This is a genomic window from Leptospira stimsonii (assembly GCF_003545885.1).
Lineage (GTDB): Bacteria > Spirochaetota > Leptospiria > Leptospirales > Leptospiraceae > Leptospira > Leptospira stimsonii.
Genome location: NZ_QHCT01000001.1, coordinates 230687 through 288357, shown reverse-complemented (window position 1 = coordinate 288357; position 57671 = coordinate 230687). Strand labels below are relative to the sequence as shown.

General features: G+C 41.5%; 51 protein-coding genes and 1 rRNA gene (1 of these 52 cut by a window edge). 27 read left to right on the top strand and 25 right to left on the bottom strand.

Translation table 11 applies throughout. The features are described from left to right. The first annotated feature begins 320 nt into the window (after window positions 1-320). Together moaCB and DLM75_RS01390 are read left to right on the top strand one after the other, a co-directional pair. Window positions 321-1229, top strand: coding sequence for a bifunctional molybdenum cofactor biosynthesis protein MoaC/MoaB (moaCB, locus tag DLM75_RS01395; protein ID WP_118966772.1), 909 nt, complete (start codon window positions 321-323; stop codon window positions 1227-1229). Beyond that, window positions 1226-2419 (top strand): molybdopterin molybdotransferase MoeA, encoded by a 1194-nt coding sequence (locus DLM75_RS01390; RefSeq protein ID WP_118966771.1) that lies wholly within the window; start codon window positions 1226-1228, stop codon window positions 2417-2419. Before moaCB ends, DLM75_RS01390 begins: the two co-directional genes overlap by 4 nt. A gap of 16 nt (window positions 2420-2435) precedes the next feature. Here DLM75_RS01390 and DLM75_RS01385 read toward each other — a convergent pair whose 3' ends face one another. Together DLM75_RS01385 and DLM75_RS01380 are read right to left on the bottom strand one after the other, a co-directional pair. Then, window positions 2436-3098: a YdeI/OmpD-associated family protein gene (locus tag DLM75_RS01385; RefSeq protein WP_118967914.1), complete on the bottom strand. Its 663-nt coding sequence runs from the start codon at window positions 3096-3098 to the stop codon at window positions 2436-2438. 101 nt (window positions 3099-3199) lie between these two features. Then, complete coding sequence (locus DLM75_RS01380; RefSeq protein WP_118966770.1) at window positions 3200-4999, bottom strand: hybrid sensor histidine kinase/response regulator; 1800 nt, start codon at window positions 4997-4999, stop codon at window positions 3200-3202. 342 nt (window positions 5000-5341) lie between these two features. On the opposite strand from DLM75_RS01380, the gene DLM75_RS01370 reads away from it, so the two are divergent. Continuing rightward, complete coding sequence (locus DLM75_RS01370) at window positions 5342-6673, top strand: MFS transporter (RefSeq protein ID WP_118966768.1); 1332 nt, start codon at window positions 5342-5344, stop codon at window positions 6671-6673. Window positions 6674-6725: 52 nt separating this feature from the next. On the opposite strand, the gene DLM75_RS01365 is transcribed toward DLM75_RS01370, so the two are convergent. Then, complete coding sequence (locus DLM75_RS01365; RefSeq protein ID WP_118966767.1) at window positions 6726-8054, bottom strand: DUF1554 domain-containing protein; 1329 nt, start codon at window positions 8052-8054, stop codon at window positions 6726-6728. A gap of 261 nt (window positions 8055-8315) precedes the next feature. On the opposite strand from DLM75_RS01365, the gene DLM75_RS01355 reads away from it, so the two are divergent. Next, entirely contained in the window at window positions 8316-8852 is a 537-nt protein-coding gene (locus DLM75_RS01355) for an inorganic diphosphatase (RefSeq protein ID WP_118966765.1), read from the top strand. Window positions 8853-9400: 548 nt separating this feature from the next. Here the strand turns inward: DLM75_RS01355 and DLM75_RS01345 are convergent. Continuing rightward, window positions 9401-10303, bottom strand: a complete 903-nt coding sequence (locus DLM75_RS01345; protein WP_118966763.1) for a lysophospholipid acyltransferase family protein — start codon at window positions 10301-10303, stop codon at window positions 9401-9403. A 342-nt stretch (window positions 10304-10645) separates the two neighbouring features. Between DLM75_RS01345 and DLM75_RS01340 the strand changes: the two genes are divergently transcribed. The 4 genes from DLM75_RS01340 to DLM75_RS01325 all read left to right on the top strand — a co-directional run bounded on the left by DLM75_RS01340 (window position 10646) and on the right by DLM75_RS01325 (window position 17259). Continuing rightward, window positions 10646-11359: a 7-carboxy-7-deazaguanine synthase QueE gene (locus DLM75_RS01340; protein ID WP_118966762.1), complete on the top strand. Its 714-nt coding sequence runs from the start codon at window positions 10646-10648 to the stop codon at window positions 11357-11359. Continuing rightward, window positions 11360-14200, top strand: a complete 2841-nt coding sequence (locus DLM75_RS01335; RefSeq protein ID WP_118966761.1) for a DEAD/DEAH box helicase — start codon at window positions 11360-11362, stop codon at window positions 14198-14200. A 79-nt stretch (window positions 14201-14279) separates the two neighbouring features. Continuing rightward, the gene (gene pheT, locus DLM75_RS01330) at window positions 14280-16688 is read left to right on the top strand and encodes a phenylalanine--tRNA ligase subunit beta (RefSeq protein ID WP_118966760.1); all 2409 of its coding nucleotides are present in this window, start codon (window positions 14280-14282) and stop codon (window positions 16686-16688) included. A gap of 1 nt (window position 16689) precedes the next feature. Next, window positions 16690-17259 (top strand): gamma carbonic anhydrase family protein, encoded by a 570-nt coding sequence (locus DLM75_RS01325; RefSeq protein ID WP_118966759.1) that lies wholly within the window; start codon window positions 16690-16692, stop codon window positions 17257-17259. Window positions 17260-17366: 107 nt separating this feature from the next. Here the strand turns inward: DLM75_RS01325 and DLM75_RS01320 are convergent, their stop codons facing one another. The 3 genes from DLM75_RS01320 to DLM75_RS01310 form a co-directional block, all read right to left on the bottom strand. Continuing rightward, entirely contained in the window at window positions 17367-18011 is a 645-nt protein-coding gene (locus tag DLM75_RS01320) for an LIC_13215 family putative lipoprotein (protein WP_118966758.1), read from the bottom strand. Window positions 18012-18205: 194 nt separating this feature from the next. Beyond that, a complete protein-coding gene (locus tag DLM75_RS01315; protein WP_118966757.1) occupies window positions 18206-18790 on the bottom strand; it encodes a cytochrome C oxidase subunit IV family protein in 585 nt (194 codons plus the stop codon). A gap of 105 nt (window positions 18791-18895) precedes the next feature. Next, window positions 18896-20128, bottom strand: coding sequence for a hypothetical protein (locus DLM75_RS01310; protein WP_118966756.1), 1233 nt, complete (start codon window positions 20126-20128; stop codon window positions 18896-18898). Between the two features lie 77 nt (window positions 20129-20205). On the opposite strand from DLM75_RS01310, the gene DLM75_RS01305 reads away from it, so the two are divergent. Next, a complete protein-coding gene (locus tag DLM75_RS01305) occupies window positions 20206-21000 on the top strand; it encodes an LIC13212 family protein (protein ID WP_118966755.1) in 795 nt (264 codons plus the stop codon). 425 nt (window positions 21001-21425) lie between these two features. On the opposite strand, the gene DLM75_RS01295 is transcribed toward DLM75_RS01305, so the two are convergent. Both DLM75_RS01295 and DLM75_RS01290 read right to left on the bottom strand, forming a co-directional pair. Next, window positions 21426-21635, bottom strand: coding sequence for a hypothetical protein (locus tag DLM75_RS01295; protein ID WP_100785273.1), 210 nt, complete (start codon window positions 21633-21635; stop codon window positions 21426-21428). Window positions 21636-21706: 71 nt separating this feature from the next. Next, window positions 21707-23044 (bottom strand): MFS transporter, encoded by a 1338-nt coding sequence (locus DLM75_RS01290; protein ID WP_118966753.1) that lies wholly within the window; start codon window positions 23042-23044, stop codon window positions 21707-21709. A gap of 157 nt (window positions 23045-23201) precedes the next feature. Here DLM75_RS01290 and DLM75_RS01285 point away from each other — a divergent pair, with 157 nt between their 5' ends. The 3 genes from DLM75_RS01285 to DLM75_RS01275 are packed head-to-tail and all read left to right on the top strand — an operon-like array spanning window position 23202 to window position 24729. Continuing rightward, complete coding sequence (locus DLM75_RS01285) at window positions 23202-23429, top strand: (2Fe-2S)-binding protein (RefSeq protein ID WP_069605926.1); 228 nt, start codon at window positions 23202-23204, stop codon at window positions 23427-23429. Beyond that, a complete protein-coding gene (locus tag DLM75_RS01280; protein ID WP_118966752.1) occupies window positions 23426-24088 on the top strand; it encodes a RibD family protein in 663 nt (220 codons plus the stop codon). The genes DLM75_RS01285 and DLM75_RS01280 overlap by 4 nt, the downstream gene beginning before the upstream one ends. Before the next feature lie 8 nt (window positions 24089-24096). Next, window positions 24097-24729 (top strand): biosynthetic peptidoglycan transglycosylase, encoded by a 633-nt coding sequence (locus DLM75_RS01275; protein WP_118966751.1) that lies wholly within the window; start codon window positions 24097-24099, stop codon window positions 24727-24729. A gap of 103 nt (window positions 24730-24832) precedes the next feature. Here DLM75_RS01275 and DLM75_RS01270 read toward each other — a convergent pair whose 3' ends face one another. From DLM75_RS01270 to DLM75_RS01255, 4 genes are all read right to left on the bottom strand, one after another. Further along, the gene (locus tag DLM75_RS01270) at window positions 24833-25252 is read right to left on the bottom strand and encodes a c-type cytochrome (RefSeq protein ID WP_241547799.1); all 420 of its coding nucleotides are present in this window, start codon (window positions 25250-25252) and stop codon (window positions 24833-24835) included. Continuing rightward, complete coding sequence (locus DLM75_RS01265; RefSeq protein ID WP_241547798.1) at window positions 25245-26087, bottom strand: lysophospholipid acyltransferase family protein; 843 nt, start codon at window positions 26085-26087, stop codon at window positions 25245-25247. The genes DLM75_RS01270 and DLM75_RS01265 overlap by 8 nt, the downstream gene beginning before the upstream one ends. Before the next feature lie 218 nt (window positions 26088-26305). Beyond that, window positions 26306-26422, bottom strand: a 5S ribosomal RNA gene (rrf, locus tag DLM75_RS01260). Window positions 26423-26501: 79 nt separating this feature from the next. Next, window positions 26502-27752 (bottom strand): DUF3784 domain-containing protein, encoded by a 1251-nt coding sequence (locus DLM75_RS01255; protein WP_147456596.1) that lies wholly within the window; start codon window positions 27750-27752, stop codon window positions 26502-26504. Window positions 27753-28127: 375 nt separating this feature from the next. On the opposite strand from DLM75_RS01255, the gene ppnP reads away from it, so the two are divergent. Beyond that, entirely contained in the window at window positions 28128-28442 is a 315-nt protein-coding gene (gene ppnP / locus DLM75_RS01250; protein WP_118966749.1) for a pyrimidine/purine nucleoside phosphorylase, read from the top strand. A 367-nt stretch (window positions 28443-28809) separates the two neighbouring features. On the opposite strand, the gene gcvP is transcribed toward ppnP, so the two are convergent. Genes gcvP through gcvT form a run of 3 tightly spaced genes read right to left on the bottom strand, consistent with a single transcriptional unit; the run spans window position 28810 to window position 33265 of the window. Then, on the bottom strand, window positions 28810-31704 hold the full coding sequence (gene gcvP / locus DLM75_RS01245) for an aminomethyl-transferring glycine dehydrogenase (RefSeq protein WP_118966748.1): 2895 nt from the start codon (window positions 31702-31704) through the stop codon (window positions 28810-28812). 38 nt (window positions 31705-31742) lie between these two features. Beyond that, window positions 31743-32135, bottom strand: a complete 393-nt coding sequence (gene gcvH / locus DLM75_RS01240) for a glycine cleavage system protein GcvH (protein ID WP_118966747.1) — start codon at window positions 32133-32135, stop codon at window positions 31743-31745. A 14-nt stretch (window positions 32136-32149) separates the two neighbouring features. Next, complete coding sequence (gene gcvT / locus DLM75_RS01235; protein WP_118966746.1) at window positions 32150-33265, bottom strand: glycine cleavage system aminomethyltransferase GcvT; 1116 nt, start codon at window positions 33263-33265, stop codon at window positions 32150-32152. Window positions 33266-33784: 519 nt separating this feature from the next. On the opposite strand from gcvT, the gene DLM75_RS24380 reads away from it, so the two are divergent. After that, a complete protein-coding gene (locus DLM75_RS24380; RefSeq protein ID WP_118967911.1) occupies window positions 33785-34081 on the top strand; it encodes an LA_0364 family Cys-rich lipoprotein in 297 nt (98 codons plus the stop codon). A 91-nt stretch (window positions 34082-34172) separates the two neighbouring features. Here DLM75_RS24380 and DLM75_RS01225 read toward each other — a convergent pair whose 3' ends face one another. The 3 genes from DLM75_RS01225 to DLM75_RS01210 all read right to left on the bottom strand — a co-directional run bounded on the left by DLM75_RS01225 (window position 34173) and on the right by DLM75_RS01210 (window position 39029). Continuing rightward, a complete protein-coding gene (locus DLM75_RS01225) occupies window positions 34173-35387 on the bottom strand; it encodes a two-component system sensor histidine kinase NtrB (protein ID WP_118966745.1) in 1215 nt (404 codons plus the stop codon). A gap of 99 nt (window positions 35388-35486) precedes the next feature. Further along, entirely contained in the window at window positions 35487-37658 is a 2172-nt protein-coding gene (locus DLM75_RS01220) for a hybrid sensor histidine kinase/response regulator (RefSeq protein ID WP_118966744.1), read from the bottom strand. Window positions 37659-38213: 555 nt separating this feature from the next. Then, window positions 38214-39029 (bottom strand): helix-turn-helix domain-containing protein, encoded by an 816-nt coding sequence (locus DLM75_RS01210; RefSeq protein WP_158586426.1) that lies wholly within the window; start codon window positions 39027-39029, stop codon window positions 38214-38216. A gap of 259 nt (window positions 39030-39288) precedes the next feature. Between DLM75_RS01210 and DLM75_RS01205 the strand changes: the two genes are divergently transcribed. Beyond that, the gene (locus tag DLM75_RS01205; RefSeq protein ID WP_118966741.1) at window positions 39289-39696 is read left to right on the top strand and encodes a GFA family protein; all 408 of its coding nucleotides are present in this window, start codon (window positions 39289-39291) and stop codon (window positions 39694-39696) included. A 134-nt stretch (window positions 39697-39830) separates the two neighbouring features. Here the strand turns inward: DLM75_RS01205 and DLM75_RS01200 are convergent, their stop codons facing one another. Next, window positions 39831-40328 carry a GlcG/HbpS family heme-binding protein gene (locus tag DLM75_RS01200; protein ID WP_118966740.1) on the bottom strand — a complete coding sequence of 166 codons (498 nt, stop codon included), beginning with the start codon at window positions 40326-40328 and terminating at the stop codon, window positions 39831-39833. Between the two features lie 340 nt (window positions 40329-40668). Here DLM75_RS01200 and DLM75_RS01195 point away from each other — a divergent pair, with 340 nt between their 5' ends. From DLM75_RS01195 to DLM75_RS01185, 3 genes are all read left to right on the top strand, one after another. Beyond that, entirely contained in the window at window positions 40669-41217 is a 549-nt protein-coding gene (locus DLM75_RS01195; RefSeq protein WP_241547797.1) for a DinB family protein, read from the top strand. Window positions 41218-41305: 88 nt separating this feature from the next. Continuing rightward, entirely contained in the window at window positions 41306-42286 is a 981-nt protein-coding gene (locus DLM75_RS01190; RefSeq protein WP_118967909.1) for a glycerophosphodiester phosphodiesterase, read from the top strand. Window positions 42287-42422: 136 nt separating this feature from the next. Next, window positions 42423-42905 carry an LA_3696 family protein gene (locus DLM75_RS01185; RefSeq protein WP_147456595.1) on the top strand — a complete coding sequence of 161 codons (483 nt, stop codon included), beginning with the start codon at window positions 42423-42425 and terminating at the stop codon, window positions 42903-42905. A 93-nt stretch (window positions 42906-42998) separates the two neighbouring features. Here the strand turns inward: DLM75_RS01185 and DLM75_RS01180 are convergent, their stop codons facing one another. Beyond that, a complete protein-coding gene (locus tag DLM75_RS01180) occupies window positions 42999-44291 on the bottom strand; it encodes an NADH:flavin oxidoreductase/NADH oxidase family protein (protein WP_118966738.1) in 1293 nt (430 codons plus the stop codon). Between the two features lie 160 nt (window positions 44292-44451). Here DLM75_RS01180 and DLM75_RS01175 point away from each other — a divergent pair, with 160 nt between their 5' ends. Next, window positions 44452-45093 (top strand): TetR/AcrR family transcriptional regulator, encoded by a 642-nt coding sequence (locus tag DLM75_RS01175; RefSeq protein ID WP_118967908.1) that lies wholly within the window; start codon window positions 44452-44454, stop codon window positions 45091-45093. On the opposite strand, the gene DLM75_RS01170 is transcribed toward DLM75_RS01175, so the two are convergent. Beyond that, window positions 45090-46253, bottom strand: a complete 1164-nt coding sequence (locus tag DLM75_RS01170; protein ID WP_118966737.1) for a DUF819 family protein — start codon at window positions 46251-46253, stop codon at window positions 45090-45092. The genes DLM75_RS01175 and DLM75_RS01170 overlap by 4 nt on opposite strands. A gap of 368 nt (window positions 46254-46621) precedes the next feature. Between DLM75_RS01170 and DLM75_RS01165 the strand changes: the two genes are divergently transcribed. Then, the gene (locus DLM75_RS01165; protein WP_118966736.1) at window positions 46622-47395 is read left to right on the top strand and encodes a DUF4846 domain-containing protein; all 774 of its coding nucleotides are present in this window, start codon (window positions 46622-46624) and stop codon (window positions 47393-47395) included. A 12-nt stretch (window positions 47396-47407) separates the two neighbouring features. Here DLM75_RS01165 and DLM75_RS01160 read toward each other — a convergent pair whose 3' ends face one another. Next, window positions 47408-48076: a class I SAM-dependent methyltransferase gene (locus DLM75_RS01160; protein WP_118966735.1), complete on the bottom strand. Its 669-nt coding sequence runs from the start codon at window positions 48074-48076 to the stop codon at window positions 47408-47410. 946 nt (window positions 48077-49022) lie between these two features. Between DLM75_RS01160 and DLM75_RS01150 the strand changes: the two genes are divergently transcribed. Continuing rightward, window positions 49023-50120, top strand: coding sequence for an alkene reductase (locus DLM75_RS01150; RefSeq protein WP_118966733.1), 1098 nt, complete (start codon window positions 49023-49025; stop codon window positions 50118-50120). A gap of 60 nt (window positions 50121-50180) precedes the next feature. Here the strand turns inward: DLM75_RS01150 and DLM75_RS01145 are convergent, their stop codons facing one another. Continuing rightward, window positions 50181-50696, bottom strand: coding sequence for a MarR family winged helix-turn-helix transcriptional regulator (locus DLM75_RS01145; RefSeq protein WP_118967907.1), 516 nt, complete (start codon window positions 50694-50696; stop codon window positions 50181-50183). A 101-nt stretch (window positions 50697-50797) separates the two neighbouring features. On the opposite strand from DLM75_RS01145, the gene DLM75_RS01140 reads away from it, so the two are divergent. From DLM75_RS01140 to DLM75_RS01125, 3 genes are all read left to right on the top strand, one after another. Continuing rightward, entirely contained in the window at window positions 50798-51964 is a 1167-nt protein-coding gene (locus DLM75_RS01140) for a hypothetical protein (RefSeq protein WP_118966732.1), read from the top strand. A gap of 485 nt (window positions 51965-52449) precedes the next feature. Continuing rightward, window positions 52450-52830, top strand: a complete 381-nt coding sequence (locus DLM75_RS01130; RefSeq protein ID WP_118966730.1) for a hypothetical protein — start codon at window positions 52450-52452, stop codon at window positions 52828-52830. 43 nt (window positions 52831-52873) lie between these two features. After that, a complete protein-coding gene (locus DLM75_RS01125; RefSeq protein WP_158586425.1) occupies window positions 52874-53350 on the top strand; it encodes a TetR/AcrR family transcriptional regulator in 477 nt (158 codons plus the stop codon). On the opposite strand, the gene DLM75_RS01120 is transcribed toward DLM75_RS01125, so the two are convergent. Continuing rightward, complete coding sequence (locus DLM75_RS01120; protein ID WP_118966728.1) at window positions 53342-53818, bottom strand: DUF4442 domain-containing protein; 477 nt, start codon at window positions 53816-53818, stop codon at window positions 53342-53344. The two genes, DLM75_RS01125 and DLM75_RS01120, sit on opposite strands and share 9 nt — an antisense overlap. 176 nt (window positions 53819-53994) lie before the next feature. Between DLM75_RS01120 and DLM75_RS01115 the strand changes: the two genes are divergently transcribed. The 3 genes from DLM75_RS01115 to DLM75_RS01105 all read left to right on the top strand — a co-directional run. After that, window positions 53995-56034 carry a neutral/alkaline non-lysosomal ceramidase N-terminal domain-containing protein gene (locus DLM75_RS01115; RefSeq protein WP_118966727.1) on the top strand — a complete coding sequence of 680 codons (2040 nt, stop codon included), beginning with the start codon at window positions 53995-53997 and terminating at the stop codon, window positions 56032-56034. A gap of 433 nt (window positions 56035-56467) precedes the next feature. Next, window positions 56468-57490 (top strand): synaptic vesicle VAT-1 family membrane protein, encoded by a 1023-nt coding sequence (locus tag DLM75_RS01110; RefSeq protein ID WP_118966726.1) that lies wholly within the window; start codon window positions 56468-56470, stop codon window positions 57488-57490. Between the two features lie 125 nt (window positions 57491-57615). After that, window positions 57616-57671: the 5' end (the start) of a polyprenyl synthetase family protein gene (locus DLM75_RS01105; RefSeq protein ID WP_118967906.1), read on the top strand. 886 nt of this gene lie beyond the right edge of the window; the window shows 56 of its 942 coding nt (coding positions 1-56); the start codon lies at window positions 57616-57618; its stop codon lies beyond the right edge, outside the window.

Genomic DNA, 57671 nt, shown 5'->3' with positions numbered 1-57671 from the left:
GACTTAGTTTCTTTTTCGGAAAAGTAGGCGAAGAAGAAAAAACTCTCGTAGTTTATACGGGATTGAATTCATTAGGGGAGATTGTGGAAATTTGATCACTCGCGGAAATTCTGAAACGATTCGGTTGCGATTCTAAAAAATTCGATCTTAGAATCATACGGTAGGATTAGTAAAGCCTTGGGCGATATTCGTTAAACCGTTACAGGAAAGAAGTGAGTTATCCGATTCCGATCATCGGGAACTTAGTTCATTTTTATTTCGAAATGGAATCCTTGCGATCTCTGATCCATGGTCTGTATTCTCTCAGTTAGGACAAAAGAATGATCGACATCACTGAAAAAAAGACCAGTCTCCGATCCGCGGCGGCTGAGGGGTTTGTATTTTGCGCGCCGGAAACATTGAAGAGAATTCGGGAGAACACTCTTCCCAAAGGAGATCTCTTTGGTGTTGCAAAGGCGAGCGCTCTCCTTGCTTCCAAAAAAACATCCGATCTCATTCCTCATTGCCATCCTGTGCCTATCGATTTTTTTGAAATTTCTTTCGAACTTGTGGATAAGGGTGTGAAAATTTTAGCTAGCGCAAAATCGATCGGAAAGACCGGTATCGAAATGGAAGTTTTAACCGGACTCAGCGTAGCCGCATTGACGATTTACGATCTTCTCAAACCGATCGACAAACAATTGGAAATATCCTCCATTCGACTTCTGGAAAAAAAAGGTGGAAAGAGCGAGATTCAATTCTCCAAGTTTGCGGAAGGCGCTAAAGCCGCGATCTTAGTTTGTTCGGATTCTACGTTTGCGGGGAAACGAGAAGACGGGTCCGGTAAAATAATCGAAAGTATATTAAAAGAATCGAATGTTCTAATTCATGAATATACTATCGTTCCCGACGAGCCGGAAGAAATTCGTAAGAAAATCGGAGAATGGGTGGAAGCGGGTATCGACCTGATCGTTTCAACGGGTGGAACCGGATTGGGACCGAGGGATAACACGACGGATACGATTCGTAATCTTCTGGATCAGGAAATACCGGGAATCGCGGAGGCAATGAGATCCTTCGGACAGGACCGTACTCCGTATGCGATGCTTTCCCGTTCGTTAGCGGGGCGAATCAAGAAAACTTTGATAGTGTGCGTTCCCGGAAGTTCGAACGGGGCCCGAGAAAGTTTGAAGGCGATCTTTCCTGCGGTCTTTCACGCGAAAAAGATGATGAGAGGAGAGGGGCATTGATTTCTATCGAAGAAGCGTTAACGAAAATTCTTGCGGACGTTTCTAAGTCGAATTTGGAATCGGTTCCTCTTGCGGAAAGTTTGGGAAGAATTCTTGCCGGCGACGTAAAAGCGGATCGGGATTACCCGCCTTTTCACCGTTCAACGATGGATGGATACGCAATTAAGAGCGAGGATTTTCACCCATCTAAAACCTATCATTGCAAAAAAGAAATTTTTGCTGGAATGGAATCTAAACTGGATCCCGGCGAGGAAATCGTAAAAATTATGACGGGAGCGGTCGTGCCGGAAGGTTTGGATGCGGTGATCAAAATCGAAGACAGTCAGGAAATCGAAAGCGGGAATCCGATTTCGAAAGTAAAACTAAAATCCGATCAAGTATTCCATTTTATGAATATAGCAGTTCGAGGAGAAGATTTAAAAAAAGGAGAACTCGTAATCGGATCGGGAACCGTACTCGGAATGTCCGAAATATCCTTGTTAGCTTCTTTAGGATTCGATATCGTTCCCGTGAGAACCCTTCCGAGGGTTTCCATCATATCAACCGGAAGCGAAGTTGTTTCGGTCGGATCAAAGCCACTCCCTTATCAGATTCGGGATTCAAATTCGTATTCTTTGATTGCCATTTTGAATCGTCACAAAATTCAACCCAATTCCATAGAACTCGTTCCCGATGATGAATTAAAAATTACGGAAGCTCTTCAAAAGGGTTTGGAATCCGATATCCTTTTGTTGTCCGGAGGAGTTTCTATGGGAAGTATGGATTTGATTCCTCCTCTTTTAGAAAAACTCGGAGTCAAAAAAATATTTCATAAGGTTTCGTTAAAACCGGGTAAGCCGATTTGGTTTGGAAAAAAAGGGAGGACCGTGGTTTTCGGGCTTCCGGGAAATCCTTTCAGCGTCCAGGTTTGTGCGAGAATTTTTTTAGATCCGTATATTCGTTCTTATCTAGGAATGGAAATTCCAAAACCACTGCGATTCTCCTTTTTTGGAAAAAGAAAAAAGAAAAATTCTTTACCGGAATTTTTTCCGGTAATTTTCGAGACGAGGGAAAAAACGGGACTGAGGGCTAAGTCGTTTAACGGAAGCGGGGATATACGAGCCGGATTGTCTTCCGATGGAATTGCGTTACACCCTGGTGAGCATAGCGAAATTTCGGAAGAAGATATTTTGGAATTTTATCCTTGGTGAGAATTAAGTTTCGATCTTACGATTTCTTTTTTCTGGCGATTTTTTTCGAATTCAGATGGTCCATCAATTTTTTTATTCTTTTCGTTCTTGTTTCGGATGTTTTCGCTTCTAAGATCGCTTCGACATATTCCCTTTGATGAGACCAAGAAAGCGCATCAAAAGATTTTTTTGCAGAACTCGTTTTAGGAAAGAATGTAAGAACGTCTTTCGGGAGCCGAACGATTTTCTTTTCGTAATCGATGTATTTTGTTAGTTCCGGGTTCTTTTGTTTTTCCTCTTTCGAACCTCCTTTTTTAATTTTATCTTTCTTTTTAAATCTCATTGCGGACCAGGTTTCGTTTAACGATACTAAGGCGACTGTGTCGTAATCGTTTTCAAAAAGAATTTCCCAACCGTGATCTCTTTCCAGATCCGTTTGAGTCCCTGAAGTTTTCTTCGGAAACGCGATCCAGAAAAGAGTTTCTTCTTTGAGATATTTTCGGATTTTTAGAAAGGAGGATTTGAGGGTGGAAGTAGAATCCACAAAAAGAAGAATTCCATTTGCGTCTGAAACTTGATCTATAAAGCGAACTCCGCCGATCGGCTTTGAAGAAAAAATGTCTTTCAAATTTAAAACGAAGACATTGTCCCCATTCTTAAATTTCAATTTTTTCATGGAAATGGGATCAAATTGTTTCATAGTCGAATTAGAAAATCCTAACTGAGAAAACTTGCAAATCAAAAAGAATGATTCTATTTTATCGAATCGAAATGAGAATAAAATTCTTCGTTAAAAACGGATTAGAAAGTAAAATGGGTTTTGCCGCTTAAAAGTTTTTCTAAAAGTTCGGCAAGATCACTTTTGCGGAATGGCTTTCTAAGGCTGGCGGAAAATCCGAATTCTTTGGGAGATGAGATGACCGGATCTTCCGAATATCCGCTGGAAGCGATCGCGATCACTTTTGGGTCCAGCTTTCGAATTTCCGAAATCGCTTTTTCACCTCCCATGCCGCCGGGAATCGTAAGATCAAAAATTAAAATATCGAACGGAGAAGAAGAATTCTTCGCTTCTTTGAAGAGTTGGATCGCCTCCGTTCCATTCTTCGATGCGACGGTTCGATAACCCATTTTTTCCAACATCTCCGAGAAGATTTCGATGATAAAGTCCTCGTCATCCATTATAAGAACTTTTCCAAGCCCGCTGTGATGATTGGTTTTCTTTGATCGGCTCGTTTTGATTTCATTTTGAGATATCGGTAAATAAATATTGAACGTACTGCCCGCACCTAACTCTGATTTAACTTCGATTCCACCGTCGTGTTTTTGAACGATGGAATAGGATGTCGCAAGACCGAGTCCGGTTCCTTTTTGTTTCGTCGTGAAGAACGGTTCAAAAATGCGGGGGAGTAAATCTTTTGGAATTCCAGTCCCGCTGTCTTGTACGGAAATTTGAATATAGTTTCCTTCTTTCAAGCGGACCGAGTTGTATTTACCGAGATACATATTCTTTGCCGAAACTACGATTGTTCCTCCTAACGGCATCGATTGAACCGAGTTGATGATTATATTCTCCACCACCTGATGGATTTGATTTTCATCAAAATCGCAAAGACCGAGGTTTTCTTCTATTTCGAAGTGACAAGAAACGTTCGAACCGCTAAGAGAAAAGAGAACGCATTCGTTTATGATCGGGGCTAAAGAACCCGTTTTTCGTATGGGTTTGCCGCCTTTTGCAAAGGTCAAAAGCTGTTGTGTCAGATCTTTCGCGCGATTGAAGACGGTGATCGCCTTATCAAGATATCTAACGTTCGGTTCGCCGGCTTCCACCTTTTCACGTGCAAGGTCGATATATCCGAAAATTCCACCGAGGAGGTTGTTAAAATCGTGAGCAATCCCACCAGCCAATACGCCGAGGCTTTCTAATTTTTGAGCGTGAAGTAAACGCCTTTCTAACTCTAAGCGTTCGGATTCCGCGCGCTTGCGATCCGTAATATCGGTTCCGATACTGATGGTTCCAATAATATGATGATTCGTATCTTGCAGAATCGTGTTATCCCATTGAATCAGTTTTTTATCGCCGTTTCTTGTTCTGAGATAATTTTCATAATGAAGCGGAAGTGAGTTTGTTCGAATCGCTTCCTTAAATATCGATAAAACCTGTTCTCTTTCTTCCGGAAGTAAAAAATAATCAAACCAATTGTTTCCGATGAGTTCTTCCCTTTTCCAACCCGTTAAATTGAGAAGGTAATCGTTACAGAACGTGATGTTTCCTTCCGCATCCAATCCTAGGCTGATTAGATTGATGTTTTCCAATGTCACTCGAAATCGTCGTTCCGATTCTAAGAGGGCTGTTTCGGCAACTTTCTGCTCGTCCGATTCTTTTTTAATGAGAAGAAAATAGCGATTGAGAATGATAAATAGAAGCAAGGTTGTAATTACGACGAAGCTCCAGCCTTTGTAAGTCTGTAAGGTCGTTAAGATCGAAGGATCAAATGAAACGAAGCGAATGAACTGATCCGAGATGAAAATCCACGCCGACGCTAAAATGAGATATAAAAGAGAAACTCGAACGGGGGCAGATTTCGGAAGGAATTTTATCATAAATAGTAAATTATAAAAAGATACCGAATTCCTTTTGAAACGGGAACCCTAATTTTAGTTTTACGATTTTATTTTTGAGATTTCCGGGAAGTCTTTTATTCATTGAAAGGCGACTTGAGCGGGAAATCACTTCGTTTATCAATAATCCTTTGTACTTAGCAAAATGAGATCGGTGAATTTAAGACGTCCGATTTTAAGATTCGTGAAGTTGATTTTTTTAAGAATTCTGAACGAAGAAGCATCGAAAAAAGGTACCGATTTTCTTTGTTTGAGAAGAAGGTTTCTCTTTTTGATCGAAAATGATCTTGTAAAGCGATCTTGGTTTTTTACGATCGTGGGCAAATGAGCGCACTCTTCCGCTGGATTTTACCGGCTAAACCAAAACCTCTCTTACCTCCCGAAATGATAGAAGAAAGATATCCGCGTTTTCGTTGGAGAATCTTAGAGGCGACTTTTATCGGTTACGCGGTCTTCTATTTAGTTCGAAATAATTTCCCCGTTGTATCCAAAGAGATGGGAGAAGCGCTACACTACAGTCAAGAGCAGATCACAAATATTCTAGCGGTAACTGCGATCACCTATGGACTCGGGAAATTTATCATGGGCGCTCTATCTGATAGGAGTAATCCAAGATTCTTCATGCCTCTTGGTCTAATTTTGACCGCGGTTTGCAATTTGTTTTTTGGAGCTTCCAGTAATTATGAAACGCATTTTTATCTTTGGGCGTTGAATGGGTTCGTTCAAGGAATGGGCTGGCCACCGTGCGGAAGATCTCTTGGACATTGGTTCGGAGTCGCCGAAAGGGGATCCAAGTTTGCCATTTGGAACATAGCGCATAACGTCGGCGGTGGTTTGGTCGGCGTGGTCGCGGCGTACAGCGCTTCTTGGTGGGGTTGGAGAAACGCATTCTATATTCCTGCGTCGATTGCGATCGTAACTGCGGTCTATCTTCTTTTTCGATTGATGGACACTCCACAATCCGTCGGTCTTCCCTCCATCGAGGAATATCAGGAAGACCCGGAGAGAGATTTAAGAATTCCTGTTGCAGATCAAGAAAGGGAGCTGAGCTTTCGAGAGATTATCGTTCAATCCGTATTCAAAAATTATTATATATGGACTTTTGCGTTCGCGAATTTTTTTGTTTACGTGGTTCGTTACAGCCTAACGGATATTGGTCCAACCTATCTAAAATTTGCCAAAGGAGCCACTTTGGAAAAAGGAGGAGTCAGTACTCTGATTTATGAATTCGCCGGAATCGGATCCACGCTCTTGGTCGGTTGGGGTTCCGATAAGCTCGGTGGAAAAAGAGGGATGGTCAGTTTTCTATGTATGGTTCCCATTTTATTCGCTTTGACCGGATTGCTCTTCACTCCTCCCGGCCATCTTTGGCTCGATCTGACATTATTCGGAGTCGTCGGTTTTTTTATTTATCCTCCGGTTATGCTCTTGGGAGTTGCGGGACTCGATTTTACTTCGAAGAAAGCGGTTGGAACCGCGGCAGGTTTTATCGGCTTATTTGGCTATTTGGGCAGAACGAGCCTTTCAAAGGCCGTAGGCTGGATGAGCAAGCAAGAAGGTTTCCATTGGGAGCAATCCATATATTTGATTATCGGATCCACTTTGATAGCCCTTGCGTTATTAGCGGTGACTTGGAGCTGGAAACCGAAGGCTTAAATGAATTTGTTTAACCTTCGGCTTTGACTTTAGAGTTCTCTTATTTAATAGCTTATTGTTCCACACAGATTACGTTTGCGGAGGAGCCTAAAGCGTCGCAGGTGGAAGCAAAGTAATTGATTGCAGAGGAATTGACACTTCCTGCCCAACCGGTCATTCCATCCACGGATGCACTCGCACTTGTCCAGTTAGAGCAATTTTGAGCGAGGAGAACCGTCCAAGTGTTGTCCATTCCAGTAATATATCCACATGCGTTGCTTCCCATCGGACAAGCGAACGCGGCCGTCACTCCTGAATTAGAGCTTACCTTGTTTGACCATGAAAAAGGAAGAATGGAAGCGCTGTTCGATGTGGCAATCACAGTGGTGTTATCAGTTCTATAGTAAGTGTAGAGCGGTTTGAGAGGCCAGTCGGCACTCGGGCTTGGGAGAGGTTTTCTTGTAGACGTTCCCAAGAGCGCAATGACGGTTCCAGAAACGCCTCCCGGTTTATTAGAGGAACAGAGAGTATCAGCACCGGCCTTTCCCCCGAAATTTCCGGTTCCACCGTTTCCCGCGTTCACCATATACATTCTTTTATCATTATCCGAAATCGTAATATTGGAAGTCGTCGAAACGTTAGTCGCGCTTCCTATCGATTGGGAAACCCTTGCCGTGATGACTTCGCTTTCATCGGCAAAATCTGGCGTTCCTGTCTCATTCGTTCCACTCACGATCCGGTTGACAGCCGTCGTTCCTAAGGTGGTCGGTAAGGCGGAATTAACGCTCAAGTTTGTCGGGAAATTCGGATAGGAAATGGATACAGTGCCAGACGGATTTGGTCCCGGTGGATGCGAAAGATTCAAAGTAAAATTTGTGGAAGCATTGGTCGTACCCTCGACTACGGTAAGAGAAGAAGTCAGGACCACCGAAAAGCAATAGATATCGATGTCGGTGACATTCCCAGAAATGGCCCCGGTATTATTATAAAGATTGCAAGAAAGGTTGTTCGGAAAGCCGGAAATGGAAACGTTATAAGAAGCTCCACTGTTTAGTTTCGTGGAGAACTGGTAGGTTCCGGCTCCGCCCGTGATTCCCGGAGAAGAAGGAAGAATCGTAACCGTATCACTCCCGTTTGCCAAAGTAAGGCTTCCACTGACCAGACCGGAAATATTTCCTCCGAGAGTGAATGTGGAATTCCCTGTCCCTCCGGAAGTAGTGCTGGAGTTCTGCTGTGAACTCACCGGAGTGTTCACGACTTCCGTCGCGACAACTTGAATTGCCGTTCCCAAACCTTTTGAGGCATCGAATTGCATCTTATCGGCTTGCGCACAGTGAGCCAAAAAAGTTAAAAAGAGTATTCTAAGAATGGAAAATTTTCGCATAAGTTCGTCCTCATTCAAGATAACTCCTGGCAGAAAATTTATTTACCAAAATTTCCTTTTTTATAAGAAAAAGCGCCATTTTATTTTTTTAGGAACCCCGGAGTTCCGACCATGATCGTTTCTTTCCCGGGGTAGAATATAGAAAAGGGTAGAAATTTCCGGTTTTTCGGGCGTTTGCCCCTCATTTTGTAGTGTTCGGTCCCTTGATTGAAAAGTCGAACCGAAACGAAGAGCCATTTTGCACTTGCCTTCCTTAAAACCGTTCAATAGTTTTCCGTTATGGTACACCCTTGGCATGATATTTCTCCGGGCGAAGAAATTCCGGAATTTGTAAATGGAATTATCGAAATCAAACGCGGCAGTAGAGCGAAGTATGAGGTAGATAAGGAATACGGGATTCTAAAATTAGATCGTGTCCTATATTCTTCTTTTTATTATCCGGCGAATTACGGCTTCATTCCTCAATCCTATTGCGGAGATCACGATCCTCTCGATATTCTGGTTCTTTCTCAAGTGGAACTCGAGCCGCTCTGTTTGGTAAAATCGAAAGTAATCGGGGTGATGAGAATGTTGGATTCCGGCGAGGAAGACGATAAGATCATCGCGGTGGCCGCAAATGATATGTCGGTAAATCACATCAATGACATCTCTGAACTTCCTCCACATTTCACGTTGGAACTAAAACATTTCTTTGAAGATTATAAGAAGCTCGAAAAAAAGACGGTCGTGATCGAAGAATTTCAAAACGCAAAACTTGCCAGACAAATCGTTTTGGATTCTTTGGAATTGTATAAGAAGACGTTTCCGAAAAAGTAAGATTTAAAAAATTCTTTTTCCCGATTTATTTTTTGGGAAAGAATTTCCTGAAGAAAAGATTTCTTTTTGGGATCGGTTTCTCCTATTTCAGAATTTACGTAAGAGGATAGGTTGCCCAAATCCGGAAAAGGAATCTTTTGAAATTTCGGTTTCAGCCGGGTAAAAGAACGCAGGAGTTCCCACAAAGTCCGTCTTTCATACGCTTGCGAACTTATTGAAAGGAATTCTTCTTACTGGATTCTTATAGGAGTTCCTACATTTTACGGTTTTGGGAAAATTCTAAATTTCTTTCGGGAGAATCAACCTTTTCAGAAAAGGCTTATGGCTTTGAATTAAAAACCGATTTTTCACAGCCGAAGACTTTCAGTTGGAACTTTCTTTTTGAGAATCGATCAAAAAGGTTTTTTTTCGAGAGTTCTTTTTTGGTTCTCTCACTTCATTGAAAAATCAGATTACACAAAAGTATAAATTCCCGAAATTTTTCTTGGTCATTTTTCAAGTTAACTGGACGTTTAGAATCGGATCGAACGTAAGAACCATTCTTCATTTCAGACTTGGCCGGGAAAATCTCCCGGTTTTGTTCTCCATCTTCTGTGAACCCAAAAATACTGTTCCGGAAACAGTTTCACTTCTTCCTCTAAGGCTTTTGTCCACACTTCCGTATAATGACGGATTGCCGTTTCACGATCTGAAAACGCTTTCTTATCGACAAAGCCTAAGTCCTTGATTCGAACGATGACCTTTCCTTTTTCTCCACAGAGGACCGAGTATAATAGCATCTTTGCCCCGGTGAGGTAGGCCATCAGTGCAGGACCTTGATACGTGGAAGCAGGACGATTGAAGAAGTTTACGAAGATTCCTACCTTTCCCGCGTTCTGATCGGAACCGAAACCCATCCAATATCCTTGTTTGATCAGCTTCGCAACTTGACTGGATTCATCGGTGGATACGAGTTTGATTCCGTTCTTCGTTCTAAGTTTATAAATCAATCGATCAACGTAAGGGTTTCTTACCTTCTTATAAATCCCTGCGCCCTTCATTCGAATTCCCATAAACTGAACTAGGATTTCCCAAGTTCCAAAATGTCCTGAGATGAGAACGACTCCGATTCCTTCTTCGTTTGTCTTTCTTTCTATCTCTAAACTTTCTTTGTCATAAACGAGATATCGATCCATCCATTTCTGATTGAGCCTCGGCGCGTAGAGAGTTCCTGCGACTAAGTTTCCGATGTGAAGAATACTCTTCCAAACAAGTTCCTTTTTTTGGGCTTCGCTATACTCAGGAAATGCATAGGATATATTTTCATACGCGATTCTTCTGTGTTTTCTCGCGAGCGGGTAAAGAAGAATGACCAAAAATCTTCCGAACAATAAACAAAGACGATATGGTAAAATGCGAAAGGGAAGATAGAATAGATAAACGAAGAGAAATGACGGAATGTAACGAATCAAGGGAGCCCCGTTAATTGTTTTTAATTACAAGGGGAACCATTTTGGCTCCGATTGACAAGCAAAAGAACTAGCTCTTTTTTCTTCTTCCTTGAGAATTCAAACTAAGAAATACCCAGGCCACATTTTCTTTCCATGGCGCATAAGAATCTTGCTTCTTTTTTCTTTTTGAAAGATTCTCTTTGTCAAAGCAAAGTTTTGAACTCGAAAAAAAACAACTTCTCACAAATCGAAGCTCCGAGAGTTGACCGCAAAGGGTAGGTCGGAAATTCTGGAATTAGCCTTTTTATTTTTTTTGTGAACGTGAACTTTGCAAAAAGAAAAATCTTGTACTCTTAAAGACCTATGAACAATCTGAAAACCTCCGTACATGAAATCTATCTCTCTCTTTCGGGAGAAGGAATTTCAACAGGATTGCCAACCGTCTTTGTTCGTATGGCGGGATGTTCCTTACGATGCGGAATGGCTGTGGGACGCAAATTATGGTGCGATACTCCTTACGCCCTTTCTCCGAATGCAGGTGAAGAATTGGATCTTGAAGAAGTTCTGAAGCGAATTCGAGAACTGAGTCCCGTGGATACACAGATTCTCCTTACCGGAGGGGAACCTTTGGAAGGTAGAAACCGAAATTTCAGCGTCGCATTAGGAAACGAAATCTTGAGAACTCGAAATCATTCGGGTTCTTATCCAAGACCAAGAGTGGAGACGAACGGTGCCGAATCCATCGAAGGTTTGGATTCGTTTGTCTTTACTCTGGATTATAAACTTCCCGGCTCCGGAATGGAAGATCGGATGCTTTTGAAAAATTTAGAAATTTATAAAGATAGAAAAAACAGTTTGGATGAAATTAAGTTTGTGATTCGAGATAGGATGGATTTTGATCGATGTGTCGAGGTGATTCAAAACTTTGGTTTAACCGGAAATCTTTTGGCGTCTCCGGTTCAAAGCGAATTGTCCCCGGAACTTCTTTCCGAATGGATCAAGTCTTCTCTTCGTTCCGGTCTTCGCCTTTCTCTGCAAACCCATAAATACATTTGGGGCGATCAAAGGGGCGTATAGTTGGAAGAAACCTTACAACTCAGCCTCGATTTCGAATCCAAACAGCGTTCCGGGTACCGAGGTGATTTCTGTTTTCTTGCAAACTCACCCGAGTTGGGAATCGGAAAGATCGTTTCCTCCGAGGAAGGAAAGATTACGATAGAATTCGTTTCCTCCTCAACGAAAAAAACGGTCACTGAAAATTCTCCTCATTTAAGAATTCTTCCCGGTTATCCGTCTCCGCTGAGAAATATCGGGGAACAGCCGAGCCTGATGGATCTTTCGCTGACCGCGTACGAACTCAAACTTACGCATGCCTTCGATAAACTTTCGGCGCTCTCCAATTCCAGAACGAGACTTCTTCCGCATCAAATCGAGTCGACCTATATCGTCGTCAACAGTCTTCGTCCTCGTTTTATTCTCGCCGATGAAGTAGGCTTGGGAAAAACGATCGAAGCCGCTCTTGTGATGAAAGAACTCATCTTCCGAAGAGGTTATAAGAAGGTTCTGATCGTCGCTCCCTCTCCTCTATTGGTTCAGTGGCAACAAGAGTTGAAGAATAAATTCAACGAAGATTTTGAAATTGTTAAGCGAAGAAACTTTCACACCGAAGGCGATAAGAATTGGAAAAATTTTCAGCACGTCATTACTTCGGTGGATTTTATCAAAAATCCGAAATACGCAGAGGAAATTCTAAAAACGAAATGGGACATCGTTATCTTCGACGAGGCGCATCGACTCCGAAGAGATTATCATAAGATCACAAGGGCTTATCTTTTCGCGGAGAAAATTTCCAAAAAGTGCGAATGTCTTCTTCTTTTAACGGCGACTCCGTTTCGCGGAAAGTTGGAGGAATTGTATTATCTGATGCATCTGATCGATCCGAATATTTTAGGACCGTATCATACATTCGTAAACGATTATATACTCGGAAATAAAACCGATCTCAAAGAGAAAATTTCCAAGGTCCTTTTGAGAAGAAGAAAGGTGGAAGTCGGCGGTTTCACCAAACGATTCGCCAAAACCGTAAGAATCGAACTTTCTCCGGTGGAACGGGAATTTTACGAAGAGACGACCAATTATGTTCGAAGGGAATACAATCTCGCGATGAGAACACAAAACCGCGCCATCGGTTTTGTGATGATCGTTTTTCAAAAACTTCTCGATTCTTCCGTTTTCGCGCTTTTGTCCGCGCTTACAAAGAGAAAGTTTCTATTGGAAAATCGATTCCATCATATCAAACAAATGGAATCCAAATTGGAAGAATGGGACTTGGATGAGACCGAGGACGTTGAGGAATTCGTCTCCGGTTTGGATGAGTCCGTCCAGCTCGATCTTCAGAGTTTAAGAAGAGAACTTCTTTCTCTCAATCGATTGATTCTTCTTGGGAAAAAAATCAAAGAAGATAAGAAGTCGATCAAGCTCAAGGAAACGATTCTCAAATTGCAAAAGGAAGGACATCCGAAGTTCATCATTTTCACTCAGTTTCGAACAACTCAGGATTTTTTGGCGTCCGTCCTCGCGGAATTTCAAGTAACTTTGTTTCACGGTTCTTTGAGCGCGGATGCAAAGGAGAGGGCGATCGTAGAATTCAAAACGAAGACCGAAATTCTTATTTGTACCGAAGCGGGAGGGGAAGGGCGGAATCTTCAGTTTGCGAACGTCTTGTTCAATTACGATCTTCCTTGGAGTCCTTTAAAGATAGAACAGAGAATCGGAAGGATTCATAGATTCGGTCAAAAGGACAACGTATTCATCTTTAACTTTGCGAGCAAGGATACCGTTGCGGAAAGAATTCTCGAAGTGCTCACAAATAAAATTCGTCTTTTTGAGGAATCGATCGGCTCATCGGATGAACTCTTAGGTGCGATCGAAGACGAATTGGATTTTAATTCCTCCTTTATGAAATTCGTTACGGGCAATAAATCCAAAGTCGAAATGGAAGACGAGATCGACAATCGAATCAAGATCGCAAAAAAAGGTTTTGAAAAGTTGAGTGATCTCGTAACTCCCAAGATGATCGATTTTAATCTTTTGGATTATTACAGTCATACACTTGAAGAGCGTTCGTTTAACAATACGCACCTCGAAGAATTCGTATCCCGGTTTACGCGAACGTTTCCGGAAGAGGCGGGTTTTAAACTCGTCAAAAAGAAACCACAGATTTACGAAATCGATTCCGTTCCGTTTAAGGGAAAATTGGGGACCTTCGATTCCGAACTCGCGCTCCAAAACGATAGCTTAGAATTTCTAGCATTCGGACATCCTCTGGTTGATAAGGCCGTTTCTCATTTAATCCAGAATCAAAAGGGTTGGGGAGTTTCCTTTCATTCCGTTTCCAAGAAAGAATATTATGTTTTTCTGGTGGACTTTCAGTTTACCCTCAATCGTACCGAATTGTTTTATTTCGAATGCAATCGTCAAAGCGGAAGTATCAAACAGATTTCCGAACTTCCGGAAGAACTCAGGAATTCAGATTCTAATCCTAAAACCGGCGAGAGGGAGATCGAACTCCCTTCCCGTTTTGAAGAAAATTTAATCCGAACTTATTTGACTTTGGATGAAATCGTGGAATCCAGAAAGAAACAACTGGGAGACCAAACCCTCGACTTGTTTCAAAAAGAGGAATTCAAGATTCGAACCAGCAATCAGAATACGCTTCGACAACTCGAAGAAAAACTGATGCGTCAGGAAGCCGCATTCAAATGGGAAGGGAAACCCGAAAAAAAATCCGCGATGAATCGGACTCGAAACGAGATTCAGAAAGTAAAAGAAGACTTCGATCGAGAGCTTCGCAAGGTCAGGAACGGAAAAACGATTCAACACCGTTTTCAACTTTTCCAGGTATATTTACCGTACTAAACTCGGCTCCTTTTCCTGCTCGACATCCGATTTTGGTCGAGGTTTCTGGACCTTAGCAATTCGAACGGAGCCTGACGACGTGAAACTTTCCTTAGACTGGATGAATGACTTTGCACCTTTGAAAGAGGTCGGTCTCGATGCGATCCTAAAAAAAATTGCGATTTCGGTTTGTGAAATCGACGGCGCCGATCCTTTTCGCCCTGAATTGGATTTTGTAAAAATTGTAAAAATAGAATCTCTGGAAAAACATCCTTCCGCGGATAAACTCCAAATCGCACAGGTTACGAACGGCTCCACAAAATCTCAAATTGTCACCGGGGCTACAAACGTAAAAGTGGGGGACTTGGTTCCGCTCGCAATTCCCGGCGCAAAGCTGGGAGAGAAGGAAATCTTAGAATCGGAGCTGAGAGGAGTCAAAAGTTCGGGAATGCTCTGTTCTGAAAAAGAGTTATCTCTTGCCGATGAGAGTGCAGGCGTTTGGATCTTGAACGGTTTAGAAGGAGCTGAAGTCGGGAAATCGATTCGAGCGTTTTTACATTATGATGATATTGTATTCGACGTGGATAACAAGTCGATTACCCATAGGCCGGATCTTTGGAATCATTTCGGTTTCGCGCGAGAGCTCGCGTCCCAACTCAAACTTCCGATCCGATTCAATCCTTTTGAGTCGCTTTGGAATTTCGACCTCAACATTTCACTTCCGAAAGTATTAGAAAATCAGAATGCTCATTCTTACTACGCTTCTTCGATTCAGGGAGTTTCGATTCTTCCTTCCAAAAGGAAATTTCAAGCACGACTTCAAAAATGCGGAATTCGTGTGATCAACAACGTGGTAGACGTTTCCAATTACGTGATGTTGGAAATGGGTCAGCCAACTCATTTTTTCGATAAAAAGTTTTTAGAAAGTCAAGGTGGCGTTTCCCTTGAAGTATCGTTCGCGAAAAAAGGAGAAAGTTTTGCGTTGCTCGACGAGAGTTCACCTTCCTTGGAAGACGAAATTCTTCTTATCCGAAATCAGGGAAAACCCGTTGCGATTGCTGGAGTCATGGGCGGAAAAGAATCCGCGGTGCAAAACGATTCCACGGAAATCGTTATGGAATCCGCCGTTTTTGCGAGAGAACGAGTTCGTAAATCGATTCGCCTAACAGGAATTAGATCCGATTCTTCGGTTCGTTATGAAAAAGGGTTGGAGGCGACGACGACTCTTCCGGTAATTCGAAGAGCGCTCAATCTTTTAAAGGAGAACGGTTGTTCCGAGCTAAAGGCTTCCGAGCCGGTAGGATTTTTACACACTCCTCATAAAGAAGTTCACATCCATACAGACATTCATTTTATCAATGCGAAGTTGGGAGTGGAATTATCGAAAGGTGACGTTACCGATATTTTAGAAAGGCTTCACTTCACTGTTTCTTGGAAAGGGGAACACTTAGAAGTCTTGGTTCCTAAATTTCGGCATAACTACGACGTTACGATTCCGGAAGATCTTGTGGAAGAGATCGGAAGGACTCGCGGTTACGACACGATTCAAGTTGCTCCAGTGCTGGCCGAAGTAAAAACTCCGGTTCGAAATCTCAGTCGAGAATTGGAAAGGAAACTCAAAACGTTTTTTGCGGGGTCACTCGGTTTCCACGAAGTGTATAATTATTCTTTTCAATCTTTAAAGGACAATACGTTCGACGGAGATCCGAAACTTTCGGTGAAAATCAAGAACGAGATGCCGGAAGAACAAGCGGTTCTTAGAAATTCCATGCTTCCTTCTCTTCTGAAAAATGTGAGAACCAATCAGGATCGATTTACTGAAATCAAGTTATTCGAGTTCGGAAGAACGTATTTTAATCTTCCAGAGCCGGACAACGAGAAGAAATTCTTCGCGTATGCAGTTTCTTTCGACAGAAAGAATTCGGAGACGGATCTAAAACTCCTTGAAGAAGATTTTTTAAACGTACGAAAACAAATCGAATCTCTTCTCGAGTCCATTCGCATTTTTGATTATTCTTGGGAGATCAAACAGGAATCCTTTTATCACCCCGCGGCAAGTTTGTCTTTGGTCGTCGAATCGCGGCAAGTCGGAGTTTTAGGCTACGTCCATCCTGCGGTGTTGGATTCTTTTGAACTGAAAAAAAGGGTGATCTACGGTTCGTTCGATTTTTCTTCGATCGTTGAAATCTGGAATACAAATCGTAAAATTTCTAGATTCGTTCCACCGTCTCAGTTTCCGGAAGCCGAGATCGATCTTTCGATTCTCATCGGAGAAAAGGAAAACACAAATCATTTTACCGAACTCGTTAAAAAGGAAAATATTCCGGAGCTAAAAGACGGTTGGGTTTACTCTCAATTCTCCGGAGGAAACGTTCCCGAAGGAAAAAGATCGGTCAGTTATCGTTTCAAATTGGTGAATTATGAAAAAACGTTTACTCAAGAAAGAATCAAAGAAATTTCCGATCAACTCGTTGGTCTTGCCGGCAAAAACGGTTTCGTGTTGAGATAAGATGAAAATTCACGAGACGGCATTCATACATCCGCAGGCGACCGCGATCGGTTTGGTCGAGATGGGAGCTTATTCTTCCCTTTGGCCAGGCGCCGTCGCAAGAGCCGATATGAACCATATCGTTCTCGGAGAAGGTGTGAATATCCAAGACAATACAACTCTTCATACGGATTCTAGTAGAGGAATTGAAATCGGAGATTATACGTTAGTCGGTCATAATGCGATGCTTCACGGTTGTAAGATCGGAAGAGGTTGTCTCATTGGAATCGGAAGTATCGTGTTAGACGACGCTGAAATCGGAGACGGTGCGATGATCATGGCAGGCTGTATGGTCCGCGGTGGAAAAAAAATTCCTTCCGGTGCGATGGTGATTCAGAAAGACGGCGATCTTAAGATTTTTGAAGGAAAAGCAAAACCGATTTATACGGTAGCCGGATGTTTGGAATATATTTCTCTTTCGAAACGTTTTACGGAAGGAATTTTCGGACCGTTTTCCAAACAAGAAGAAATTGAATTTCAAAATCAGGCGAAAGTGATTTTAGAGAGAATGGGAATTCCTTTTAAAGGTTAAATTTCTTTTTTTGAATCCGAATATTCAAATCTCAACTACGGAAGAGATCGATCGAAATCCTCCTTCTTCGGAAGTCCATACTTTCCGATGAAGAAGGATTCTAATTCTTATATCTTTATAAACTTGCTCAAAAGTTCGGTAATCTTTTGACCTTTGCTTTTCGCATCCTTGTCAAGAAAAGTTCCCGTGAAGACGTGGGCCTTTTTGTCCACGATAAATACCAACTGATAGTTGTGAACTTTGTAGCTTTTTCCCGCGATCGATTGTTCAAATCGACTTTCGAGAAGAGCGGAATCCAATCCTTGAATCTTGGATTTTTTTGGAGGATTGATCATTTCGTATTTTTGAAAGACGGTTGGATAAAGACCGGTGACTGCAGAGATATAATCATCGAGAGAGATCTCTCTCGGTTGTTTGGAAAGGTCTTCGATCGTATAATTTACGTTTGTATTGAATGTTTGCGCTTCCGGACTTCCCTGCGGGTGTTCGAAAAGAAAAAAATTGATACCTGCGACTTCCAGAGCCTTTTTGATTTCTCCTGAGTTATCAGAGCTCGCCGCCATTTCCTGCGCTTGATTGATGAGGTTCGGGTTATCATTGAAATACCAGCCTTCATAATTCAATCCTAAACCGAGGGATGGAAGTTGGATTACTTTCGAATTTGGATCTAAATTGTGATCTTTTTTGCACGAAAGAAGAAAGACTGCGATAAGAATTAAAAGTAAAGAATTTCGAATCGGATTGTATTTCATAAAATGCCCCTTAAGAAATGAAAACAATCACTTCTATTACAAAAAAGCCAATCAAATTCCGATTCGGAGAAGAAATACTACAAGCTGAATTCGTTCGAATAGCGGGTCGGATCGATGGATTGCTTCTTCGTTAAAACAAAAAGGCCGATCAAGATGATCGGCCTTTTTTCGAATTCTAAGATTGAAAATTCGAATTAGAAAGCGAAAGAAAGTACTACTTTCAATCGAGTGAAGATGTCCGCCGCGGAAAATCCAAAGAGGAGTAAAAGGAAGAACAAACCGGATCCGAAAATGACTCGGTTCATGATTGTGTCGTATTTCAAGTGCATGAAGTATGCAAGGACGAGAGAAGCTTTCACCGTTGCAACCGCCATCGCGATGATTACGTTCATTGCTCCAAAGTCGATTCCCGCAACCCAAACCGTAACAAAGGTAAAGAAAATCAAAGTAGCGAAGATGAGAGAATAGGTTTTAACGGAAATGATGTGATGAGATCCGTGCCCTTCTTCTGCGTGATCTGCTTTTGCAGGAGCCGCGTTCATCTTGTTTTGAGCTTTTGTAATCGCGTCTTGGAGCGCCTTACCAAGTTTATTATCTTTGTTTCTGGAGATAAAATCTTGGAGTTTATTTTCTTCCAAAATCTGAGAAAGAAAGTTAACGGTAAATCCCGCAAGAGTTGCGTTTACAATGGCTCCGGCTCCGACCACGAACCCGGTAAAGGGGATCAGAAACCCGATGCTAACGATTACATAAAGAGCGTAGTTTAAAAACAGTTCCATTTTATATCCTGAATTTGGACCGCAGAGTTTGCGGATGGTTTTCCGGGCGGTAAACCGCAACCTATGGGACATCCTGGCAAGGTCTAAAAAAGCCTCAAGTACATTTCAAAAGAGAATCTTTTTCCTCCATTCCAGATAGAATTTTTGAATTCTTTCATACATGGATGTTTCTGAATTCTCAGGAAATCCTAAAAGAATCCAGACCGTTCCATATGCGTTTCCGTTGGAAAATCGATCCGGCGTTAGGGGTAGAATTTCTATTCCTTGAGAAATTCCCCAGCGAAAGATCCATTCTGAAAATCTAGGAATCGGTTGTTTGAGAGGAAGCGGAAGAATCGCGAGGTCTCGGATTTTGGTTTTTTTTGTATCTTGAAAGAGTTCCGAACGTGAAAAATCGAGAAGAATTCTTCCCATAGACCAGCGGAAATTTCCTTCACTCAACCTTCTTTGTTTCGTTTTGTTTTGAGAATGGAACTCAAAACCGTCCAAGGAGGCTGGGCCTGTGTAGTCGGTGGAAAAACTTCTGGAGAGAGATTGCGCAATCGGTTCAAGGTGCGATTGGAGTCGCTCCGATTCTCTCTCGGAGGGCAGAAAGGCTCCGTTGTATTTTCCCTTTTCATCGCAGATTTGAATCGTGGAACCTTTTGAGGTCGGAACTCCGGAGTAAAAATCATAGAGGCAGGAAAAATCCAAGGTTCTTTGGACCCAAGGTTCCGCGACGCAAGGAAACCAAGAACGTATCTTTTCCGTTTCGATTTCTTCCACGCCTTTCACCCGAAGAGAATCGAATTTTATGATTTTATGTCTCCCTGAAAAGCTGAACTCCGGTTTGAGAACGATCCTTTCGGGCGGGAATTCCGACCATTCCGAGAAAAGTCTTGGAAGATCCGAGGTTTTTTCTAAAACTCTCGCCTCGATATCCTCAAACCCTTGCTCGGATTTCCAAAGAGTCAAAAGAATTTTAGAATTCAATTTTCTGGAAAGATCCGCTTTCGAGGAAGAATAAAGAATCTCTCCGGAAGAATGGAGATCGGAAATGGAACCCCATTCTTCCCAGAAAAAATCGTTTTCGGGGGAAGGAGCACAAAGATTCTTCCTTGAATTTCTCTTCAAAACTTGAAATGGTCCGAGTTGAATTCCTCTCGATTCCCAAAAATCGACCCATTCAGAGGAAGGGGCTTCTCGAAGAAGAGAAACCGCTTTTGGATTTCGAATCGATTGAAAAAGATAAAAGAGATTCTCTAAGGTTCTGTTTTTAAAATCCAGTTTATCAGGAGAAATCTCTCCGGTTTTGAGTTCTTCCTCAAAAAAGCCGTTAAATCTGGAATAAGAAGTCATAGGATTCTGCATTTTTTTGGTTTGTAAAATAAAGATCGGGGGATAAGAATTTCGATAATCTGAATAAGGGTAAATCTATGAACATCCGTATTTTATCAATTCTGACAATTCTTTCGCTCACGGGAATCGGAGCGGCACCGAACAAGGTGCTCACTCTGGAAGAGAAGGAAGAACAGAGACAGATTGAAGTCGTTCGCAAAGGCGGCTTTACGGATATCGAAGTGGATAACCTTCATGCTTCGATCGCAGGAAATATTCTTAAGATCAATAACCTCTTAAAAGATGAGACTTATAAAAAGGCTCTTCGTTATATCGAAGACGAACCGAGAGAAGCGGCGAAGTTTCTTTTTCAAGATAAGGAAAACAAACAATACTTAGAATTGGATCTCGGTCTCGGTCAATCCTTCGCCGATTATCCAAAAACCTATCTCTATCAATCCAAAATTTATATTTATCCCGGAACCGACGGTCAATCCTTGGACAAGATCATTCTTCAATTCAAAAGAACGAACGCAAAAGGTGAAGTTTTTATTCGAGAGATGAGACGTCTCATTAACAATTCTCCGAAAGGGCCGACGTTCTTAGGCGACGGAAAGAGAACGCCGAATAACAACAGTGAGATCCTTTTGGAATTTTTCTCCAGTCATGATACGGATTTTATTTGGCCGGATAATCCGATTCAACCGGTTCCGGCGAGTGTTACTTCCAAGTTACACGATCCGGCGAATCCGCTTCCGTACAATAAGCAGAGACAGATCATTCTCCAATACAAGAGATATATGAGAAAGGTCGATAAGATGGTCAGCCAAAAACTTCATATGATGGAGTTGGATCAGAGAATGATGATTTCCAAAATGTTGGAATTCCGTTAGGCGAAACTTCATCAAACAATTGAATGTCCTAAAAGCCGCGTGATCACGCGGCTTTTTTATTGGAAGGGTAGAGGGATTTCCTATAAATCGGTTCTACGTTTTTTTTCTATGTGAAGACCGACCTCTTGTACGATATTGAAATTGTCTTTGAAATTGGACGGAGTGGTTCAAATTCGAAGTTACCCCAAAACTGCAAAAGAAAATTCGAAATCGGTCCTCGTTGGTTTCTTTTCCATTTCCTTGCGTTTTTGAAAGAAGCATTTGTAGATCGAAAACGCAGGAGTTCCCACATTTTTTGTTCTCGAATGAGTTTTTATTTTTTCAATTCTTATTGGAGTCCCTGGGCCAATGGCTTTTTGAGATAGGCGCAAAATTCAAACTGGCTTGAAAAATTGGAGAATAGAATCTTTTAAACGTTGGGAAATCTACTTCTTAATCAAAAAATCGCTGATGACTTTTTCTTCGGTGAGATATTTTTTATTGAGATAGGAGATGGCGTAATTGATGAACCTTGGAATTTCCTTTCCCGCGTCCAACAAATCCAACTTGGTCTGAGTCAATTCGTCGATCGTTGCCAGTGCAAGTTTTCTTTGACTTTGATGCGATTCGAATTCGTCTTCCGATTCCAGGGCCATTTACAGTTTACCTGTTTCGAGAATAACAGGAATCATAAGAAAGGGCAAGTCTTTCTTATGATTCTTTCGATTTAGGTTTCTTTGTAATTCACGGCGGTTTGGATTCCGCGTTCTTCATCCACAAAAGCGTTGATTAGGAGCGAAATCACGAAGAAAAGCGCTACGACTAAGAAAGAATTTCGAAGATCGAATAAGATCTGAAGTCCCCCGACTGCGACAAGTCCGAAGGCCGCCGCGACTTTTCCGGACAATCCCCAAAGACCGAAAAATTCTCCTGATTTTGATTCGGGAGCAAAAAGCCCAACGATCGCACGGCTCGCGGATTGTGTCGCACCTAAGCCGGCTCCGGCAAGAACCGTTGTTCCGACGAAAACCCACTGTTGTGTGGTCGGAACTCCGATTCCGATTAAGAAAGCCGTAAGATCTTTGACCCAATAGATGAGTAAAAGACAAACAATCCATAAGAAAAGCGTAATATTAAACGTTTTCTTGGCTCCGATCTTGTCCTGAATAAATCCGAAAAGAATCGCTCCTACTGCCGCAAAGAGTTGAATCAAAAGAAACATTGCAATCTCGTGCTTTTCTTCCGTCTTGATTTCTTGAGCGCCGTAAATAAACGCGAAGCTGATCACGATTCCCAACGCGGCCATCGCGAAAAAGAGCGATACGAGATAAATCGCCATATCTCTGAATTTATGAATTTCTCTCATCGTAGAAACGACTCTTTCTATTCCGATCTTAAGATAAGAAAGTCCTTCCGGTTTGTCTTTTCCGGATGTGTATTCCCTTAAGAGAAGAAAGGTCGGAATTCCAGCGAATAAAAAGAAGAAGGCTGTATAAGGACCGACCATTCTTAAATTATCAAAATTATCAATGGTCTTTGGTCCTAGGGTGTTGACTAACGCGACTGCTACGATTCCACCGAAGTAACCGATTCCCCAAGCATAACCGGAAATCTTCCCAAGGTCCTCTTTGGGGCCGAGATAGGGAAGAAAACTGGATGCGAAATTTTCTCCCGAGGCAAAGAAGAAATTCGAAAGAATGATTAGAATGAATGCAAGAACGTATTGTCCGGGTGCAATCACGAACCAGAGCGCTCCCGTCGATATGATACAGAAGACATAACTGTAAAATAGGAATTGTTTTTTTCTCGCAGAATAATCCGTGATCGCGCCGAAAATCGGTCCCGTTAAGACGACTAATAGATAAGAAACCGCCAGAGCGATCGACCAGAGTAAGTTTCCGTACTCATATGGATTTTCCTGATTGGAGGAGGCAGGGACGACTAATTGGCTAAAAACGATTCCGTATGTTACACTGATAATGACCGTCGTATAAGAGGAGTTCGCAAAATCGAACATGCACCAGCCGAGGATCTCTCGGAGAGGGGCTCTTTTTGTATCTTGCATGGGTTTCCTTTGTTTTTAATCAGAAATTTCAAAAAAGGCTATTTTTCGGAAACTGGATGTCAAATGAAAACCGTAAAAAATTTCTCTTGCAGAAGAATTTCAGAGTCTCTAATCTGATTGGAAACCCGGTTTCTAACTGTCCAATTATATAGAAGATATGGATTCCTCATTTTTCAGCCAAGTCGACCTCTGCCAATTGATGCGTCCTAGAAAGGTCTGCGTTTGTAATCAGGTCTCCGAAGAAGAGATCCTAACGTCGATTCGAAACGGTCATGATACATTAGAGAAACTCATGGACGATACGGGCGCTTCGACCGGTTGCGGGACCTGTATGGGCTCGGTTCGAAAACTTTTAGCTCAGGAACTCAAAGTTCCGAGAGCATGACTTCACTCCCAAACGTAACAATCAACATGGCAATGACTCTGGACGGCAAGGTTTCCCGTCCGGATGGGCGATGGTACGGTTTATCATCGAGAAACGATAAGAAGAGAATGGATGAAATACGCTCTCAAGCGGAAGTTTTGATTCTTGGAAAGAATTCGATTCTCAACGATGATCCCGTCATTCATTTACGATATGCGGAAAACGGAAAAGATCCGAGACCCGTGATTCTCCTTCGCTCCGGAACTCTTCCCGAAGATAAAAAGGTATTCCGTTTTTCTAAAGAACCTCCATTGATCTTTTGTCTGAAAGAGAACTATTCCCTTGTTAAGGATAACCTTGATTCCGTTGCTGAAATTATTTTGGTCCAGGGAGAAGAATTAAATCCTAGAGAAGTCCTTCGAGTCTTATCGGAAATGGGGTATCACGAAATTCTTTTGGAAGGTGGTCCCTCTCTGAATGATTCTTTTTTTCGATTAGATCTCATTTCAAGAATTCATCTTACCCTTGTTCCATTCTTGATCGGAAAGAACGATTTACCTTCGATAACGGGCGGAAAAAAGGAATATCCGGATTTCGATCGGAAAAATTGGAAGTTGGTTTCTTCCGAGGTCATAGAAGATGAAGTATTTCTAATATACGAAAAAAATCAGGTTCGGTGAAGTCAAGCTTGAAACGAAGAGAACTCTTTTATACGCTTTTTTTACGCGCCCTTCCGATATTTTTTGTAGCAGTCTTAGTATATGAACAATTCTTTCCCGAAAGAAAGATTCTGGTTCAACAGGATCGTCTCGTTTATCTGCCGGATCAAAAAGAATCGATTCCTCTTGAGATAGAATGGGTTCGATTAAACGAACTTCCGGAAGAATGGATTTCATATGTGGTTCAGGTAGAGGATCGAAGATTTTATTCCCATCGAGGATATTCGCTTTCGGATATTCATTCTACGATTCTTTCCTCCACACTTTTTTTTCGAAAGATCAGAGGAGCTAGTACGATTACTCAACAGCTTGCGAGAACACTTTTCCTTTCCCGAGAAAAATCCTTATCGCGAAAATGGAAGGAGATTCAGATCGCTTCCGCTTTGGAAGAAGAAATAGGAAAGAACGAAATTTTAGAATATTATATCAACAGCGTCTATTGGGGAAGAGGGATGAACGGTTTAAATCAAGCTTCGCGCTATTATTTTAAGAGGAAGCCGATCGACCTTGATAAGAATCAATTCAAAGCTCTGGTTCAAATTTTGAAAAAGCCGGATTGGTACAGTCGGGAAGATGTGATTCAACTTTCCAGAATTCTGTGACTTCTCCGAATTCTACTCTGGATCGGTCTTCAAAGTCTATTTTCAAGTTTTTTGGGAGAATCGTTTTGTCGTAAGAATTTTAAAGAGGCGAGGAGCAAACGAATCAAAATCTTTCGATTCGTCTCACGAGCGCGCGAATTTCTTCTTCCGACAATTCTTCCTTAAAAGAAGGCATGGTCTGATTCTTTCCGTCCCGGATGGTCTTAAAAATTCCGTCTCTCATTTTATCGCCTCCAAAGAAGAATCCCATTTTGATTCCAAAACCTCGAAGTTTTCTCGGTTTTGGAAGAACGGAATCCTTCGGAGTTCCGTCCACTCCGTGACAAACGGCACATTTTTGATCCCAGAGGAGGTCTGCTCGATCGTCGCTTATCAAAAGGTCGGAACTCCGATTATTCGAATTCGGAGAAGTTTGGCAGAAGAAAGAGAAAAAACAAATTAGAAGACCTGAATATACTTTCACAGGGATTCGATTCCATTTGAGACTCGTCATTTTAGAACTTGAAATTTGATTCTCAGTCATTTACTTTTGTTCCCCAGTTTTTCAAGTGAGAAACGACAAATTTTAGCAAAGCTTCTTGATTCTTTCTTGAGTCCGTCGTCGGGAGAAGAGGATCTCCGAAAGTGATGAAAATCTTTCGATTTCGAAAAATACGAGCGAGGTCTTTCACGACTCTTCCATTTTCCCAAAAGTCCGTTTTGAGAGCGACCGGAATGACCGGCACTCCGGCGCGGGCCGCGAGTTTGATCGCAATTGAATTGAATTCGGCCGGAGTAAAATCCGTGGTCCGAGTACTCTGAGGAAATACGATGATCGACATTCCTTTTTTAAGCAAAGCGGTTCCTTGCTCCAAAACAGCAACTAAGTCCTCTCTCGGATTACTTCTCCCGACGGAAATAGGGTCCCTGGACCTCATGATCGGGCCGAAAAGTTTTCCTTTCGTTAGGCTCTCTTTTACAACGAAGGTTACAGGTTTGTATTGAGTTACAAATGTAGGAAGAATGAAAGTCTCGCACGTACTCATGTGATTTCCCGCGATCACCACGGGACCGTCTACAGAAAGAATCTTCTCAATTCCTTGAACCTTAACTTTTCCGCCACAGCTTTCCACTAAATCGAGAATTTTGGCGGAGGATTCGCACCAGGTTGGATTGTCGTAAACACCTTTGAGAGCTAATGCCCTGCTTCTGAATATCTCCTTGAAATAACCGTAATGGAATGCTAAGTCGGAATTACCGAAGATATAATCGGCAATCGATCTTTTTTTTTCCGGTGCCGTTTCATAAGAAATGGTAAGGCCTTCTTTATAGCTCAGCGGTTTGCAGAGATCTTTTCTTTGCAAAATTTGATGACTCATCTTCTTGGCCTTCCTTTATTATACGTCTCAGTCGCGTGCGCAATTCTACATTGCTTCACTTTTGTTAAAGTAAAAATCTTCAAAGAGAAGAAAAGAATCAAAGCGTTCTTTTTCCTCGAATTATTCTATTGGAAGGGAATTGGATTTTAAAGTTGCAAAAAGTGAATGAAGGAAAAGGATTTTAGAATTTTTTCAAAGGAAGGTCTAAAAATAAGAAAACCCGGCAACGTCCTACTCTCCCATGCAGCGAACCACACAGTACCATCAGCGATGAGAGGCTTAACTTCCGTGTTCGGGATGGGAACGGGTGTGGCCCTCTCTCTATAGTCACCAGGAATCTTGAGGACAGTATTTTCCGGGAGAGAACGTTGTCATTCTAAAATTAAAAACTAAGACCGTTTTTTTCTTTTTATTTTAGAGATTTTCAAAAAGAATCTTATCTTCCTCTAATCGAAGTCTTTCTTCTATCGCAGATTCTGCGGCGATCAAATCGACGAATCCGGGAGAATTCGGTAGCCAAGGCAAGAGTTGCCAAATTCCTAAGAGTTCCTTATCTCCTGGTAGAGTATAATCTCCCAAAGAAAAGGTCTGAAGATTGAATAAAAAAGAAAGTCTTCCTTGAGGAACGATTTCATTTTTTTTGAGAGCGACGGTGAGAACACTCTGATTTTCCGGAAAACGATTCGCCCTACAATGGCGCACAACGTGTCCGGGCAAAAAACGTTCTAAGAAAAGAAAATGAGAAAGAATCGGAAGAGTGGTACGGTATCGAATTCGCAAACCCGAGGAATCGACTGTAAGCTCTAAAGTTTTGGTCATGATAAAGATCAGGGCGATCGTAAAAATTCCTAAGAATAGGATTGAGAAAGGGATAAAAAAGAATAAAAAGATCGTCTCGAATTCTTTCATGGAGAGAAAGATGATTCCCCAGACCCCGTAAAAAATGCCCATCACGGATAGAATCGTAATCTTATCTTTTATCGTTTTCTCTTTCTTGAATTCTACTCTCGTCCCTTTTTCCGTAGCGGACAACTTTAAATATTTTGAATCCACTTTCGGGCTTTCTACAGCGGGGAGAGAAGTCGAATTCTCCGGAGTTCCTAGATTCTCCTTTGTGTCATCGGAAACAGGAAGAGGAAGTAAGGTCCTGAATTTCAAAAGTTCGACTTTTAGATTTTCGAGTTCGGAATACGTATCGAGATGATAGAACGCCCGGTCCGATCTTAGGAAAAAAAGATCCCATACGATTCTATAGCCGGAACTGGAGTTTACCGTTCCACTTTTGGAAACGGTTCTTCTTTTTATCTTATAACAGACAATCGTAGAAAGATCGATCTTTAGATCCGGTTGATCTGTTTCCCGAATGAGAAGAATACCTTCCTTCGGAAGAATCTTCTCTTCTTGAATGGAATTCTTCGTCCTACGATAAGTTCTCATTGATGAAAAAAGAAGAAATAAAAAGGAGAAGGTCAGAAATACGATCAGACTTGGATACAGAGTTTCTCCTTCCGAAAAAAGTTGTAGCGAGTAGATCAACAATCCCAGACCGAAAAGGGAAACGAAACCGAGAACCAATAGGAGAAAACAACCTATGAGTCCTCGAAAGAGATACGGATTCTTTGCACTTTTTAATGCTTGGTCTTGTGTGAAACTCCAATTAGACAAGGGAACCTCGAATCATTATTTATCGGAAAGGGATCAATCTTTATTACTTTTCATTCTTACCCGAAGGATCGAACTCCGGATAAAATAGAAACGAGTCGGGAAAATATCACTTTCGTATTTCATCCGAAACGGCAAGATTGATTGTTCGATCGTTTCAAAAGAATGGTTGATAATTTATTGTTTTTTCAAGTTCGGTCAAGTAGTAAAAACGGCGAATCCACGTTCTTCTTTTTCTTAGATTTGGAAACCCTTTCATTCTTAAAATTGTTTCCGTGATTCTTTCTTTTAGAAGTCTTGCAGATATGGCTTTCCCATTTGTAATTCTTTATCTAAGAATGTCGTTCGGGAAAGAGATAGAAATTGGATGGAGGCCGAATGGCACAGTTTGAAAACGTTACAGTTATAAAAAAAGCGAATATCTATTACGATGGAAAGGTCACAAGCCGCACCGTTCTATTTCCGGACGGAAGTAAAAAAACTCTCGGAATACTAATGCCCGGAGAATACGATTTTGGAACGGACGAAAAAGAAATTATGGAAATTTTAGAAGGGGACCTTCTTGTAAAACTTCCAGGAGAAAATTCCTGGAAAGAAATCAAAGGTGGACAATCCTTTGAGGTCCCTGCAAAGTCCAGATTTCAATTGAACGTAAAGAAGATCAGCGATTATTGCTGTTCCTATATCGCCTAATCTTTTTACCGAGTTTCTTTGAGAGGGGATTTTTTTTCCAGAATCGAATCCTCTCTTCCGAACGATTCGTATTCGCGCTCAGCGAGGTCGGTCTCTGGAAGATCTTCTAACTTTGTAAAAAATCAAGTATTTCAGCGAAAACAATGATACGAACAAGGATCGTAGAGTTGTAACCAATGTCTCCGGTCTAAAGTGTTATCCGTATCCTATTCAGAACGAGTCTTTCGGCCCGAAACATTCTCCCTTTGAAGAATTGCTTCGATCCATCTTTTCTCGAAAGTGAAAACACACGGCTCCTAAATATAAATAAAAAAGCCGAGGTGGAATTCCTCGGCTTTTGCGTTTTATCGGATTTCGTTTAACAAAATCATTGATAACTTTCGATCGGAAGACAGGAACAAACTAGGTTTCTATCTCCGTAGACGTTATCCACTCTTCCCACATAAGGCCAGAACTTATGTTCTTTCGTCCAAGGAGCAGGATAACCCGCTCTTTCTCTCGGATACAAATGATCCCAACGATCCGACGTCACCATCGCCGCAGTATGCGGAGAATTTTTTAAAGGATTGTCCGTTTTGTCTAAAACTCCGTTCTGAACGTCCAAAATTTCTTGATGAATGAAGAGCATCGCTTCACAGAAACGATCCAATTCTTCCAAGGATTCGGATTCGGTCGGTTCGATCATCAGCGTTCCCGGAACGGGAAAGGACATTGTGGGTGCGTGGAATCCGTAGTCGATCAATCGTTTTGCAACGTCTTCCACTTCGATTCCGGCCGTTTTTTTGAACGGTCTTACGTCGAGAATACACTCGTGAGCGACAAAGCCATTCTTCCCTTTATAAAGAACAGGGAAGGCCTTCTCCAAACGTTTTGCAATGTAGTTCGCGTTTAGGATGGAAGTCTTGGTCGCATTAGCAAGTCCCTCGGCCCCCATCAGAATGATGTAAGTCCAAGAGATCAGAACGATGCTCGCGCTTCCCCAAGGAGCCGCAGATACGGCGCCGTGTTCGTTCCCTGTCGTATTATCTACTAAAACGTGTCCCGGTAAAAATGGAACGAGATGTTTTGCAACTCCGATCGGACCAACACCCGGACCGCCTCCTCCGTGAGGTATGCAAAAAGTCTTATGTAAGTTGAGATGGCAAACGTCGGCGCCGATTTCACCGGGACTTGTTAAACCGACTTGCGCGTTCATGTTCGCTCCGTCCATGTAAACTTGTCCACCGTGTGCGTGAACGATTGCACAAATTTCTTTTACGGATTCTTCAAACACTCCGTGAGTGGAAGGATACGTTATCATTAAAGCGGCGAGATCGTCCTTGTGTTCTTCCGCTTTTGATTTGAGATCCTCTAAATCGATATTTCCGTTTGGATCGCAAGAAACGACGACCACTTTAAAACCGGCCATCGCCGCGCTCGCTGGATTGGTTCCGTGAGCCGAGATCGGGATCAAACAAACGTTTTTATGTGATTCTTTTCTGCTTTCGTGATATCTTCGGATCGCGAGAAGTCCCGCGTATTCTCCTTGGGAACCCGCGTTCGGTTGTAAGGAAACTCCGGCAAAACCGGTGATTTCACAAAGCCATTTTTCCAACTGTTCAAAGATGACTTTGTAACCCTTGGCTTGATCCGCAGGCGCGAAGGGATGGATCGCTCCGAATTCCGGCCAAGTCACAGGATACATTTCCGTGGTCGCGTTGAGTTTCATCGTACAAGAACCGAGAGGGATCATCGAAGTCGTTAGAGAAAGATCTCTTGATTCTAATTTTCGAATATAACGAAGCATTTTGGTTTCGGTGTGATGCGACTGAAATACCGGATGTGTGAGGTAAGAAGAGGTTCTTTTTAAAGAATCAGGAATCGTATCCGAGTTTGAAAAATTCTTTTCGATTTCCGCGTTTTTAATTCCGAAAATTTCGAAAAGGTCCTGAAGGTCTTCCGTATTAACGGTTTCGTCTAACGCAATTCCGATTCTTCCGTCGTTGTATTGTCTCAGGTTGATTTTTTTGGAAAGCGCCTTCTGTAGAATTTCCTTCGATTTGTTTCCGGCCTGAACCGTAATCGTATCAAAAGAGGAATGTTCCGAGATCGCAAATCCCGCGGATTTCAAACCTTTCGAAAGAATCGAAGTGAATCTATGAATTCTTGTGGCGATGTTTTTCAGTCCTTCCGGTCCGTGATAGATCGCATACATGGAAGAGATTACCGCGAGCAACACTTGAGCCGTACAGATATTGCTCGTCGCCTTATCTCTTCGGATATGTTGTTCCCTCGTTTGCAGAGAAAGTCTGAGTCCCGGATTCCCTTGTGAATCTTTGGAAACTCCGATCAATCTTCCGGGCATGCTCCGTTTGAATTCGTCTTTTGTCGCGAAAAAGCCTGCGTGCGGTCCGCCGTAACCGAGAGGAAGTCCGAATCTCTGAGAAGAACCGACTGCGATGTCCGCTCCCATTTCTCCCGGGGATTTGAGAATCGTGAGCGAAAGAAGGTCCGCCGCGATTGTCGCGATCGATCCTACGTTATGCGCCTTTTGGATGAACGAAGTATAATCTATGATCTTTCCGTCTGTCGCGGGATACTGAAGGAGAACTCCGAAAAAATCTTCGTTGAGTTCCACAGTTTCGTGGTTTCCAATTTGAACTTCAATTCCGAGCGGATTGGCTCTCGTAACGACCACGTCGATCGTTTGTGGATGACAGAGTTCGGAGACGAAGAATTTTTTTGCAGTTTCATTCTTACGAACCGAATACGCAAGAAACATCGCTTCTGCGGCGGCGGTTCCTTCGTCCAAAAGTGAAGCGTTGGAAATTTCAAGTCCGGTAAGATCGATGATCATCGTTTGAAAATTGAGGAGGGCTTCGAGACGGCCTTGAGAAATCTCAGCTTGATACGGAGTGTAAGCCGTGTACCAACCCGGATTCTCCAGAATGTTTCTTTGGATGACTCCGGGAATCACACAGGAGTTGTATCCGGCTCCGATATAAGAACGAAAGACTTGGTTCTGAGAAGCGATCGTTTTCAGATCCTGAAGAATCTTGTGCTCGGTGGAAGCCTTGGGAAGATCCAAAGGCTTTTTTAGACGAATCCCGGCGGGAACCGCTTTTTCGATCAATTCCTCGAGAGAAGAAAGTCCGAGTTCTTTTAACATAACTCCGATCTGTTCCGGATCCGGGCCGATATGTCTTCTTGGAAAAGAATCCAGAGGATCGATGCCGACCTTTATAAGATTTTGTTTGGATTGGTTCTGGAGAGTGGAGTTCATGTTCACCTGCTTTGAATTCTCAAGATTAGACTTTGCTGTTATTCGAGTCCTGCTACGAACGTTTTGTATTTTTCGGAACTGAGAAGTTTTTCGAGTTCGGAAGGAGAGAAACCTTTTACCTTAATCATCCAAGAATCGAAAGGTTTTGCGTTTACTTCTCCCGGGCTTTTGGAAAGAGCCGGATTGGATTCGATGACTTCTCCGCCGATCGGAGCGTATAAATCTTCGGCCGCTTTTACCGATTCGATGGTTCCAAAGGTTTCAAATTGTTTGATCGTTTTTCCGGCTTTCGGAAGATCAACGAAGACGATGTCGCCTAACGCGGACTGTGCGAAGTCTGAAATTCCAATGAGAGCAACGTCTCCTTCTACTTTGACCCATTCGTGTTTTTCCGAGAAGAGATATCCTGCGGGCGCTTGCGTTTCTGCCATGATCCGTTTCCTAATTAATTTTTTCTGATACTGCCTGGGATAAAAGGCTTTGTAGTAATGATAGCTTGTTTCGGTTGTTCTCGGATTTCAATCTGAATCGGTTCTCCGTCTTTGATTTTTTCCGCGGAGATCAGAGCGAGGCCGATTCCCTTTTTCAAAGAAGGGGAAAATGTTCCCGAAGTTGTTTTACCGATTTCATTTCCTTGAGAATCCAATACACGGAAATTTTCTCTTGGAACTCCGGCTTCCGTAAGAGAAAAAGCGACGATTTTCGAAGGAACCCCATTCTTCTTTTGAGAAAGAATTTTTTCCGATGAAAAGAAAGGGATTTGTTTTTCCTTAACGATCCATCCGATTCCGGACTCGATTGGAGTCCAAGACTCATTGAGTTCGTGACCATAAAGTGGATACTTCGCTTCGATACGAAGTGTGTCTCTTGCTCCAAGACCGCAAGGGAGAAGACCGAAGGATTTTCCGAAGTCTAAAATTTCTTTCCAGAGTTTGAGTCCGATCGGAATGGAAGAATAGATTTCAAAACCGTCTTCTCCCGTGTAACCGGTTCTAGAGACGATGATCTCTTCTCCTTGAAAAGGAAGAATTGCGAAGTGATAATACTTAATCGAATCCAATTCTTTTCCTAAGAATTTGGAAAGGATCTCGTTCGCCTTCGGACCTTGGAGCGCAATTTGATGCCAACGTAAACTTTGGTCTTCGACTTGAACGTCTTTTGCAGGAAGATACTTGAGTAAGTGCGCGGTTACGGCTTCGTAGTTGGAGGCGTTGGAGCAGATCATATATTTCTCAGGGGAAAATTTATAGATCGTAACGTCGTCGACAAGGCCGCCCTTTTCATTGAGAACCGCGTTGTACTGAACTTGAAATTCGGAAAGTGAAGCGACCGAATTGCAGGTAACGGATTCTAAAAAATTGAGAATGGCATCCGGTTTGCCAGTAACGAAGATTTCACCCATATGAGAAACGTCGAAAAGTCCGGCGGCTTCTCGGGTAGCGTTGTGTTCTGCGATGATCCCCGAATACTGCACGGGCATGTCCCAGCCGCCGAATGGAATCATTTTTGCACCGAGTGCGCGATGGGATTCATAAAGAGGGGTTTTTTTATCTTGGGACATAAGCTTTCCGGGTACCAGTTTTTACTAGTTCCATACTAGGACAAATGGATTTTCAGGAAAATAAGTTCAAATCTTTAAGAAATTCCTACCAGGTTCTGGATTTAGAACGCCTCCAGTTTCGGAATTCCGAATTTACAGAATTGAATATTGTCTTTTTGAAAATAAAATCGGCTTAGGAGGACTCGGATCCTTTTTTGTTTCTTTTTCAAATCGAAAACGAGAAGTTAATTTGATAGAATGAAGAAGAGGTGAACGATCGATTGAATAAGTTTGTTCTTAAAAAAATACCCGAAACGCAACCAAATATAATAATATTTGAATATGTGGGTCGGAATTCAGAAACGAAATAATCATATCCCCTGGCGACCTTGATGCGGACAAAAAAAATAAAAAAAACTTAGAAATGAAAGGAAGAATGGTGACTTTTCTTTGATGAAAAATAACTGAATTATAATGTCATCTGTATCAGAATTGAATAATTTATTGCAATAAGACCGCGTGCGATTTCAACATGTGAAAATGAAAAAATACATATCAATGGTCTTAGTCATTCCGTTAATTGCAATTTCGTTTCAGTGCTCGGAAATTTCGCCTCGGCAGAAGTGCTACGAGGATAATTACTGTAAAAGCGCTGAATCGGATTGTATCGCAGGTTCTTTGTTGATATCCAGCCTTTTGCAAAGTAGCAGTTCTTCCACTTCAAGCACTTCCTCGAGTTCATCGAATTCTTTTTTGAGCGTGCTTTTTAGTCCGCTTACTTGTATTGGTGCGAAAGCTTCCTGTGAAGCCGATTGCGACAAAAAACATCCATTCTGAAAGTCGAATATTCCGTTTTCCCGCTGTGCGTTTTGAAATTCAGGCGGGAAGACGAAGGCTTTGCTTTCGCATTTTTAAATAGGATTACTCTTTAGATAATTCTCGGATCGAATTCAACGGATGCGGATTCTTCAAACAATGGAAAGAACAAAAAGAAGCTAGTTCCTTTTCCGGGAGTAGATTGAAAATCGATAAATCCGCAGTGTTCATCGATGATTGTTTTCACGACAGCAAGTCCGAGTCCGGTACCTTTCCCGTTCTCTTTTGTGGTGAAAAACGGATGAAAGATTTTCTCTTTTGTAAATTCGTCCATACCTTCGCCTGAATCCCAAATTTCCAATTGGAGATAGTATTTTGAGTTAGGCGACTTGAAACGTTCTAAAATCGTTTCTTGGGAAATAACGGATTGTGTTATCTTAATTCTTCCGTTACAATTCATTGCATCTTTCGCATTCAAAAGTAAGTTCAAAATTGCTTGGTATATTTGACAACTATCCCCATATACGCGTGAGTTAGGAGCGAGATCGATATATTCAACTTTGATTCCTTTTCCCATTAGATACGGAACTGATTGACTCAATTCTTTTATGATTCCGGATATTAAGACGGGATTAAGCACGTTTCTATTGGGTCGAGAAAATGAAAGGAGTTGTTTTGCGATGGAGCTTCCGCGGTCAGAGGCTTCAATAATCCTCTGTAAATGTTTTCCCGATTCGGAATCCTTTTCTACGTTCAGTTTCATGAGTTGTGCGCAAGCTAGGATAATCGTTAAAACGTTGTTAAAGTCGTGGGAAATTCCTCCAACGATCTCTCCAATAGTATTCATCTTTTGCGTTCTTTTTAAAAAATCGGAGGGGATACCTGCAACGGAAGAAGGTTGGATGGTTCCTTGAAGTCGATTGTACGAGAATCGTTTGAAATTGATTTCAACCGGAATGGGATTTCCGAGTTTATGGATAAGATTTATTTTTAGAGTGGAGTTATCGCTCCCGCATAGGTGATCAGTAAGAATAGATAGATGCTTTCTATCCGATTCTTCTACTATGTCCGAAATTCGAAGAGTTAATAGTTCTTCAGAATAATATCCCAGTAGTTGATGAGCCTTTGAGCTTATTTCTAAGATTTTTCCAAAACCGTCCGAAAAAAAAACGATATCTTTTGAATGCTCGACCAAGGTTCTATAACGAACTGCCGTTTCGTCTTGCCTTTTTTCAATCGCAACACTGATCGCATCTCCTAATGAAAAACCGGGATTCGATCCTGCATTGTGGTCCCAGAAATAATTTTCGGTGTTATAAGAATACATATCTCACTGGCCAATTTTTTTTAGAGTTATTGCTTAGGCAACAATTAATCTGAGTAGAATACCTTCTTAGTTAAAAAAGCTTTGGTTCGTAACGGACCGTTAGAGAATCTTTCGAATCACAGACTGTACTTCTTCGATTTTATAAGGTTTGTCTAAAATGGCTTGTACACCTTGAAAGAGAAGCCTGTCTTTTTTGTCCCTTTCGATATGTCCTGAAGTTAAGATGACTTTGATATCTGATTTTAATTCTTTCAATTTTTGGAAAAGAGCGTCTCCGCTCATCTCAGGCATTCCTAAGTCTGTTATCACAAGATCGAATTGAAGACTTTGATTTTGAAATATTTCGACAGCGTCCTTTCCTGAATTCGCAGTAAAAACTTTGCAACCGGATATTTCAAGAATATCCTTCAAAACTTCCAAGACCATTGTCTCGTCGTCGACAATCAAAACGTTTGCATGGAGATTTGTTATTTGTCTTCCACTTTCCGAGTTTGAGGATTCGGTCGCACTTACTGCCGGAAAATAGAGTTTAAAAGTAGTCCCTTTATTTGCAATCGACTCGACGTCAATGAAGCCGAAATGATTTTTTGTAATCGTATCGACGATGGAAAGTCCTAGACCAGTTCCTTTTCCCCTTTCTTTCGTTGTGAAAAAGGGTTCAAAGATTCTTTGCTTTGTTTCGGGACTCATTCCCTTCCCGGTATCGCTAACTAAGATACAAACATAGTCAGTCGCCTTTCCAGAAGGATATTTTTTGCGAACTTCTTCCCCTCTTGCGGTCGTTTCTCGGATCGTAATTTTTCCGCCGTCGGGCATCGCGTCTCTCGCGTTTAAGGCCAAGTTTAGAATGACTTGATGAAGATGACCGCTATCTCCTTGAATGATCCCGTTTGTAAGATCGATTTTTGTTTCTATTGAAATATTTTTTGGAAGAGAAAAGGAAAGTATATCCGTGACTTCCCGGATGATATGCGAAATTGAAATCGGTTTGAGTTCGGAAGAACCCGGTCTTGAAAAAAGAAGAAGTTGTTTTGTAATCGATCCTCCTCTTTTCGCCGCCTCGATAATTCGGAGAATCTGTTTGTTCAAATCCGAATTGTTTTCGATCCGTAACTTCATCACTTCCGCGCTTCCCATGATCATCGTAAGAAGATTGTTAAAATCGTGAGCGACTCCGCCTGCCAACAATCCTATACTCTCCATCTTTTGAGCCTGGCGAACGATTTCTTCCGCTGTCTTTCTTTCTGAAATATTTCGAACGATACCCTGTAAAAAACCGTTTTTCAAAATTTTTGCGTTAATTTCAACGGGAACGATACTTCCGTCTTTACGAACTAATTTTCTTTCGCTCAAAACCGGCTTTCCAGTACGAAGTTCTTTCAGACGAAGCGGATTTTTCTTAAGGTCTTCCGGCTCGATTACGTCCCAAATCGTAAGGTTTTCGAATTCTTCCTTTGTATAACCTAACAGCGCACAGCCGCTCGGGTTGATTTCAACGTATCTGCCTTCCTGGTTCGTGAGAAAAATTGTATCCGATGCTTGTTCGACTAACGAGCGATATCGTGCTTCGCTTTCAGATTTGAGATCCTCGATTCTTTTTCTTTCGATCGCGATTCCGGCAATATGGGCAAGTGAATGGATTAATCGCAAGTCCAACTCGGAAGGCTTTTTGGGTTCGTTGTAATAGAGGGCGAACGTGCCTAAAACCTGATTGGATGTTGAAAGAATCGGATGTGACCAACAGGAGCTCAAGTGGAATCTTTCCGCTAGTTCGCGATAATTTTCCCAGAGGGGATCCGTTTGAATGTTTTCAACAACGATCAGTTTTTTTGTGAAAGCGGCCGTCCCGCAGGATCCGACTTTCGGGCCGATCTTTATTCCATCAATGCTCTCGTTGTATTCTTTCGGCAAACTCGGAGCGGCTCCGTGTCTAAGAGTAATTCTATCCTTGTCCAACAAAAGAATGCTTGCATGTATATCGGGACGATACTCTTCGATTGCTGAGGTGAGGGTAAGAAGTATGTCTTTAAGCGATTGGCCGGAAGAAAGTTCTTCAAAAACCTGAAAGAGATGATTTAGAAGAAGTTCGATTTTTCTCTGCTCCTCGGAGTCGGAAAGAGCGAGCCAACCTTTCGAACGGATTTGATTTCCGAATAATGATTTGATTAAACCGACAGGAGATCGGAAAAGCTTAATTAAGAACGATTCTAAAAATGACATGGCCGGTTCTTTTTTTGCGAGCATGGTTGAATTTATAGAATGTTGAAGCATACGTTCTCGTTTCGGTAAAAGAAGGAAAGATCTTCTTTCAACAGACGCGATAAACTTTTAAATTCGAAAATTTCGCTCTAACAAAATGAAATTCATTACGATTTCCCGCTTTTATTTTAGCATTGAATTTCAATATCGATACTCGATTCACAGAAAATCGGATTGAAAATCGGTGTATCGCTAAGGCGAAGGAAAGAAGACAATGATAGCACAGATTTGAAATAAAAGACATCGAAGGCGGATGCTGATTCCTTTTTAACTATCATTTTCCGGCTTAGAAGAGGCCTATTCTTTCGAATTCTAATTAAAAACGAAGGAATCGAATGAAATTCTTACATAGAATATTTTTCATGCATCCTACAAATTGAAGCTTCCGTTCTTGACTGTGCGCTGATTTTTCAATTTCAGTTTTGCGTTTTTTGAATCGGAAGGGAGAAAGCCGATGTTTGCTAAACAGACATTGTTTCGTAACGATGAGTTCGAAAAGATCGAAACGAGAAAAGAAGATTCTATGAGTAGAATATGAATTCTTCTAAGAATTATGCATCCGATTTCTTAAAATTCTTTTCGAAGCTTTAGTAATTTTGAATATTGTTCGGGTGATTTTCCGACGATCGTTTTGAAATCCTTGATAAAGTGCGCCTGATCAAAATAGCCCAGATCCAAAGCGAGTTGAATTCCGTCTACGTCTTGACCGTTCTCCAATCTTTCCGCGGCCTCATGCAATCGATATCTTTGAATCACCCATTTGGGTGTGACTCCAACGTAGCGACTAAACTGGCGTTGGAGTGTTCTCTTGTTCATACGGAGGCGATTTGCTAAATCATCGACTTTATGCACGTTCGGATTTTTGAGAATGTATTGGATGACTTCTTGGATCCAAAGAACGTTTTCATCTAAGGGAGGAAGATTCCGTAACAGCATTTGTTCCATTGTTTCCAATCTTTCTTGATCGTTCTTTGCGGAAAGAATGGCTTTTTCTAAACTGAGTAAATCCTCTGAGAAGACGGAATCGATCGGAATAGAACGATTCCGAATCGTATGAACCGGTTTTTGATAGAATGGAAAAAACGATCCGGGTTTGAATTTTACTCCCCAGACTTTTCCGGAATCTTTTAACAGGTATGAGAATTTTCCTTCTAGGATTCCTTGTATTCTTGATTGATTCTTATCGATAACAAGATGAATACTCGGATGAGGTAATGTTTCAGCGAGTCTTGGTTCTTTACCTCGGAGATCCCATTCCACTGTCCAATGATGTTCTATAAAAAAATCCAAACTTGGACTCGGCAAATAACGAGCATGAATCAGATCGTTCGTATCCTTTTCCGTTTTTAAAACGCCCCGCGGTTTGTCTTCTTTTACTCTCATTCTGAAATCTATTAAATCAATCATCGAATCACGCTCAATGAGTTTTTTGAATTCTATAATAAGGAGTATTGAATCGCTCGGAGAAAAAAAATCGCAGGAACAAAGGAAGAATGAAAATATATGACAGTTTTTGACAACATTCGAAAAGAAAGGAGAAATCGTTTAAAAAAAATAGCAACGTTGAAAACTTTAAAAGTTGAAACTCAAATAGGAAAAAACTAAAACTTCGAAATAGAAAAATAACGAATAGGAATCCAGTATGAGTTTAAAAAAATACAACGGTAGCTGTCACTGCGGAAGAATAAAATTCGAAGTGGATATCGATCTTTCCCTGGGTACTTCCAAGTGTAACTGCACATTTTGCAGTAAAGTAAGAAATTGGAGCGCGATGATAAAACCTTCCGCGTTTCGTCTTCTTTCCGGAAAAGAGGATTTGGGAAATTATCAATTCGGGACAATGAGCGCAAATCATAAATTTTGTAAGAACTGCGGAGTTCGAATCTGTACCGAAGGTTATATCGAAGAAATCGGCGGAGACTTTATCAGTGTGAGTTTATCCACATTGGACGACCTTGAGCCTGGCGAATTAGTGGAAGCGCCGCTCTGGTACGCGGACGGTCGTCACAACAACTGGAGATCGCAACCCGCAGAAATTCGACATCTCTGAAATTTCGAATCAATGAATTGAATTTTCGTTCCCATCGAATGATCCAAGCAAGCCTAGTACTATCCGATTTGCTCGGATCATTTTCTCGTTACGGCGAATATTCGCAAAGCACGCGTTTGGTGAAGGGAAGTCGCTTATTCTTTAACGGCTTCCAATCCGGCTCTCGCGACTTGACCGTCTTGGGCTGAAGTGCCTCCGGAAACTCCGATCGCACCGATGATCTTTCCATCCTGAAGAATCAACTCTCCTCCTTCCAAAGGATAAACTCCCGGAATACCGATCAGACGAAGGCCCATTCCGCCTGCGACCACGGAGTCTTCCATCGCCTTCGTCGGCCTCCTAAAATTGACCGCACACTTCGCCTTTCCTTGGGAGATGTCTATCGAGCCGAATTGGGTTCCGTCGATTTTTTCAAGATAAACCAAGTTGCCGCCGGAATCCACGATCGAGATGACCATCTTCCATCCGTTTTTTTTGGCTTCCGCTTCCGCTTTGAGAACGATTTTTTTCGCTACTTCGAGACGAATCGGATTTCCGTAATCCGGAAAATTAGGTTGGTTTTGGCTCATGACACTTCCTGAGTTTGTAAGAAGAATACAAACCGCGATGAAAAATAAAAATTTTTGGTACATAGACTACCTTCTTTAAAACTGAGCTGGGATTTTGTTAACCGAAGAATCCTTTCCGTCGAAACGAATCGAAAGAAGAAATTTCGGGATTAGTTTAACCTTTTGGGATTTGAAACTGAATTCGATCGAAGACAAAGAAATCGTCTCGATCGAGGCGGGTAATTTGCGAGCTGAGAAAAGTATATGTTTCCGTTCTTCGCAGAAACATATACTTGATTGAAACGTTTAATTTTGCCGTTGTCAAGTATTTTAAGAAATTGTGTTTGAGAATTTTAGAATCCCGATTTTAAACTTGTTTGTCATTAAGAATCAAAAGTGAATCGGATTTTAAAAGGAGAATAACGTGTTTCATCAAAACTTTCAAAACCTTGCCGGTTATAATCTTTGGATGAATGAACGGATCTTTGAAGCGACGGAAAAACTGCCTGTGTCGATCCGAACCTTGGATCAAAAGGCGTACTTCGGATCCATAGAAGGAACTCTCAATCATATTCTTTGGGGAGATAAGATTTGGTTGTCTCGATTTCTGAAAGGGGGTTACTCCTTCGGCATTCTCACGGAAGATACGATTTCAGGCGTGGAAGGGCAGGCATCGAATCATCGTCACGAAATAGAAACGAACTTCGATCACTTGAGAAAGGAACGAATGAAAGTGGATCACGATTTGGTTCGTTGGATTCGGGATGGCTTTTCGGAAACCGATTTCTTTAAGAATTTGGAATACCAAAACACGAAAGGGCTCTCGCAGTCGACTCCGATCTTTTCGGTGTTGACCCATCTTTTCAATCACCAAACGCATCATAGGGGACAAATTACAACGCTGTTATTTCAGAACGGAATCGATCCGGGAATAACGGATTTGATCTATTACTTACGATTAACCGCAAAATGAAAATCGGAACACCGGTATCTATTTAAGAATTTAGAACCTCAAAAAAAAAGGCTTTGCACTTTTGAGAAAGGCAATCAAGATTCTCACCATGTTCTTAGGATTCAAAACAAAAGTTCGATTCTTTTCATTTACGCTTTTTTCAGCGGTATTCTTTTTATATTCCTTCAGCGCATGTTCGAGCGCTCCGATTGTCAACAAACCGTTGGATGGAACCTTGGATCTGCAAGGACATCGGGGAGCGCGTGGTCTAAGGCCGGAAAATACATGGCCCGCTTTTGAAGAAGCGATTCGACAAGGGATGACTACGTTAGAGTTGGATACGGTTCTTACCAAAGACAAAAAAATCGTCATTCATCATGATTCCGAAACAAACCCTGTCATCTGTCAGAGAAAAGATGGAACCGAAATTCTTTCTCAATCCTTATATGAGCTTACTTTAGCGGAGTTGAAACAACTCGATTGTGGAACCAAAAAAAATCCGAAGTATCCTGAGCAAACTCCTGTTCCTGGAACCGAATTGATAACAATCGAAGAATTTTTTTCCCTCGTCGCAAAAGTCGAAAAACAATCCGCCGGAAAAGGGAAGCTCAAGTTTAACATCGAAACAAAATTCCCGAACGACGATAAGGCGCAGTTGCCTATCGAAATCGTGAAAGAACACGTGAGCCTTTTGGTTCAATCCGTAGAGAAGGCAAAGGTAACGGATCGAACGACGATTCAATCGTTTTATTTGAAAGCGCTTCCGATCGTAAAAGAAATCAATCCTAAGATCAAAACGAGCGCACTTTTCTCTTTGACTTATTTTCAAGGAGCGATGATGACTTTCGGCTTTGGAAATTCTACAAGGAAGAATGTTTTAGAAAAAACTCTCGAGGTCAAAGCGGATATCATCTCTCCTTACTTTCTCTATGTAACGAATGAATTCGTACACGAAGCTCATTCCCATAAAATTTCGGTGATTCCCTGGACGGTCAATGAGCGGACTGAGATGCAACGATTGATCGAAGCGGGTGTGGACGGAATCATTACGGATTACCCGGACCGTTTGAAGAATGTAGTAAAACAATAAAAATATAATAAAACTTTAAAGTTACTTCTTAAAACAAACTAAAAAAAGATGAATTCTGCATTCTTCCGTAACTGTTTCCAGTAGGCGGGCGCGATTCGCGCTTGTCATTTTACGTCTGGAGATTAAAAATATGGTTATGGATTTCATTCAAAAACTTCCCAGAAAATTGGAAGACGTTCTTGGTACGGAAGGTCTCGATCAATTCGTGGATTTTCTAAACTCTGCCTTTGTTGCTTCTCGAGCACAAATTCTGGAGACTTCTGCCGATCGCTTTGAACTTCGCGTATCCACCGATATATCGAAAATTAAAATCGATCTTACAGCCTTTAAAGCGGACATGAAGAATGATTTTTTAGAGTTCAAGATACTTATCCAATCGGAGAACGCTAAATTTCGATCCGAGATCCGAATGGATATCGCCGATTTTAATTCGGAAATCAGAAAAGAAATCAAGGAACTTCGGGAAGAGACGAATCAATCCCGATTGGAAATTTTTAAGTCCATTGGAGAAATTCACAAGGCAATTGCGGTACAAACCCGCTGGATGTTCGGAGCGATTCTGGGATCGGCAGGATTAGCACTCGCGATAGAAAAGATATTACATTCCTTCCCTTTATAAGAACCAATATAAAATTCACTTTCAAGAAGCGCCTTCATTTCACGGGGAAGGCGTTTCGTTTCAAAGAAAAGTCCGGTTCTCCGTTTTGGATTCTTACGAAGTTTTTGTCTCAGCGGGTTTTTTGAACGCGTTTTGAAATTCGAAAATCTTAAGAAATTTTTTATATCTTTTTGCGTTTCTTCTGGAACGAATTTGGTCCAAAATTAAATTTCCTATCAAAGACTTTGGAAGTTTCGGTTCTTTACCTTGTCCCATTCTTCGGAGTTGAAGACGAATGGCGGACATTTTTGAAAGAGAGTTGAAAGTTGGATTGGAAAGATTCGGAATTTTGATATCGACGGAATTTGTTTTTCCGGAAAGTAATTTTGACGCAGAATCCGGTTCGAACGCAAAGGGGGCGGCGATTCCTATGACGTCTAACGCACCACTTTTGATCGCGTCTTCCATTACGTTTTTGGAACGAAAGCCTCCAGTCGACATCAATGGCATCGTAGCGATCGATCTGGCCTTTTTCGCGAACTCCAAAAAGTAAGCTTCTCTTTTTTTCGTGCCGTTGGATTCTCCTCCTTGCATTGCAGGGGATTCGTAGTTTCCCCCGGAGATTTCCAGAAGATCTATATTCGTTTTATTTAACATTTCAATGACTCGAATCGCGTCTTCTTCCTTAAAACCACCTCCTTGAAAATCCGCGGAATTGAGTTTAACTCCGATTGAAAATTCCTTTTTGGTTTGAGCTTGGATTCCGTTTACGATTTCGAGTAGAATTCTGGCACGATTTTCCAAAGATCCTCCCCACTGATCTTCTCGAAGATTGGTCAATGGAGAAAGAAATTGATTGAGAAGATAGCCGTGTGCCGCGTGAACTTCGACTCCGTCAAAACCCGCTTTTTCCGCAATCAGCGCCGCTTGAATAAAACGTTCTATGATTTTTCGAATTTCGTCTTCAGTGAGCGCGCGAGGTGTTCCAAAAACCTTCGCGAACATTCTTCCGGGAATATGAACTTTTACGGCGGATGGAGCGACTGGAGTTTCCGAGATAAAACCGAAAACTTGTCTTCCCGGATGATTGATCTGCATCCACATTTTTGAACCTCCCGATTTGCCGACTTCCGCCCATCGTTTGAATCGATCCAAACTTCCGTTGTCCCGAACGATCACGTTCCCCGGTCCGGTGAGAGCATAAGTATCTACCATAGCATTTCCGGTCAGGAGTAACCCAGCGCCCCCTTGTCCCCATCTTTTATAAAGTTGGATCATCTGTTCTCCCGGGAGGAACAGATCGTCGGCTAAACTTTCTTCCATCGAGGCTTTCGCAATCCGATTCGGTAAAACTTGTCCATTCGGCAAACGAAGAGGTTGTGAAAGAGGGGAGGCGGATGTTGACATGGATTTTCTCCGATTTAAGAATTCAATTCCTACCCATCGGTATTTATTTTGGAAATCCTGTCAAACTTTAATTCCTACCAGTCGGTATTTATTTTAGCATTGGAAGCCGAATTCGTTTGACCATGCGAGCGATTCTACCAGAATGAAAAGAGAAGAATCTATGTCGAAAACACTTGGATGGAAAAAGCTACCGGAAGACGTTCGTAGGGAATCAATCCTTGTGGCCGCGATGCGTTGTTTCTTCTCTAAGGGATTTGAAAAGACCTCGGTGCAGGACATTGCCGATACGGCGGGCCTCACCAAAGGTGGGATTTACTTTCATTTTGAAAGTAAGGAAGAAATTCGTGATACTTTGATTCGTGAATTTCTGAATTTGGATCGATTAGGTTTCAAAGACCCGGAAGTCGTTCTGCTTCCGCCACATCTTCGTTTAAAAGAATTTTTAGAAAGATTAGCAAACCGACTTACGATCGAGGGAAATTGTTCTCCGCGTTTGTTTGCCGAAGCCACTTCGAACGGCGGAATTATGGAAAAGGAGATCGTTTCTTTTTACGATTCTCTGGAATCTATATTTTCCGAAACGATTCGGGAAGGTCAAAAGGCAGGGAGTATAATAAACTCGATGTCTCCCGAACTTCTCGCGAGAACCATCCTTGCGGTTTTCGACGGATTACAGATTCAAGCGGATATATCTCCCACAAAAAGAGATTTGCAGGTAAGAGGAAGGGAAACTCTCAATTCTTTTTTTAAGAATCTGCTTTTAACCTTTGATCCAACCTGCGAAAAAACGAATCAGATTTAACCTCGTATCGAGGCGAGGATCGAGTAGATCCCGATTCCTAAATAATTTCCGATCGCATAGCCGATCAAACCTGTTAGAATTCCGACAACTAAAACGCCTTTGTTTCGAATCGCTTGTGTGATCGGTGGAACAAAAGCCGGTCCATAGATGCTGGCAACGGATGTAACCATCCAAGTATCGACCGGGATTCGAAAAAGAATTCCGAAGATCAAATGAAGAAGAATCGCTCCGAAAAGGATCGTTGTTAGGATTAAGAATACGGGACCGAAGTCGCGCTTTAATTCTTCAAGATTCGCAAGAAAACCGATCGCTACGGAAAAGACAAGAATCAAATAACTACCGAATTCATAGGTTTTGAGTTGTCTCACTTTGGAATGGAAGGAAGTTCCGATTCCCCAAGTAGTAATTCCCAAAAGAATCGAAGGTGCGTATAAAGATGAAAAGATTAAAAACGTAAACGCGATCGAAACTCCGAAACCTAGGATCGCTAAGAGAAGTCCGATTCCGTTTGAATAGACTAAATTCTTCCAAGGAATCGAAGAATGATCTTGTTCTTCGGATTCAGAATGATCCACAGACGATTCGATCGAAATTTCCTCCTTTAGAAAGAAGGAAAAGAATTTTTTTCCGATCGTGAGTAAGAAGAGAAGATAAACTCCGCCGAGCACCACGTCGATCGTGTTCACCAAAGCGATCGTTTCCTTATTCGTTCCGATTGCGAGTCCGACTGCATTCAAATTCGGAGTTCCACCCGTGTACATTCCTGCGAGCATTCCGGCGATCTTTGGGGATTCCGGATGTAAGAATGAAAAATAATACCCCGCAACGCCGGAAGCGATCGCGACGGAAAGGGCAGATAGAAAAAAGGAAAAGAGCGCCAATCTTGCTTCTCCAAATCCTTTTCTGAAATCGGTAGAACTCAGTAAAAGTGGAATTGCAAGAGGAATCGTTACTTCCGCGAACGTCTGCGGAACGGAACCGGGAAACCAACCGGAAGGTATCACGTTTCCCAAAAAAATTCCAGCGATATAACAAAGCGACACCGGACCTAAAAGACCGAGAAACTTTACTTTTTTGGCGATACGCAGGGCAAACCAAGGAAAAAAAAGGATGAAGAAAGCGAGAAAAACCCCGCTTAATGTTGAAAGAATTGAGTTCATAATAATTACCGAATATAATAAAATATTAATTTATTTAGGTGCCTTCTTTTCGATTCGAGAATCGGATCTTTCAATACGGTTTTTGCTAAAAATTCGGCTCCTGAAATTTGGAATTGAATAACGAAACTAACTCTTTTAACTGTCTTTTTAGGAAAAGTATGAAAATTCGATTCCTAAACTTCAAGCAGAAAAGGCGAAGAATTTCGATTGCCCGGTTTTCTTTTTTAGCTCTTCTATAAAATCTTAACTAAAAGGGTAGTCTGTTATTCAACCATTTTTGGCGAAAGGACGGAATCCTATTTCCTACCTCGCAGGTCTTAGAAAAAAGATCTGAAACTTTTAGATTTGAATTCAAATCGGGAAAAACTATGAAATTTATATCCGTCCTTTTTCAATCCGGAATTCTTACAGGAACACTTTGGATCGGTGGATTTTTATTCTTAGCAAGTTGTTTGGAGGCGGAGTCGAAATGGGAAAAAATCAGCGACATTGAAACACCGGAAGGTAGTTCCCGGATTTCTTATCCGAAAGAATCTTTTTCGAATTTTGTAAGAAATCTTCCTCTCAAATCGGAACCCACGCTTTGGACCTATCAAAAAGAAAACATAATTCGTCGTTATGATGTGCTTGCGGTTTTGAATGTTCCACTTTTGTTTCGGGACGATCTGGAGCAATGTGCTGATTTCGCAATGCGCATTTGGGCGGAATATCATAAACAAAAAAACTTACTAAATCGTTTTTATCTTTTTGATTATAACGGAAGAAAGAAGTCGTTTCGGGAAAGTGGACTGAGTTATGTTTCCTTTTTGAGAAAGTCATTCGTATCTTCCAATTCTTATTCTCTCAAAAAAGGAGGGATGAGTATTACCGAAGCGGATCTAAGACCCGGAGATATTTTTATTCAAAATGAAACGGGGGGAATCGGACACGCATCAATGGTTTTGGATTCAGCTGAAAACCCAAACGGTGAAAAATTCTATCTAATCGGTTTTAGTTTTATGCCAGCGCAAGAAATGCATATAGAGAAGGCGCCGAAAAAATTCGGCACTAAGGGTTGGTTTACATATAAAGGCTTTTTAAAACATTTAGAAGAATTCTATCCCTATGGCGTCCCTGTTCTCAGAAGATTTCCGGAAAAATAAGAATATTATAATTTACCGAAACGCAATCCAGCCTCCTACATAATGCGCCTGAAAGATTTGTTTCCATTTGATAAAACCGGCTTCTTTAAAAAGTTCGGCGTATCGTTTTGAAGGAATTTTGTTCAAGGTTTTGACTCGATTCAAATACGTTTCCAGCGCGCTATCGTCCCATCCCTGAAAAGTTCTTAAATACCCGGCGACGTCTTTAAAGACGGAATCCATATCCTCGTTCGAATCATAAATATCAAAAAGAATAAATTTCCCATCCGGTTCCAAACGAGAGGAAATATCTTTGAGAAGAGATAATTTTGCCCCATCGTCCGGTAGAAAATGAAGAACAAACAAAAGAGTCGCGCCTGAAAAAAGGAAACTTTTTTCGAGACCAGAAACCGGAGAACAGATCAATTCGGCATTTGGAAATTTCTTTTTAGCCTGCTCTATCATTTCCGGAGAAGGATCGACGCCTGTGATTCGGTAACGATCGGGCGCGACTTTCATGAGTGCGCCGAAATCAGCGCCAGTCCCGCAACCCGCCGCCAGAATTTTTTTTCCCTGCGGAATCGAATCGATTAGAGAACTCGCTACTAATTCGGCCACACCGGAATAAAACGGAATCATCTTTCCTATTTTATTTTCATATTGTGTCGCTCTATCACCTTCGAACGTTTCTATAAAGTCCATCCGTTCCTGCCTTTCGTTCAAATCTTCGTTTCATAAAATGGAAGAAAATCCGATTCTACTGTTTTCGTCAAAATTCTTGTTCCCCTTGTTTCTTTCCAATCAATTGCGATTTCAAGGATTTGTTCTGAAAAACCTTTGGGAATGAACGGCAAACATTGGAGAAGAATTCTTCGAAAGCTAAAATCGTTACGGTTGTCGTCTTTTTCGTCTGTAGGCTTAGGCAATGTTTGAAAGAGTGCGAATATTTCTCGATGAACGCTTTGTTTTAACGAAAGATAAAAATTCTTATTTATTCCTTGGTATTTTTGGAAAAGGTATTTATATTTTGTTTATCATGAGGCCGTTCGGTTGCAAGAGCGCAAATGATGCGAGCTCTTCCGGTAGTCACGTCCCTTTCTAAAGACCGAAAGAATGCAATTTATTTCATTGTTAGTAGTGATCGGTCTTACTTTCTTAATTTTTCCGATTCATCCTTTTTCGCCAATGGCCTTCCGTGGATATAGATCCGACCTTTGGGATTTCCGTTTTAAGTATGATAAACCTATTTATGATTTTGGATCTATTGGAAATATAAATATTTCAATTTACCTTTGTTTTTAATAGAATGAGGGGAATCTGAATTCTTCTGAAATACTCAGTCATATTATAAATTCTTAAATTACTGTGTAGATGATCTAATCTTTTTTGGTGGCCGGCTTGATCAGAAATAAAGATCGATATTGGAATTTGCGTTCCGTTTTGAATCTCGTTTGATTCACCGAAAAATCCGCCTTCGACTGCTATTTAAGTTCACCTTTTCGGGTTCCTTTCGTCCCAAGAATTCCGCCAGATCTTTAGACTAGCAGGTTATAAAAAGCGTCCTAAAAAGAAAAAGATGTAACCATTCTTATTACAGGAAGTCTAAAGAGGAAATGGAAACCTTAAACTTTCGGAGTAAAAAATAAAGATGAACGTAGAATCGAAACAGGCTGTGGATCTCTTTGGATCCGCAAAACTCGGAAACCTTACCCTTCAAAATCGGATCGTAATGGCGCCGATGACAAGATCCAGAGCGATCAACAATATCCCTAATTCCATCATGGCTGACTATTATTCCCAGAGAGGAAGTGCAGGCTTGATCGTAACGGAGGGGACTTCTCCCTCTGCAAATGGACTGGGTTATAGCCGAATTCCCGGAATTTTTAGCAAAGAACAAGTCGAAGGCTGGAAGCTGGTTACAAAAGCGGCTCACGAAAAAGCCGCTAAAATTTTTGTCCAGCTGATGCACACCGGACGTGCCGGGAATACTATCAATCTTCCAGAAGGAGCAGAGGTAATTGCTCCATCCCCGATTCAACTCAAAGGCGAGATTTGGACTGACTCAAAAGGGCAACAGCCTTACACAGTGCCTCGCGAAATGAATTCAAACGATATCAAACACGCAATCTCTGAGTTTGCACAAGCGGCAAAGAATGCGGTCGAAGCCGGTTTTGACGGTGTCGAACTTCACGCCGCGAACGGATATCTTTTGGAACAATTCTTAAACGCAAACTCGAATCATAGAACCGATTCTTACGGCGGATCCAACGAAAATCGAAATCGTTTCGTTGTCGAAGTGGCTCGCGCTGTTGTCGATGCAATCGGGAAAGAAAAAGTTGGAATCCGATTGTCTCCGTACGGGGTCTTTAATGATACCGGTGCCTTCGACGGAGTCGAAGAACAATATGAAATTCTTTCTAAAGAGTTGAATTCTATCGGACTCGTTTACGTTCATATCGTAAATCATAGTGCTATGGGTGCGCCTGAAGTGCCTCAAAGCGTGATACAAAAAATTAGAAAAGAATTTAAGAATACTCTAATACTTAGCGGCGGTTATGATAAATCGAGAGCGCAATCGGATTTGGAAGATGGAAAGTGTGAACTCATCGCTTTCGGAAGACCTTTCATCGCGAACCCTGATTTTGTAATTCGATTGAAAGAAGATAAAACGATTGTAGACGCGGATCAAAGTACGTTTTATACTCCGGGCGCAAAGGGATATTCCGATTACCCAAGTTTAAACTAATCTAAATCGCAATTCAGAATCTAAAAGGCTTTCGAGTTCGAATGCCTTTTAGATTTTGGATCAGATCTTTCGCTGTTCCAAATTCAAAAGCAATTTTCTTAAGAGTTTGGAAAGTTCCGAATGTTCTTTCTCGGAAAGTGAGCTCATCAATTCATGACCGCTTTTTACGTGATCTAAAAGTGTTTTTGTGATTACGAATTTTCCTTCTGATGTAAGGCAGATAAGAACACCGCGTCGATCCTTCGGATCAGGCTCTCTTTGAACCCATCCCAAAGACTCCAATCGATCGATTCGATTTGTCATCGTTCCCGAAGTAATCATTAATGTAGCAAGAAGATCTCCAGGTGCCTTTTTATAGGGTTTACCGCTTCGGAGAAGCGCGGCCAGTACGTCGAAATCCTGAGTGGCAAGCCCGTGACTTTCGAAAACTTCCTTATGAACGTTGTAAAAGAAAATGGAAGACAACCGATGAATTCTTCCGATTGTTCCCATCGCCTTCATATCCAAGTCGGGTCTTTCTTGTGCCCATTGTTTTAGAATAAAATCGACGTGGTCTTCCGTTTTTTTGGACTTCATATTTCCCATTTTGTAGAAAATATCTTGACGTCAAGATAAAGTTCTTATTGTCTTGATAGTGAGAATCTTGATATCAAGATAAAATAAAATTCGGAGGAGCTATGAATTTTATCGCATTCTTTACCCTTTTCGCCGCGATTCTTACCTTAATCCTAACGCCGATTCAGTCCTACATTTGGAATGGAGAATCGACTCCTTTTTATCTATTAAAAATGAAGGAACTCATTTTGGTTTTTCTAAAGATGAAAAAGGAGATTTTTCCGGAAACGACCGATTACTATTTTTTCGGACGGATGACGATTTTCATTCATATCGGGATTTTACTGGGGCTGAAAGAATTGTACAAGAACGGTTTTTTTCCGGAATCCCTTTCGAAAATTCTTAGATTTGTCGCAGGCATTCTTCTTTTGGCGACTTTCGGCGATCTTATCGCGTACTGGGGAGGAAGTTTTTTCGGAGAATCGTTTCGAAAAATAGGATTTCGTTGGATGGAAGCGCCTTCGATTTTTCTCCTTTTGTTTGCGATCGGATATCTAGGATTCAAAATGAGAATGGAAAAAAAATGGGAAGGAACCGTCTTTGTTTCTCTTCCATTCTTGATGATCGGTTCTACATTATTTTTTCGTTATATTCCACACGGTCCACTATTCCCGATACTTTTCGTTGTGGCCGGTTTTGTATTGAGTTCTCCATCTGCTTCAACATTGCAAAAGATAAGCCGATGGTTTGAGAGCATATCTTCCGTTAAGAGCATTCTTATCTTTTTCGTTTTAGGGATGTTATTCTCTCAAACGATGCAGATATTGGAAAAATCCATTCCAATATCTGCATCGGGTATCCTTCCTAAAAAGATGGACTTCCGTCCTTTTTCCTCTGCCAAAGATTTTGTAGAAGTTTTTGGAACCTATGGAGAGCAGGGGAGATATTTGTATTTCTGGATTGATATCGTGGATATGATTTTTCCGATTCCTCTTTCTTTGTGCTTTGCTGGCATTTATACAAGGGTCGCTTTAAAGACCGGTTTACCGATTTCCTTCAATCTTCTTTCTCTTGGATTCTTAGTCTTTGATCTCGTTGAAAATTCTTTGATGTTTTATTTTTTAGCTTCTTGGCCGATTGTTTCCGAACCGTTGGCGGCGATTACGGGAGCTGTGACCGCGATTAAGTTATTTTTTCTTTTCGTGGGCTTTATCATGTTCTTCGTATCCTCTTTGATTCTCATTTCGCTTTGGATTCGGGAAAAACGAAATAAACTTTCGGCTGGATAGAATGATTTTTCGGGGGAAGAGAACTTTTCCCGGATATGCTTCCATCTTTTTTCAAGCGCATTTTACTGTTTATCATTTGTTCCGACAAATGAATTGGCCGGGATCCGTCTTTATTCGGGCTTAAAGTAGGTCATAAAGTAGAATTTTTGAAAATTACGTTCAATTTGCTTTTCGGTCGAAAGGCTTTTTTCAAAAAAATCCCCAAATTAGAATCCGGAAATAATCGAAAAGGCCGGATTCGATTTCAAGAATCAGACCTCGCCCCAAAATTTTATCCGGAACGGAACAATTTTGTATCCGTAAATGAGACGCAGGAGTTCCCACAAATGAAGCCTCCTTGACGTTCGATTGAAGTTTAACCGTGGTTTCGAATTGGATTTTTACGTTTTTAGGAGCGTGGAATTTATTTAAAAACATACCCAAGGGTATGGTATGTCGATTGACTCGATTCAAATTTCAAGTATTCTTCAAGTAAGGAGAATTTTATGAAACCGGAAGATTTTCTTATTTTAGGGTCGATTCATAGCGTTGGTTTTGCAGTTTTTCACGTTTTTTTTTGGAAACTATTTCGTTGGAAGGAGGACTTAAAACGGATTTCGTTTGCGAACCGTGCGATTCTTCAGATAGCAAATTTGAGGTTGATTTACTTTTTCGTTTTTATGGCGGTTATCACTTTCTTCTTTAGGACCGAACTCGTCCATTCTCAAATGGGAAATTGGATTCTGATCGGCCTTTCCTTTTTTTGGTGGGGGAGATTGATCGAGCAATTTATTTTTCTACGAGTCAATCAATCGATGGTTCATTTTCTTTCCGCTCTTTTTTTTCTGGGTGGGGTTTTGTATTTAATTCCTCTGTTTGTATTTTAATTTTTCAAGCATGCATTCGGCGGAACACTGGATATTGGCGGGTTTGGATCTTCTTTATCACGAAGGAGAAGAGTCTCTTACGATTGAATCCTTATGCAAAAAATTAAAACTTACAAAAGGTTCTTTCTATCATCATTTTAAGAATCGAGAATCTTTTTCGCAACGGTTGTTGAATTACTGGGAAAAACATTTTACGGACGAGATCATTCGGAAGGCGGGAGCAGAATCGACTCCGCAAGCGAGGTTGAAAGTTTTACGATCTCTTACGTTAGCGTTGCCGAAGAATACGGAGCGAGCGATCCGATCCTGGGCGTTTCGAAATTCTAAGGTAAAGAAAATTCAGGAGAGAGTTGATTCAAAAAGAATCGCTTTTTTGAAAAATGCATATTGGGAACTCTCCAAGGACCGTAGGCAGGCGGATCAGAAAGCTAAACTTGCCTACGCGATTTTTGTCGGAGTCGAAATGATTCTACCGAGTTTGGACGAAAAAGAGATTAAGAAACTCTATTTCTTATTTTAATCGTTCCTTTTTGATTTGTTCCTTTCTCCGAACATAAACGACCTTGTCCAGCTCGGCGACGACTTTCCCCGTTTTTTCATCGTAAACTTTGGTTTGGAAGAATGCGTCTAATTTTCTTTTTTCATCCGCTTCTTTGCGAATTCTTTTTATCTCTTCGTGAGGAATATGAAATTCCGCATAGACCTTTCCTAAACCCGGACTAATGAATCGGATCGTCGCCGCCTTGTCCCAAACAAGATAATCTTCTCCTAAATTCTCCATCAAAATCAACATGTAAAACGGATCGCACATAGAATACAGGGAGCCGCCAAAATGGGTTCCAACTAAGTTTCGATTCCACCAGTGAAGCTTCATGCTCAGACGAAAGTGATTCAGATCCTTACCGATTCGTTTGTATCGAATCCCCGCCCCAAAGTAGGGAGGATAGAAGTTGAAAAAATAAAACCGTAGCCGTTTCCAAAAATTCATGTAGTTTGATACCAAACCTTCTGTTTATTCTCCCTTTGTTAAAGATACCCCCGATTTTAAAATCAGAAAATAAGTCATTTGTAATGAAATGCATGTAAAATGCTTTGTTTCGATTGAAAGCTCTTGCTTTTTCGAAGCGTTCATCGTAAAAACAACTTCCCCGGAGGAGATTAAATTTGAAGCTTCTTAAATTTCGAGATATCCTATGGATTCTCTTTTTCTTTCTTTTATTTCCGATATTTCTGGGTTGTAGCGATTCTACAACGTATGTGATTAAAAATAAAAAACCTTTTGTATCTCCGAATACAAAAGGTCTTTTTGCGGGCGCATCAAAGGTGGATATAACTCCTCCGCCCGGTCTTCCTCTTGCCGGTTACTCGATGCTCGCAAATACGGAGAAAGGATTTAGAACTAAAATTTATGCGAGGGTCATCTATATTAGGAAGGATCAACACGCGCCCTTAGTTTTAATCCAGACCGATTTACTTTCCGGTTCTTTACTTCTGCATCATAGATTAGCGGAAAGACTTTCTGAAACAACGGATATCAGCTTGGGAGGAATCGTTCTTTCGGGAACACACACACATTCCGCACCTGGAAATTTTTATGAGAATAATTTCTACAATGAGTTTGCCGGAAATAAACCGGGCTTTGAGAAGGAATGGTATGAATTTTTAGAAGATAGAATTTATGAGGCTACGTTGAAAGCTTTTCAATCCGCTCGACCGGCAAAGATTGCAACGGGAAAGTCGAATGTCTGGGGGCTTACAAGAAATCGTTCTATCGAAGCCTATGCGGCCAATCGTAATTCAGGAATTCAAGAAATCAAAACCGAACAAATCTACGACGCGGTCAATCCGGAGATGACGATGATCCGAATCGATGCGAAAGATAAAGACGGTTCGTTCAAACCTCTCGCAGTTTATTCGACGTATTCGATTCACGGGACTTCGATACCGTCTTGGAACAAGGTAGTCAATGCGGATGTGTTCGCCTATCCGGAAAGAGAACTGGAATTAAAAATCAAAGAAGAATATAAGTCCGACTGGGAACCTTTGCACGCGGTGTCTAACGCTACACACGGAGACAATTCACCCGATTATAGGGAGGATATGCAAGGCTTTATAGAATCAAAAAGGCTTGGTCTTGAAATATCACGAAAGTCTTATGAACTATTCCAAACCCTCGGTAAAAAATTGAATGCGGATGTAACCTATTCGTATAACTCGAAGGAAGTGGACGTGTATGAAAGTCCGAAGATGGGAGATGCGGAACTTTGTAGTCGGCCCGTCGCCGGAACCGCCTTGACCGGAGGAGCCGAGGATGGAATGACACCCGTTTTATTTTGGCTTCCTTTTTGGGGAGAGGGTTGGCCTCGTTATATATTTACGGGAGGATGTCAGGGTCATAAAAGAACCGCAGGATCCGTCTTTCAGTATTTGGTCTTACCAAAGAAGAATTTTCCTCACAGAATGATTCTTCAGACCGCAAGAATCGGAGACACCGCCTTGCTCGCCGTTCCTTTTGAAGTCACAAATGAATCCGGAAGAAGATTTTCAAACGCGGCTTTCGATGCAGAAAAACAAAGAACTTCTAAGAGTAAGGAGAATATTACACAAACTTCGGTCTTGTCTTGTACAAACGGTTATTTCGGTTATGCGACAACTCCGGAAGAATATTCCAAACAACACTATGAAGGCGGACATACGATCTTTGGACCGGGAACTCAACCCTTTCTGCAAGCTCATCTCGCCGATCTTGTAAAACAAATGCCTGCGGAAGGAGGCAAAGAAAGTTTTCCGGATTCTTGGGAATTTCAACTCGATACAAAACGGTATATGCCGGATAAAAAGGAAGCTCAGGGAAGTCGTGAATTAAAAGAAGCGCCGCGTTTGGTTCTCGCCGAAGAGAATTTAGAAAAACATTGGATCTTTCGTTATAAGGACGTGAATCCTTCTTTGATTCAATTTCATCAACCATTGATTTCGCTTCAATATCGGGATGAAAAAGGAGAATGGAAGAATTTAGTGCAAGACGGAAAATTGATAAACGACTCAGGAACCGAGATCGATGTTCGTCTTCAAGGAGAATCTTCTGAAGGGATGGCGATCTATGAAGTTCGTTGGTTCAATCCTGAATTTCATTCCAAGAGAAAGTATCGTTTTACAATCGCGCCTCGCGGAAAAGAAAAAGAATTTTATTCTCCGGAATTTTGAATCGATCGCGGGAGATTATTGTCTCCCACTTTTAGATGAGAGAATTTCATTTTAAAGAAACGTAAAATTGAAAACGAAACGTTTTCTTTCCTCCTAAGAACGTTTTCTCCGGCCTTGTAAAAGATTGAGATCAACCTAAATATTTTTTTCGGACGGACTTAAAGTCCGGTTTCAATCTTTTTTTCTATGGATCCGTTTGTTGGAACATAAGAATCCATTTTTCTAATGAACTTCCCGGAGCTAAAGGGAAGTCGGTCCTTTTTATAATGGATTCCGCATTTATCCCTTTGAACTTGAATCTGTCGTATTGTATAAAAAAATCGATTTTAAGAATGAGTTGACTTTTCGGATTGTATTCGAGTCGGCATTGTTCTCATTTTTAAAATAGAAAATTTTCTTGCGCGGAATGTCCGAATTCTTATAACTTCGTCTCATGCAAAGAACGATAGCTTTGGTTCGTAAAAAGGGATCTCTGGAAAACATTGAATTGATAAACGAAGTTCTCGCGGAACCTTCTGAAAACGAAGTTCAAGTCGAAATTCATTCGATCGGATTGAATTTCGCCGATCTTTTCGCGATTCAAGGGCTTTATAGCGCGACTCCGGAAGGAGCCTTTATTCCCGGTCTTGAATATTCCGGGATCGTCTTAGCGACGGGAAAAAAAGTTAAGAACGTAAAGAAAAAAGATAAGATCATGGGAGTGACTCGTTTCGGAGGGTACACTTCTCACTTGAATATCGATTCTCGATACGTTTTCAAACTTCCCTCAAAATGGAATTTCGATCAGGGCGCCGGTTTTTTAGTCCAGGGATTGACCGCCTATTACGCATTAGTCGCTCTTGGAGATCTTCAAAAAGGACAAACAGTTTTGATCCATAGCGCCGCCGGCGGAGTTGGAATTCTTGCGAACAGAATCGCAAAAAAACTCGGGGCATTTACGATTGGAACGATCGGGACTCCGTCCAAGATAGAACTTCTTAAAAAAGAAGGTTACGATCGTCAGATCGTTCGTTCGAATCGATTCGCGAAGGATCTTCAAGAATCACTTTCAGGAAAAGAATTGGATCTGGTTTTGGAATGTATCGGTGGAAAAATCTTTCAGGAAAGTTACGATATTATGGCACCGATGGGAAGAATGATCGTATACGGAGCCGCTGAAATGATGGGATCGGGAAGTTCCGTGAATTGGGCGAGATTGGCTTATAAATATCTTTCCCGTCCGAAGTTGGATCCTATGAAAATGGTTTCTGATAATAAATCGGTCATGGGTTTCAATCTGATCTGGCTCTATGATCGAGTCGAAAAACTTACGAAGAATCTCAACGGTTTAGTAAAACTCAACCTGGAACCGCCACTCGTTGGCAAAACGTTTCCATTTGAAAAAATTGAAGACGCCCTTAAATTCTTTCAAACTGGAACTTCAGTCGGGAAGGTCGTTTTAAAAGTGAAGGACTGAGTCGGCATCCAATCGGTTTTTCGAAGCCTTCCCTTTTTGTAAAACTTCGATTCATTGAAGAATGGCTTATTCTTTGTTTGGACTTTGCTTTACAATTATCCGAATTCTTTCAATTTGGAGGTAGAGTGAGCCAATCTGCGTTTTCCGAAATATTCCATTCTTATCGAGCGGCATTTGAGAA

Excerpts from the sequence above, each read along its gene's own strand:
- DLM75_RS01145 (WP_118967907.1), bottom strand. The coding sequence starts at position 50,696 with ATGAAGTCCAAAAAAACGGAAGACCACGTCGATTTTATTCTAAAACAA.
- DLM75_RS01205 (WP_118966741.1), top strand. The coding sequence starts at position 39,289 with ATGAGTTTAAAAAAATACAACGGTAGCTGTCACTGCGGAAGAATAAAA.
- DLM75_RS01280 (WP_118966752.1), top strand. The coding sequence starts at position 23,426 with ATGACTTCACTCCCAAACGTAACAATCAACATGGCAATGACTCTGGAC.
- DLM75_RS01150 (WP_118966733.1), top strand. The coding sequence starts at position 49,023 with ATGAACGTAGAATCGAAACAGGCTGTGGATCTCTTTGGATCCGCAAAA.
- DLM75_RS01225 (WP_118966745.1), bottom strand. The coding sequence starts at position 35,387 with ATGTATTCTTATAACACCGAAAATTATTTCTGGGACCACAATGCAGGA.
- DLM75_RS01165 (WP_118966736.1), top strand. The coding sequence starts at position 46,622 with ATGAAATTTATATCCGTCCTTTTTCAATCCGGAATTCTTACAGGAACA.
- DLM75_RS01170 (WP_118966737.1), bottom strand. The coding sequence starts at position 46,253 with ATGAACTCAATTCTTTCAACATTAAGCGGGGTTTTTCTCGCTTTCTTC.
- DLM75_RS01130 (WP_118966730.1), top strand. The coding sequence starts at position 52,450 with ATGAAACCGGAAGATTTTCTTATTTTAGGGTCGATTCATAGCGTTGGT.
- DLM75_RS01355 (WP_118966765.1), top strand. The coding sequence starts at position 8,316 with ATGGTACACCCTTGGCATGATATTTCTCCGGGCGAAGAAATTCCGGAA.
- DLM75_RS01325 (WP_118966759.1), top strand. The coding sequence starts at position 16,690 with ATGAAAATTCACGAGACGGCATTCATACATCCGCAGGCGACCGCGATC.
- DLM75_RS01265 (WP_241547798.1), bottom strand. The coding sequence starts at position 26,087 with ATGAGTCATCAAATTTTGCAAAGAAAAGATCTCTGCAAACCGCTGAGC.
- DLM75_RS01380 (WP_118966770.1), bottom strand. The coding sequence starts at position 4,999 with ATGATAAAATTCCTTCCGAAATCTGCCCCCGTTCGAGTTTCTCTTTTA.
- DLM75_RS01185 (WP_147456595.1), top strand. The coding sequence starts at position 42,423 with ATGGATTTCATTCAAAAACTTCCCAGAAAATTGGAAGACGTTCTTGGT.
- DLM75_RS01270 (WP_241547799.1), bottom strand. The coding sequence starts at position 25,252 with ATGACTGAGAATCAAATTTCAAGTTCTAAAATGACGAGTCTCAAATGG.
- DLM75_RS01295 (WP_100785273.1), bottom strand. The coding sequence starts at position 21,635 with ATGGCCCTGGAATCGGAAGACGAATTCGAATCGCATCAAAGTCAAAGA.
- DLM75_RS01210 (WP_158586426.1), bottom strand. The coding sequence starts at position 39,029 with ATGAGAGTAAAAGAAGACAAACCGCGGGGCGTTTTAAAAACGGAAAAG.
- gcvT (WP_118966746.1), bottom strand. The coding sequence starts at position 33,265 with ATGTCCCAAGATAAAAAAACCCCTCTTTATGAATCCCATCGCGCACTC.
- gcvH (WP_118966747.1), bottom strand. The coding sequence starts at position 32,135 with ATGGCAGAAACGCAAGCGCCCGCAGGATATCTCTTCTCGGAAAAACAC.
- DLM75_RS01110 (WP_118966726.1), top strand. The coding sequence starts at position 56,468 with ATGCAAAGAACGATAGCTTTGGTTCGTAAAAAGGGATCTCTGGAAAAC.
- ppnP (WP_118966749.1), top strand. The coding sequence starts at position 28,128 with ATGGCACAGTTTGAAAACGTTACAGTTATAAAAAAAGCGAATATCTAT.
- moaCB (WP_118966772.1), top strand. The coding sequence starts at position 321 with ATGATCGACATCACTGAAAAAAAGACCAGTCTCCGATCCGCGGCGGCT.
- DLM75_RS01175 (WP_118967908.1), top strand. The coding sequence starts at position 44,452 with ATGTCGAAAACACTTGGATGGAAAAAGCTACCGGAAGACGTTCGTAGG.
- DLM75_RS01160 (WP_118966735.1), bottom strand. The coding sequence starts at position 48,076 with ATGGACTTTATAGAAACGTTCGAAGGTGATAGAGCGACACAATATGAA.
- DLM75_RS01140 (WP_118966732.1), top strand. The coding sequence starts at position 50,798 with ATGAATTTTATCGCATTCTTTACCCTTTTCGCCGCGATTCTTACCTTA.
- DLM75_RS01290 (WP_118966753.1), bottom strand. The coding sequence starts at position 23,044 with ATGCAAGATACAAAAAGAGCCCCTCTCCGAGAGATCCTCGGCTGGTGC.
- DLM75_RS01190 (WP_118967909.1), top strand. The coding sequence starts at position 41,306 with ATGTTCTTAGGATTCAAAACAAAAGTTCGATTCTTTTCATTTACGCTT.
- DLM75_RS01340 (WP_118966762.1), top strand. The coding sequence starts at position 10,646 with ATGAACAATCTGAAAACCTCCGTACATGAAATCTATCTCTCTCTTTCG.
- DLM75_RS01120 (WP_118966728.1), bottom strand. The coding sequence starts at position 53,818 with ATGAATTTTTGGAAACGGCTACGGTTTTATTTTTTCAACTTCTATCCT.
- DLM75_RS01285 (WP_069605926.1), top strand. The coding sequence starts at position 23,202 with ATGGATTCCTCATTTTTCAGCCAAGTCGACCTCTGCCAATTGATGCGT.
- DLM75_RS01315 (WP_118966757.1), bottom strand. The coding sequence starts at position 18,790 with ATGGAACTGTTTTTAAACTACGCTCTTTATGTAATCGTTAGCATCGGG.
- DLM75_RS01385 (WP_118967914.1), bottom strand. The coding sequence starts at position 3,098 with ATGAAACAATTTGATCCCATTTCCATGAAAAAATTGAAATTTAAGAAT.
- DLM75_RS24380 (WP_118967911.1), top strand. The coding sequence starts at position 33,785 with ATGAAAAAATACATATCAATGGTCTTAGTCATTCCGTTAATTGCAATT.
- DLM75_RS01220 (WP_118966744.1), bottom strand. The coding sequence starts at position 37,658 with ATGCTTCAACATTCTATAAATTCAACCATGCTCGCAAAAAAAGAACCG.
- DLM75_RS01200 (WP_118966740.1), bottom strand. The coding sequence starts at position 40,328 with ATGTACCAAAAATTTTTATTTTTCATCGCGGTTTGTATTCTTCTTACA.
- DLM75_RS01370 (WP_118966768.1), top strand. The coding sequence starts at position 5,342 with ATGAGCGCACTCTTCCGCTGGATTTTACCGGCTAAACCAAAACCTCTC.
- DLM75_RS01180 (WP_118966738.1), bottom strand. The coding sequence starts at position 44,291 with ATGTCAACATCCGCCTCCCCTCTTTCACAACCTCTTCGTTTGCCGAAT.
- DLM75_RS01305 (WP_118966755.1), top strand. The coding sequence starts at position 20,206 with ATGAACATCCGTATTTTATCAATTCTGACAATTCTTTCGCTCACGGGA.
- DLM75_RS01310 (WP_118966756.1), bottom strand. The coding sequence starts at position 20,128 with ATGACTTCTTATTCCAGATTTAACGGCTTTTTTGAGGAAGAACTCAAA.
- gcvP (WP_118966748.1), bottom strand. The coding sequence starts at position 31,704 with ATGAACTCCACTCTCCAGAACCAATCCAAACAAAATCTTATAAAGGTC.
- DLM75_RS01320 (WP_118966758.1), bottom strand. The coding sequence starts at position 18,011 with ATGAAATACAATCCGATTCGAAATTCTTTACTTTTAATTCTTATCGCA.